Source organism: Fimbriimonas sp. LA-C6 (genome assembly GCF_055398105.1).
Genome location: NZ_AP038796.1, coordinates 2407385 through 2464114, shown reverse-complemented (window position 1 = coordinate 2464114; position 56730 = coordinate 2407385). Strand labels below are relative to the sequence as shown.

The 56730-nt window shown below is 53.4% G+C and carries 57 protein-coding genes (2 of these 57 only partly in view); 23 read left to right on the top strand and 34 right to left on the bottom strand.

Going from position 1 to position 56730, the window contains the following annotated elements; all coding sequences use genetic code 11:
• The 10 genes from ACZ51B_RS11475 to ACZ51B_RS11430 form a co-directional block, all read right to left on the bottom strand.
• A protein-coding gene (locus ACZ51B_RS11475; protein WP_464293466.1) for an iron-containing alcohol dehydrogenase crosses the window boundary here: on the bottom strand, positions 1-758 show its 5' portion. It extends 400 nt beyond the left edge of the window; only the first 758 of its 1158 coding nucleotides appear in the window; its start codon is at positions 756-758; the stop codon falls past the left edge of the window.
• 9 nt (positions 759-767) lie between these two features.
• Positions 768-1889, bottom strand: coding sequence for an aminotransferase class I/II-fold pyridoxal phosphate-dependent enzyme (locus tag ACZ51B_RS11470; RefSeq protein ID WP_464293465.1), 1122 nt, complete (start codon positions 1887-1889; stop codon positions 768-770).
• 65 nt (positions 1890-1954) lie between these two features.
• Complete coding sequence (locus tag ACZ51B_RS11465) at positions 1955-2479, bottom strand: phage tail protein (RefSeq protein ID WP_464293464.1); 525 nt, start codon at positions 2477-2479, stop codon at positions 1955-1957.
• A 15-nt stretch (positions 2480-2494) separates the two neighbouring features.
• A complete protein-coding gene (locus ACZ51B_RS11460; RefSeq protein WP_464293463.1) occupies positions 2495-3007 on the bottom strand; it encodes a phage tail protein in 513 nt (170 codons plus the stop codon).
• Between the two features lie 18 nt (positions 3008-3025).
• Positions 3026-3547 (bottom strand): phage tail protein, encoded by a 522-nt coding sequence (locus ACZ51B_RS11455; protein WP_464293462.1) that lies wholly within the window; start codon positions 3545-3547, stop codon positions 3026-3028.
• A gap of 75 nt (positions 3548-3622) precedes the next feature.
• Entirely contained in the window at positions 3623-4498 is an 876-nt protein-coding gene (locus tag ACZ51B_RS11450; RefSeq protein ID WP_464293461.1) for a PEP-CTERM sorting domain-containing protein, read from the bottom strand.
• Between the two features lie 184 nt (positions 4499-4682).
• Complete coding sequence (locus tag ACZ51B_RS11445; protein ID WP_464293460.1) at positions 4683-5174, bottom strand: response regulator; 492 nt, start codon at positions 5172-5174, stop codon at positions 4683-4685.
• Between the two features lie 50 nt (positions 5175-5224).
• Positions 5225-6817 (bottom strand): sensor histidine kinase, encoded by a 1593-nt coding sequence (locus ACZ51B_RS11440; RefSeq protein ID WP_464293459.1) that lies wholly within the window; start codon positions 6815-6817, stop codon positions 5225-5227.
• 348 nt (positions 6818-7165) lie between these two features.
• Positions 7166-8074 carry a prepilin-type N-terminal cleavage/methylation domain-containing protein gene (locus ACZ51B_RS11435; protein ID WP_464293458.1) on the bottom strand — a complete coding sequence of 303 codons (909 nt, stop codon included), beginning with the start codon at positions 8072-8074 and terminating at the stop codon, positions 7166-7168.
• Between the two features lie 110 nt (positions 8075-8184).
• Positions 8185-9990, bottom strand: a complete 1806-nt coding sequence (locus ACZ51B_RS11430; RefSeq protein WP_464293457.1) for a bifunctional homocysteine S-methyltransferase/methylenetetrahydrofolate reductase — start codon at positions 9988-9990, stop codon at positions 8185-8187.
• Between the two features lie 153 nt (positions 9991-10143).
• Between ACZ51B_RS11430 and folE2 the strand changes: the two genes are divergently transcribed.
• A complete protein-coding gene (folE2, locus tag ACZ51B_RS11425) occupies positions 10144-11007 on the top strand; it encodes a GTP cyclohydrolase FolE2 (protein ID WP_464293456.1) in 864 nt (287 codons plus the stop codon).
• A 280-nt stretch (positions 11008-11287) separates the two neighbouring features.
• The gene (sdhA, locus tag ACZ51B_RS11420; protein WP_464293455.1) at positions 11288-13237 is read left to right on the top strand and encodes a succinate dehydrogenase flavoprotein subunit; all 1950 of its coding nucleotides are present in this window, start codon (positions 11288-11290) and stop codon (positions 13235-13237) included.
• Between the two features lie 50 nt (positions 13238-13287).
• On the opposite strand, the gene ACZ51B_RS11415 is transcribed toward sdhA, so the two are convergent.
• Complete coding sequence (locus ACZ51B_RS11415; protein WP_464293454.1) at positions 13288-14067, bottom strand: hypothetical protein; 780 nt, start codon at positions 14065-14067, stop codon at positions 13288-13290.
• Positions 14068-14295: 228 nt separating this feature from the next.
• On the opposite strand from ACZ51B_RS11415, the gene ACZ51B_RS11410 reads away from it, so the two are divergent.
• Positions 14296-14979, top strand: coding sequence for a tetratricopeptide repeat protein (locus tag ACZ51B_RS11410; RefSeq protein ID WP_464293453.1), 684 nt, complete (start codon positions 14296-14298; stop codon positions 14977-14979).
• On the opposite strand, the gene ACZ51B_RS11405 is transcribed toward ACZ51B_RS11410, so the two are convergent.
• The 4 genes from ACZ51B_RS11405 to gatB all read right to left on the bottom strand — a co-directional run bounded on the left by ACZ51B_RS11405 (position 14972) and on the right by gatB (position 17761).
• Complete coding sequence (locus ACZ51B_RS11405) at positions 14972-15238, bottom strand: DUF167 domain-containing protein (protein ID WP_464293452.1); 267 nt, start codon at positions 15236-15238, stop codon at positions 14972-14974. The genes ACZ51B_RS11410 and ACZ51B_RS11405 overlap by 8 nt on opposite strands.
• Positions 15231-15695 (bottom strand): DivIVA domain-containing protein, encoded by a 465-nt coding sequence (locus tag ACZ51B_RS11400; RefSeq protein ID WP_464293451.1) that lies wholly within the window; start codon positions 15693-15695, stop codon positions 15231-15233. Before ACZ51B_RS11400 ends, ACZ51B_RS11405 begins: the two co-directional genes overlap by 8 nt.
• 65 nt (positions 15696-15760) lie before the next feature.
• Entirely contained in the window at positions 15761-16327 is a 567-nt protein-coding gene (locus ACZ51B_RS11395) for a hypothetical protein (protein ID WP_464293450.1), read from the bottom strand.
• Complete coding sequence (gene gatB / locus ACZ51B_RS11390) at positions 16328-17761, bottom strand: Asp-tRNA(Asn)/Glu-tRNA(Gln) amidotransferase subunit GatB (protein ID WP_464293449.1); 1434 nt, start codon at positions 17759-17761, stop codon at positions 16328-16330.
• A gap of 489 nt (positions 17762-18250) precedes the next feature.
• On the opposite strand from gatB, the gene ACZ51B_RS11385 reads away from it, so the two are divergent.
• Positions 18251-18703 (top strand): lipocalin-like domain-containing protein, encoded by a 453-nt coding sequence (locus ACZ51B_RS11385; RefSeq protein WP_464293448.1) that lies wholly within the window; start codon positions 18251-18253, stop codon positions 18701-18703.
• Positions 18704-18718: 15 nt separating this feature from the next.
• Complete coding sequence (locus tag ACZ51B_RS11380; RefSeq protein WP_464293447.1) at positions 18719-19480, top strand: sugar phosphate isomerase/epimerase family protein; 762 nt, start codon at positions 18719-18721, stop codon at positions 19478-19480.
• Here the strand turns inward: ACZ51B_RS11380 and ACZ51B_RS11375 are convergent.
• Entirely contained in the window at positions 19477-20112 is a 636-nt protein-coding gene (locus tag ACZ51B_RS11375) for an HAD family hydrolase (protein WP_464293446.1), read from the bottom strand. The two genes, ACZ51B_RS11380 and ACZ51B_RS11375, sit on opposite strands and share 4 nt — an antisense overlap.
• 117 nt (positions 20113-20229) lie before the next feature.
• Here ACZ51B_RS11375 and ACZ51B_RS11370 point away from each other — a divergent pair, with 117 nt between their 5' ends.
• Positions 20230-22044: a metallophosphoesterase gene (locus tag ACZ51B_RS11370; protein WP_464293445.1), complete on the top strand. Its 1815-nt coding sequence runs from the start codon at positions 20230-20232 to the stop codon at positions 22042-22044.
• A 20-nt stretch (positions 22045-22064) separates the two neighbouring features.
• Here the strand turns inward: ACZ51B_RS11370 and ACZ51B_RS11365 are convergent, their stop codons facing one another.
• Complete coding sequence (locus ACZ51B_RS11365; RefSeq protein WP_464293444.1) at positions 22065-23276, bottom strand: DUF3472 domain-containing protein; 1212 nt, start codon at positions 23274-23276, stop codon at positions 22065-22067.
• 47 nt (positions 23277-23323) lie between these two features.
• On the opposite strand from ACZ51B_RS11365, the gene ACZ51B_RS11360 reads away from it, so the two are divergent.
• A complete protein-coding gene (locus ACZ51B_RS11360; protein ID WP_464293443.1) occupies positions 23324-23701 on the top strand; it encodes a hypothetical protein in 378 nt (125 codons plus the stop codon).
• Here ACZ51B_RS11360 and ACZ51B_RS11355 read toward each other — a convergent pair.
• The 9 genes from ACZ51B_RS11355 to ACZ51B_RS11315 form a co-directional block, all read right to left on the bottom strand.
• Positions 23678-24466: an MlaE family ABC transporter permease gene (locus tag ACZ51B_RS11355; RefSeq protein WP_464293442.1), complete on the bottom strand. Its 789-nt coding sequence runs from the start codon at positions 24464-24466 to the stop codon at positions 23678-23680. The genes ACZ51B_RS11360 and ACZ51B_RS11355 overlap by 24 nt on opposite strands.
• A 767-nt stretch (positions 24467-25233) precedes the next feature.
• Entirely contained in the window at positions 25234-26097 is an 864-nt protein-coding gene (locus ACZ51B_RS11350; RefSeq protein WP_464293441.1) for a M48 family metallopeptidase, read from the bottom strand.
• A 125-nt stretch (positions 26098-26222) separates the two neighbouring features.
• A complete protein-coding gene (locus ACZ51B_RS11345) occupies positions 26223-26702 on the bottom strand; it encodes a chemotaxis protein CheX (protein ID WP_464293440.1) in 480 nt (159 codons plus the stop codon).
• Positions 26703-26704: 2 nt separating this feature from the next.
• Positions 26705-27067, bottom strand: coding sequence for a response regulator (locus ACZ51B_RS11340; protein ID WP_464293439.1), 363 nt, complete (start codon positions 27065-27067; stop codon positions 26705-26707).
• Entirely contained in the window at positions 27049-27855 is an 807-nt protein-coding gene (locus ACZ51B_RS11335; protein WP_464293438.1) for a CheR family methyltransferase, read from the bottom strand. The genes ACZ51B_RS11340 and ACZ51B_RS11335 overlap by 19 nt, the downstream gene beginning before the upstream one ends.
• Positions 27845-28879: a protein-glutamate methylesterase/protein-glutamine glutaminase gene (locus ACZ51B_RS11330; protein ID WP_464293437.1), complete on the bottom strand. Its 1035-nt coding sequence runs from the start codon at positions 28877-28879 to the stop codon at positions 27845-27847. Before ACZ51B_RS11330 ends, ACZ51B_RS11335 begins: the two co-directional genes overlap by 11 nt.
• Positions 28876-29760 (bottom strand): HDOD domain-containing protein, encoded by an 885-nt coding sequence (locus tag ACZ51B_RS11325; RefSeq protein ID WP_464293436.1) that lies wholly within the window; start codon positions 29758-29760, stop codon positions 28876-28878. Before ACZ51B_RS11325 ends, ACZ51B_RS11330 begins: the two co-directional genes overlap by 4 nt.
• Complete coding sequence (locus tag ACZ51B_RS11320; RefSeq protein WP_464293435.1) at positions 29742-30104, bottom strand: chemotaxis protein CheD; 363 nt, start codon at positions 30102-30104, stop codon at positions 29742-29744. The genes ACZ51B_RS11325 and ACZ51B_RS11320 overlap by 19 nt, the downstream gene beginning before the upstream one ends.
• A 148-nt stretch (positions 30105-30252) precedes the next feature.
• On the bottom strand, positions 30253-30879 hold the full coding sequence (locus tag ACZ51B_RS11315) for a chemotaxis protein CheC (RefSeq protein WP_464293434.1): 627 nt from the start codon (positions 30877-30879) through the stop codon (positions 30253-30255).
• Between the two features lie 329 nt (positions 30880-31208).
• Between ACZ51B_RS11315 and ACZ51B_RS11310 the strand changes: the two genes are divergently transcribed.
• The 6 genes from ACZ51B_RS11310 to ACZ51B_RS11285 are packed head-to-tail and all read left to right on the top strand — an operon-like array spanning position 31209 to position 35697.
• Complete coding sequence (locus ACZ51B_RS11310) at positions 31209-31616, top strand: acetyl-CoA carboxylase biotin carboxyl carrier protein (RefSeq protein WP_464293433.1); 408 nt, start codon at positions 31209-31211, stop codon at positions 31614-31616.
• Positions 31613-32020 (top strand): hypothetical protein, encoded by a 408-nt coding sequence (locus ACZ51B_RS11305; RefSeq protein WP_464293432.1) that lies wholly within the window; start codon positions 31613-31615, stop codon positions 32018-32020. Before ACZ51B_RS11310 ends, ACZ51B_RS11305 begins: the two co-directional genes overlap by 4 nt.
• The gene (gene accC, locus ACZ51B_RS11300) at positions 32020-33375 is read left to right on the top strand and encodes an acetyl-CoA carboxylase biotin carboxylase subunit (protein WP_464293431.1); all 1356 of its coding nucleotides are present in this window, start codon (positions 32020-32022) and stop codon (positions 33373-33375) included. Before ACZ51B_RS11305 ends, accC begins: the two co-directional genes overlap by 1 nt.
• Positions 33375-33974, top strand: a complete 600-nt coding sequence (gene nusB / locus ACZ51B_RS11295; protein ID WP_464293430.1) for a transcription antitermination factor NusB — start codon at positions 33375-33377, stop codon at positions 33972-33974. Before accC ends, nusB begins: the two co-directional genes overlap by 1 nt.
• Before the next feature lie 12 nt (positions 33975-33986).
• Positions 33987-34841, top strand: coding sequence for a bifunctional 5,10-methylenetetrahydrofolate dehydrogenase/5,10-methenyltetrahydrofolate cyclohydrolase (locus ACZ51B_RS11290; protein WP_464293429.1), 855 nt, complete (start codon positions 33987-33989; stop codon positions 34839-34841).
• Positions 34807-35697 (top strand): alpha/beta hydrolase, encoded by an 891-nt coding sequence (locus ACZ51B_RS11285; RefSeq protein ID WP_464293428.1) that lies wholly within the window; start codon positions 34807-34809, stop codon positions 35695-35697. Before ACZ51B_RS11290 ends, ACZ51B_RS11285 begins: the two co-directional genes overlap by 35 nt.
• Here ACZ51B_RS11285 and ACZ51B_RS11280 read toward each other — a convergent pair.
• The 3 genes from ACZ51B_RS11280 to argC are packed head-to-tail and all read right to left on the bottom strand — an operon-like array spanning position 35678 to position 38441.
• Complete coding sequence (locus tag ACZ51B_RS11280; protein ID WP_464293427.1) at positions 35678-36196, bottom strand: hypothetical protein; 519 nt, start codon at positions 36194-36196, stop codon at positions 35678-35680. The genes ACZ51B_RS11285 and ACZ51B_RS11280 overlap by 20 nt on opposite strands.
• A gap of 5 nt (positions 36197-36201) precedes the next feature.
• Positions 36202-37395, bottom strand: a complete 1194-nt coding sequence (argJ, locus tag ACZ51B_RS11275) for a bifunctional glutamate N-acetyltransferase/amino-acid acetyltransferase ArgJ (protein WP_464293426.1) — start codon at positions 37393-37395, stop codon at positions 36202-36204.
• A gap of 50 nt (positions 37396-37445) precedes the next feature.
• Entirely contained in the window at positions 37446-38441 is a 996-nt protein-coding gene (argC, locus tag ACZ51B_RS11270) for an N-acetyl-gamma-glutamyl-phosphate reductase (protein WP_464293425.1), read from the bottom strand.
• A 205-nt stretch (positions 38442-38646) separates the two neighbouring features.
• On the opposite strand from argC, the gene ACZ51B_RS11265 reads away from it, so the two are divergent.
• Both ACZ51B_RS11265 and pbfA read left to right on the top strand, forming a co-directional pair.
• On the top strand, positions 38647-41172 hold the full coding sequence (locus tag ACZ51B_RS11265) for an alkaline phosphatase family protein (RefSeq protein WP_464293424.1): 2526 nt from the start codon (positions 38647-38649) through the stop codon (positions 41170-41172).
• A 2-nt stretch (positions 41173-41174) separates the two neighbouring features.
• Positions 41175-42500, top strand: a complete 1326-nt coding sequence (gene pbfA, locus ACZ51B_RS11260) for a (R)-1-hydroxy-2-aminoethylphosphonate ammonia-lyase (protein ID WP_464297182.1) — start codon at positions 41175-41177, stop codon at positions 42498-42500.
• Between the two features lie 31 nt (positions 42501-42531).
• Here the strand turns inward: pbfA and ACZ51B_RS11255 are convergent, their stop codons facing one another.
• Together ACZ51B_RS11255 and ACZ51B_RS11250 are read right to left on the bottom strand one after the other, a co-directional pair.
• On the bottom strand, positions 42532-43794 hold the full coding sequence (locus ACZ51B_RS11255) for a hypothetical protein (RefSeq protein ID WP_464293423.1): 1263 nt from the start codon (positions 43792-43794) through the stop codon (positions 42532-42534).
• 77 nt (positions 43795-43871) lie between these two features.
• On the bottom strand, positions 43872-45350 hold the full coding sequence (locus ACZ51B_RS11250; RefSeq protein WP_464293422.1) for a catalase: 1479 nt from the start codon (positions 45348-45350) through the stop codon (positions 43872-43874).
• Positions 45351-45655: 305 nt separating this feature from the next.
• On the opposite strand from ACZ51B_RS11250, the gene ACZ51B_RS11245 reads away from it, so the two are divergent.
• The 7 genes from ACZ51B_RS11245 to ACZ51B_RS11215 all read left to right on the top strand — a co-directional run bounded on the left by ACZ51B_RS11245 (position 45656) and on the right by ACZ51B_RS11215 (position 52610).
• Complete coding sequence (locus ACZ51B_RS11245; RefSeq protein ID WP_464293421.1) at positions 45656-46594, top strand: LysR substrate-binding domain-containing protein; 939 nt, start codon at positions 45656-45658, stop codon at positions 46592-46594.
• 22 nt (positions 46595-46616) lie between these two features.
• The gene (locus tag ACZ51B_RS11240; RefSeq protein WP_464293420.1) at positions 46617-47615 is read left to right on the top strand and encodes a LacI family DNA-binding transcriptional regulator; all 999 of its coding nucleotides are present in this window, start codon (positions 46617-46619) and stop codon (positions 47613-47615) included.
• 43 nt (positions 47616-47658) lie between these two features.
• On the top strand, positions 47659-48402 hold the full coding sequence (locus ACZ51B_RS11235) for a YebC/PmpR family DNA-binding transcriptional regulator (RefSeq protein ID WP_464293419.1): 744 nt from the start codon (positions 47659-47661) through the stop codon (positions 48400-48402).
• A gap of 56 nt (positions 48403-48458) precedes the next feature.
• A complete protein-coding gene (locus tag ACZ51B_RS11230; RefSeq protein WP_464293418.1) occupies positions 48459-49490 on the top strand; it encodes a rhomboid family intramembrane serine protease in 1032 nt (343 codons plus the stop codon).
• Positions 49478-50128: a lysophospholipid acyltransferase family protein gene (locus tag ACZ51B_RS11225; RefSeq protein ID WP_464293417.1), complete on the top strand. Its 651-nt coding sequence runs from the start codon at positions 49478-49480 to the stop codon at positions 50126-50128. Before ACZ51B_RS11230 ends, ACZ51B_RS11225 begins: the two co-directional genes overlap by 13 nt.
• Positions 50129-50305: 177 nt before the next feature.
• Positions 50306-51358 carry a PEP-CTERM sorting domain-containing protein gene (locus ACZ51B_RS11220; RefSeq protein WP_464293416.1) on the top strand — a complete coding sequence of 351 codons (1053 nt, stop codon included), beginning with the start codon at positions 50306-50308 and terminating at the stop codon, positions 51356-51358.
• 88 nt (positions 51359-51446) lie between these two features.
• Positions 51447-52610, top strand: coding sequence for a saccharopine dehydrogenase family protein (locus tag ACZ51B_RS11215; RefSeq protein ID WP_464293415.1), 1164 nt, complete (start codon positions 51447-51449; stop codon positions 52608-52610).
• Between the two features lie 15 nt (positions 52611-52625).
• Here ACZ51B_RS11215 and ACZ51B_RS11210 read toward each other — a convergent pair whose 3' ends face one another.
• Both ACZ51B_RS11210 and ACZ51B_RS11205 read right to left on the bottom strand, forming a co-directional pair.
• A complete protein-coding gene (locus ACZ51B_RS11210) occupies positions 52626-53324 on the bottom strand; it encodes a DNA alkylation repair protein (protein ID WP_464293414.1) in 699 nt (232 codons plus the stop codon).
• A gap of 79 nt (positions 53325-53403) precedes the next feature.
• Positions 53404-54318, bottom strand: a complete 915-nt coding sequence (locus tag ACZ51B_RS11205; protein ID WP_464293413.1) for a hypothetical protein — start codon at positions 54316-54318, stop codon at positions 53404-53406.
• Positions 54319-54648: 330 nt separating this feature from the next.
• On the opposite strand from ACZ51B_RS11205, the gene ACZ51B_RS11200 reads away from it, so the two are divergent.
• Positions 54649-55377 carry an alpha/beta hydrolase gene (locus ACZ51B_RS11200; protein ID WP_464293412.1) on the top strand — a complete coding sequence of 243 codons (729 nt, stop codon included), beginning with the start codon at positions 54649-54651 and terminating at the stop codon, positions 55375-55377.
• On the opposite strand, the gene ACZ51B_RS11195 is transcribed toward ACZ51B_RS11200, so the two are convergent.
• On the bottom strand, positions 55374-56730 hold the 3' portion of the coding sequence (locus ACZ51B_RS11195; RefSeq protein ID WP_464293411.1) for a M28 family peptidase. 149 nt of this gene lie beyond the right edge of the window; only the last 1357 of its 1506 coding nucleotides appear in the window; its start codon lies beyond the right edge, outside the window; it ends in the stop codon at positions 55374-55376. The genes ACZ51B_RS11200 and ACZ51B_RS11195 overlap by 4 nt on opposite strands.

Genomic DNA, 56730 nt, shown 5'->3' with positions numbered 1-56730 from the left:
AGACCATTGAGGGCCAATGTGGAGCACCACATGAGGTTGGATCGTACGGCGTAGTTCTCTGGCTCGGTGAGGGCTTTGGGGCCGATTTCGATGAGCGTTTGGAGAAGGCTTTCGGCAAAACGATCTTGAATGTAGCCGTCTGCCGGGTAGGTCATGTACTGCTCCATCACGTGGACGAAGGTGTCGATGACTCCGTTCGCAACTTGGCGTGGCGGTAGGGTGTATGTCTTTTCTGGGTCGAGAATGGAGAACTCGGGGTAGACGAGTGGGCTGCCGAAGGCAAGCTTCGATTGGGTTTCTTTGCGCGAGATGACCGAGAACATGTTCATCTCGGAACCCGTTGCAGGGAGTGTGAGGACGACGCCGAACGGCATTGCGCTTTGGATCTTGGTGCCGAAGGTCTCTAGGATCTCCCAGGGCTCGCCTTCGTAGTCCACAGCTGCTGCGATGAACTTGGTGCCGTCGGCGACTGAGCCTCCACCTACGGCGAGAAGATAGTCGATGCCCTCTTGCTTGATGAGCGCGACGGCCTTCATGAGCGTTTCGTAGGTGGGGTTTGGTTCGATTCCATCGAACTCGAAGAGGGTGTGGCCTGCAAGTGCCTGTTTGACCTCGTCGTAGGTTCCGTTCGTTTTGATACTGCCGCCGCCGTACAGGATGAGGACGCGAGCTTCTTCGGGGACTAGTTTCTTGAGATCGGCGATTCGGCCTTTACCAAACACGATGTGCGTTGGGTTCTGGAAGTCAAAGTTTTGCATTGGTTCTTACTACGCTCCTTGTCTAACTGTGTTGGCAGCTTCGCAGGCCCGCCATGCCTGTGGTAACAACTCCGCAAGGAGGGCCATGTCTTCCTCACGCCCGATGCTGATGCGGATGCATTGATCGAGCGGCGGTCTGCGGGGCTTGCGTATGAATACACCGATCGTCAGAAGGTGTTGCATCAGCTTGTTGGCTCTTTCAACACTTCCCATATCGATCGTGACGAAATTCGTGTGTGTGGGCATGGGCTTCCAGCCGAGGTTCTCGATGATGCCGAGAAGGGTTTGTCGCCCAATTTCATTTTGTTGAATCACATACTCGATGTGGTCCGTGTCGGCGAGGGAGGCAAGTGCACCTGCTTGGGCGACCGCGTTTACTTCGAAGTGGGGGCGGATCTTGTCGAGCGCTTGAACCAGTGTGCGGGAGCCGAGTGCGTAACCGATGCGCAAACCGGCCATTCCGTGTGCTTTGGAGAAGGTCCGTGCGCGTACGACGTTGTCGAGATTGTTCGAATCGGTCAGCTCATCCTGGGGAACGAAATCTGCGTAGGCCTCATCAAGAATCAGCAGTGTCGTGGGTGGAAGCGATGCCTTGAAACGGTCGATGGCCTCTTTGCCGTGGAAGCTCCCGCTTGGGTTGTCTGGATTTGCGACGTACAGGATCTGCGCTTTGCAGGTCCAGGCTGCTTTTGAAAGTGCTTCTAAATCGAGGGTGCCGTTTTGGTAGGGCACACGGATGATCTTTGCTCCCACGGCGGTGGCGGCGTATTCGAATGTTGGGTAGGTTCCAAGCGAGGTGACCGCTACGGAGTTGGTGTCGAGATAGGCTCTGGCAAAGAGCATCAAGAGGCCATCGATGCCTGCACCCAGGACGACATTTTCGGGTTCTAGGCCATGCTTTTTGGCGAGTGCTACCCTGAGTTCTTTACCTTGAGGATCGCAATAGAACTGGGCCTTTTCAACCTGCTCATGCATCGCTCTGATCGCTTTAGGCGAGGCACCAAAGAGGCTTTCGTTTGCTCCGAGTCTTAGGCGGAATGGACGCCCTATGGACCTTTCGAGTTCTTCTGGAGCCACGAACGGAACGGTTGCGGGAAGCGTTGAGATAATGGCGAGAGGCGACGGCTCCATCCTTTTGAATATACAACTTGGAGCCACTACCTAGCTCCGGTGCGGAGCTAGGTAGACCGATATCGCTAAGGTCGTGAGGGGAAAACGCCTCGTAGCGCAATAATGTAATTCATTGCGAGTACTGGACCGCGGTTCTCGTGGGGGAGATTCTTGCCTGCTGGTCCGACCATGGCCAAGTGTGCGTTTGCGTTGGCTGGTACATCGAAGAGTTGCGCCTGCCTCGGATTGACATTGGGGGAGGCGAAAGAACCTGCGGTTGGATCGCTCGTGGTCGCTACATCTTCGGAAGCGAGGTAGGGGTGGTTGTGCTTCCCTAGCTCTGACAACTGGAGGGTGTAGCTCTCGGTTCCCCCGACTGTTCCGTTATCGTACGGGTGCAAGCCTGGCCCCTGACCTGAGCCAGTGGCGACACGTCCGCGGAAGTCTGGGAGGGCAAAGGTGGTCTTACCGTCTCCGCCGTATTGAATGCCGATGAGAGAAAACAGGGCTGTGTTGGCTGTAATCGGCAAGATGCTCCCGTCACAGAGCGCCCAACCGACTGGAGCGTAAGGGAATGATACGATTCGAACTTCTCCGAGAAATGGGTCCATAGTTATTTGATCCTGTTAATCCCTTGGTGGGAAAATGCCCTCGTAAGCGATGATGTAGGTGATCCCGAGATAGGGCTGTAGATTCTCGTGGGCAAGTCCGTCTCCTGTAGTAAGCACGGTTCCGCTATTCATGTGGTTTGTTTTTATGTCGCCATAAACTTGCGAGGAGGCGACCGCAGGTACTGAATTTGTTGGATCGGTTGCGCTGGCGGGTTGATTCGAGACATTGACGGGATGCGTGTGAGTTGCAGTCGTTAGATCTGTAAGACTGACCGTCTCGGCCCCTCCTGTCTGCCCAATGAGATATGTTGGTCGTCCCTGGGGTGTGCCTTTACCCACTGGGATTCTGCTTCTCAGATCTGGAAGAGCAAATGTGGTCAGGCCGTCACCGCCGTAGATGGTGCCAATGAGTGCGTAGAGCGGTGAGAATTCCGCTATTGAGATGAGTGAGCCATCGCACAATAACCATCCGTCTGGTGCAAACGTATATGGCACGGGGCGTATTTCTCCAATGTAACACTGAGACATATGTTTAACTCCTGAGACTTAGGGCTTCGCGGGGTAGATTCCTTGAAGTGCGATCGCGTATGTGAGAGCGAGATAAGGAGACTGGTTTTCGTGTGGTTGACCACCTCCAATGTTGTCCCCAATTGCTGAGGTCGCCATTTGGGCATTGGGTTGCGATCCATAGACATTTCCAATCGTCGCGTTGCTACCCGCTGGGAAGCAGTCGGTTGGAATGGAATTCGTGGCAAGGGCCGAATCTACTGCGATCAAATGGTTGTGAGAAGGAAGCTGATCGCTGGTAAGGACTACACCCGCAGTTCCAGCTTTATCTCCGATATTGTAAGGAGACAGCTGTGGCCCGGCGCCCGCGGCAATGGCTGCGGTGCCTCGTAGGTCGGGGAGCTGAAAGTTGGTTACTCCATCTCCCCCATATGTGACGCCTATGAGTGAGAAAAGAACTTGGTTTTTGCTGATGGGAAGAAGGCTTCCATCACACGCAGCCCAGCCTCGTGGTATGAAGTCGAAAGAAACGAGTTTGATTTCGCCGACGAATGGTTCCATTTGGTATGAAGTGAATGGGGATCTGGAGAGTTGCAGGGTTGTCCCCTTTGAGCCCTGCAACGACCATGACGAGGTTTACTTGCGTGCTGTCTTGCGACGGCGCAGGAGTCCTGCAGTGAGCGCAGCCAAGGCGATGCAGCTTGTGGGTTCAGGAACTGCTTTTGCATGGACCACGAAGTTGTCCACTAGAAGTCCCGAGTTCTTACCATTTTCTTGACCAACCGACGCGTGCACCACACCGACGCCAAACACATATTGGCCAGCTGTTGGGATGGTGACGGAGTAGTGGAGGAACCCAGACTCGCCGATGAACGGGTTTTGAATCGGGGTAATGGTGAAGCCTGTTTTGAAACCTACGGGGTCCGATGGATCGAGATGAAAGCCGTAGAAAGTGTCGATCATCTTCTCTAGATGTGCGCCTGCTGGGTTTGCAACGGGCGAGAACGATACAAATGCGAAGTCTTTATTGTTTGCGCTCGGCTGTAATGACCCACGCTTTGTACCGTCGTTGTATGCCTGGTTCGTTAGGAAGTTGTAGTCAAAGGAGACGACATCGTTCGCTTTGAAGGTGTAGGTTTGGGTAACTGCAGAACCCATAAATGGTGTGCCGTTGCCTACACTTGCCAGTGTGCCATTCGGGAGGTTTAAGAATGTTTCGAGCACCGAGCCAGTCACTCCGTTTGCCGCTGGAAGAATCGGTTGCCCGCCAACTTTGCCGCCAGAACCATCGGTCTTCGTGCCCATGAATGCATCGTGGGTACCTTCAGTGGCCCCGCTACCTATTGCAGAATCGAGCACCTTTGTCGAGCCTTTTGTGGACCAGCCGGCAAAGCTACCTCCGCCCTGCTCGAAGCCGCTGTTGGTTAGCTGCGCTGCAGCGTGTTGGATTGACAAAAGGCTCGCACCCGAAACGAGGAGTGTCAGAGCAAGATTTTTACGATTCAAATACATGAATATCCTCTAAAAGCAAAAAATACAGCCTCCCCTTCAAGGGACTTCCTAAATCCCCAAAGAGCCAGCCGCATTGAAAGACTAACAACTATCAGAATATTTTGATAGACGTTTTCGTACTTTCGAGAATAACTTTATATCATTTTCTTTGACAAGTCGAGTACCTGAGCAGATTCAAGTAAATTTACATTTCCTGATGCGACTCAGCACTCTTTGCATGTTGGGATGCGTCGCTAGGCAGGACGACGACGGTGAACCAGTAGTCGGAAAGAAGCTGGATTACTTTCACAAACTTATTGAAATCGACCGGCTTCACAATGTAGGAGCTACATCGGAGTTGATACATCTTGAGAACCTCTTGCTCATCTGCCGATGTGGTAAGGATGACAACGGGAATGGAACCGAGTACTTCATCTTCGACAAGTTCAGATAGTACCTCGTACCCGGTCATGCGGGGCATATTCAGGTCTAGCAGGAGGACGTCTGGGGTAGGTGCGTTTTCGTAGGGTTCCTCTTTTCTTAGGAAAGCCATGCACTGCTCGCCGTTGTTGACGGTATGTAGTTCGACGGCGAGTTTGGCTCGTTTGAATCCTTCAGTGGTCAACTCGATATCGTTGACATTGTCTTCTGCAAGAAGGACGATCGCTGGTCGGAAGTTATTTATAACAGTATCCATAGAGCACAGGTATCAGAGTTTTTTGACTTTAGCTTTGATGAAGGATGCATCTAGACATCGCTGTTTATCTTGAGATCCGAATTCCGGTCTTCAGTTCCACTCAATTTTGGGAGAGTGATGTAGAACGAGCTTCCTTGTCCGACAGTGGATTCGATTCGCAGGTCGCCACCGTGTCTCTCGACGACTTTCCGGCAGATGGCTAGGCCGATGCCGGTCCCAGGGTATTCGGACTGGGAGTGGAGACGACGAAAGATCTCAAAAATCTGACGATGATATTTTTCGGCTATTCCAATTCCGTTGTCTTTGATTTCCAACTCCCAGAAATCACCCAGATCCTTTGACGAGATCGTGACGATTGGCTCTGGGTTCGCATTGTATTTGATGCCGTTCCCGATGAGGTTTTGCAGGAGCTGTACGAGCTGTGACTTGTCTCCTACGACGCAAGGCAGATCGGAAAGGATAATTTTTGCCTTCGAATCTTGAATAGATGAGTCAAGTAACGCTTGAGCTTCAACTACTACCCGTTGTAGTTCCACGGGCTCGAAAGGTCGGGACCGCTGATCGACCCTGGAATACGATAAAAGGTCTTGTATCAGGGTCTGCATTTGGCCAATTGAGTCGACTGTCCGGCCGATCCACCGCTTGCCTTGTTCGTCCAATCGGTCGTTGTACTGCTCTGCTAAGAGTTGGACGAATCCGTTGATGTTTCTCAGCGGTGATTGAAGGTCGTGGGAGGCTACATACGCAAACTGCTGGAGTTCTAGGTTGCTTCTTTCCAGAGCTGAATTGGATCTTTCTAGTGCGATTGCGTGTGCGGATAACTCTCGCATGCGCTGCATGCTCCTTTCCGTTATATCGACAATTGCACTCATCACGAATTGGCCCTCTTCGGTTTCAAAGGGGTTGAGGCCGATCTCAATTGGAAACTCGGAGCCATCACTTCTCAGACCAAAGAGTTCGCGGTCGTCTCCCATCTTCCTGGCGCTAGGGGACTGAGAAAACCCTTTGCGAAGGTCAGGGTGGTTGGTTCTAAATCGGTCGGGTATTAGATCTTCCACTTGCTTGCCGATCAGTTGATTGCGAGGGTAGCCGAACATTCGCTCCGTCTCGCTGTTTACGAGGATGATCTTGCCGGACGCGTCTACCACAGCCATACCAGTAGGGGAGGACTCGATGACGGCACGTAGGCGTGTTTCTAATCTGCGGCGCTCTGATATGTCGACAATGGCGCTCAATACAAACGTTTGTTCGTCCGTTTCGATTGGGTTAAGGCCGATCTCGATAGGAAATTCAGAGCCGTCTTTCTTTCTTCCGAAAAGCTCTCTTCCTTCCCCCATTCTCCTCGCTTCAGGAGAGGCAAAAAATCCAGCTCTCTGAAGGGGATGGTGGTGGCGAAATCTCTCCGGGAGAAGCATTTCGACGGATTGGCACAACAGCTCGTCGCGATGGAAACCGAATAGCCTCTCTGTTTCTTTGTTCACCAACTGGATGGTTCCATCAGCATCGATCATCACGAGGGCGGTCGGCGCGGATTCGATGATGGTAGTTAGTACTCTATTGGTCTGAGGTTCCTTCGTCTTCCATTGATGGATCCCATCTGTGCCTGTTTGAGGCAGTACCGTTTGGCTGTTGTGCTCCTGCATTGGTCATCACACGATCCGTATAATGGCTGGGTAACCCTATCAAAATAATCCTAACACCGTTTTCTCAGGATGCACATATTTTCAAGGTTTGCCGCAAAAAATACATCATATAGTTACAGATACATCGTTGTAGCTAACTGGAGCGGCAACAAAACGAGGGCCATCTCAATTTGAGATGGCCCTCGTGGTTCTATGATTTAGAACGTTGGTAGTGTCCGTCGCGGACTTCTTTATCTTCTTGATGTTTGACTGCGTCTTGTTTAGAAACGCTCGCCGAGTTGTCACCACATCCAACTGCCGAAAGCGTTAGCGCCAGTGCCAACATGCTTGCAATAATTGACCTTGGTTTCAAGGCTTGACCCATGGTTTGCGGTTCTTGATCGCGTCGTTCACAACGCTTTCACAAGACATGGCCCCTTCGAGTCCGGCGATATCGCTATCTAGGGCAGGATCAAAACCACCTTCGATTGTCGCGGCTGGATCGTAGCACTCTTGAAGCATCAGCTGACCGTTTGAAGGCTCTAGCAACCAGCTGTGGGAGTCGCTACCCGATGGGTCGTCTGAGAAGGACTGCATCTTCCAGTGGGAAGCGTGTCCGTCTACGAATCCGACCATGTATTGACCGCCGTGGCGGATCTTGGCTTCGCAGTCTGAGTCTGTGTTGGATCCTTGCTCGCACATGTTGTATGGCGAGTTTGTGTACTGTGGATCATCACCTGTATCGATGAGAGCGACTAGCTGTCCTGGGCTTACGAACTGAGAGAAGTTACGACCTGGGAAAAAGTGGCGATCGTTGTAAAGGGGGCTGCTCTTGTCATACTTGGTCGACAGGTGGAATACCCCGTAACCAGCACGGTTGTGGTAGGGGCCATAGTTCATGCCGTACCCAAACAGTCGGCCTGTTGGATCGTTGCTGCTACCGGCTTCCTTTGTGGTTCTCTCGGGGCAGTAGAAGATGTCCCAGTTTTTCACGTAGGGTTGCGCCAGCTTGAAAAAGTCGTTGGCATTGCCTCCGTTGGCTTGAGATGCATCGTCGGCCGTGTATCGCTTGCCTGTTGTGACCCACGTGTCATCAGCGTCTGCTGCGTACATGATCCAGACGTTGTTCAGCTGTCTTGTATTGGACAGACAAACGGTCTTCTTAGCTGCGGCCTTGGCTTGTGCGAAGACTGGGAAGAGGATCGCAGCGAGGATTGCAATGATCGCGATGACAACGAGTAACTCGATTAAAGTGAATGCATAATTCTTGGATCTCATATGGTCCCTCAGGACACAGTCTCACCACCAAATGTTATGAATTAGCAAAGGTTATGTAAAGGAATCAATAAGGAGTATGAATCTTCATACTCCTTATTTCTCGGCGGTGCTTATTGGCAAACTTGCATGACGCGCTCTGCGATGGTGTGATTTCCAAACGGAGGCATTAGGTAGAGACCCTGTGCGGAGCGGCGGATGACGCGAGTGAGGCTTTGAGCTTCTTCGATGCCGATTTCGAGTGCGGAAGCGTCATCTGGGGCATCGGCCATTCGTTTGCGGAGTTCGTCTGGGATTCGGATACCTGGGACTTCATTGTGCATGAACTCTGTGTGTCGTTGGGATCGGAGGGGTAGGACGCCTACAAGCACGGGGAGTCCAAGTTTCTCGCACGTTTCTACGCATTGTTCCGCGATGGCAACATCGAAGACTGGCTGGGTGTAGACAACGTCTGCTCCTGCATCTGCTTTTCGCTTAAGTCGATCGAGTTCTAAGGCAGGATCTAAGGCTAGAGGGTTATAGGCACAGGCGATAGTAAAGCCACATTTCACGCCGACCGAATAACCGGCTAAGTCGATACCCTCATTAAAGCGTGAGAGGATTCGGCAGAGGCCGATGGCGTCAATGTCGAAGACGCTCGTGGCGCTCGGGTAGTCGCCGATGTTGGCTGGGTCTCCGGTTACTGCGAGGATGTTTCGAATACCTAGGGCGTGCGCTCCGAGCAGATCGCTCTGGATGGCGAGAAGGTTTCTGTCTCGGCAGGAGAAGTGCATGGTGACTTCGATGCCTACTCGCGTTTGGATCAAAGTGCAGACTGCGGTGGGGTTCATGCGAAGGCGTGCACGGGCGCCATCGGAGATGTTGATGACATCGGCGCCTGCGATCTTGAGGGCCTTGGCTCCGGCGAGGAGTTTTTCGATGTTGAGTCCGCGTGGCACATCGGTTTCGATGGCGATGACGAACTTCTTGCCGAGCTTTTGGGCGAGTTCGCTTGGCTCTGTGGTCTTGAGAGGAGCTTTTTCCTTTGTTTCTGCCGTTCCAGAGGTTCGCGGTTTGACTTTGACTTTGCCTTGGTCGAGGAGGAGCTTGAGTTGGCGAATGTGCTCGGGAGTTGTGCCGCAGCATCCTCCGATGATGGTTGCGCCTTCTTCCACGAGCCTGAGTGCGGCTTTTGCGAAATAGTCTGGGGCGGTGTCGTAGGTGACTTGTCCCTTGACCAGTTGGGGCATGCCTGGTGTTGGAAACGCGATGACGGGCATGTCGGTTGCTTCGCGAATTTGCCGAACGAGATCGAGCATTCTCTGGGGGCCGACGATGCAGTTTGCTCCGACGGCTGCTACATCCATGTCGGCCATCTCTTTGGTGCAACGGCCGGGGAGTCCTTCTGCGAGCATCTCGCCGTCTTCGATGTAGGCTTTACTGACGATGATGGGAAGGTCTGTGAGTTCGCGGATGGCGTTGACGGCGACTCGTAGCTCGCCGAGGTCGATATAGGTTTCTAGGACGAAGCCGTCAACCCCACCTTCGAGCAGCGCTTGGGCTTGTTCTTTAACGGCATCTGCAACTTCGGCGGCGGTGATGTGTCCGATGGGTTCCATCGGTTTTCCGACTGGGCCTACTGCTCCGAGGACGTAGCGGTCTCCAGCGGCCTCTCGTGCAAGTCTGGCTCCGGCTAGATTGACGGCGGTGACGTCTACGTTGTGAGCGGCCATTCGGAACCGATTTGCCTGAAACGTGTTGGTTTCGACAAAGTCGCTTCCGGCATCGAAGTAGGTTTTGTGGACTTCGCGCACCAGGTCGGGCGCGAGGAGGTTTGCCAACTCGTAGGGTTGGTTGTTATAGCCTCGCTCTGACAAACAGGTTCCGTTTGCACCGTCGCCTACTAGAATGCCATTTCGAATCGCGTCAATCAGACTCACTGCATCAGTATATCTGTGGGGTGTTCTCTCACCTGGAGAGGAACCGTTCCACCTCTGAATCCCCTCAGTCTGTTAGGCTGTTCAAGCGATCCTACTAATGATGCGTGGGTACCCCTCAAGCGAACGAACTTTCAGAGTGTTCAGAATTGTAGGTTGAAACAAAACGGCTTAGGAGCCGTAGAATCGGTGACGTTGCCGTCAACGAATGAGAAGATTTTGATGTCTGAATCCCAAACTCCTCTAGTAGATATTCAGAGCACCCCCGATGAGCGAAATATCGCCATCGACAAAGTTGGTGTGCGCAAGGTGAAGTATCCGATCCACGTTCGCGAAAGGGACAATGGGCCTCAGCGGACGGTCGGCGAGTTCACTCTCACCGTTGATCTGCCCAAGGAGTTCAAGGGGACTCATATGAGCCGGTTTCTGGAGGTCTTAGGGGACCACAACCATGATGTGAGTCCTGAGACCATCCCTTTGATTATTCAGCGGCTGCAGGAAAAGCTCAAAGCTGAAACCGCGCATCTTGAGGTGAAGTTCACTTTCTTCCGTGAGAAGGCTGCGCCTGTCACTGGGAAGACCGGAATGATGGGCTACGAGTGTGGTTTTGTGGCGGCTGGTGGGGCGCAGAACAGCTTTGAGCTCCTGCTCACGGTGCCGGTCACCACTCTATGTCCATGTAGCAAAGAGATTTCTGATTTTGGTGCGCACAACCAGCGCGGTTACGTAACGGTGCGAGTCACTCCGAAAGGTCTTCTCTGGTTAGAAGATGTGATCGACATGATTGAGGGTGCCGGTTCGGCCCAGCTCTATCCTGTTTTGAAGCGCCCCGATGAGAAGTTTGTGACGGAGCAGGCTTATAACAATCCTCGGTTTGTGGAGGATATGGTGCGCGAGGTTGCTGTTGCGTTTGACAAGCACCCAAACGTTGCTGGTTATGAGATTGAGGTGGAGAATCACGAGTCGATTCATGACCACAATGCCTATGCCTATCTGAAGCGTCAGAAGCCTTTGGCTTAACATTTTCATGTCTCTATCAGGTTCGTATTCGCTTGAAATGATTAAGAAATTCGAAAAAAGTGAATTGTTTTGAGCGGCGTCCGAACTAAACAATGCTGAAATCCGTTTTATATGTAGGTACGCGATAGACGTACCAGCGGTAACAACAAGCAGCTCGATCCCAGCATGCGCAGCACGCGCTCTGGGATCTTTTTTTGTTTAATGTTCTTGTTTATGCCCCGTTTTCACCTTCTCCTGAAAACTTAAAACTTGTCCAACCGCGTAGAATAGAGATAGCACTATGGCTGCACAAAGAACGGTTGTTGTCGTGGGTGGAGGCCTTGCAGGTCTTATGACCACAATGAAGCTTGCCGAAGCCGGGCATAAGGTAAAGCTTTTTAGTCTCGTCCCTGTCAAGAGATCGCACAGCGTATGTGCCCAAGGGGGCATTAACGGTGCGGTGAACTTGAGAGGAGAAGGTGACTCTCCCTACCTTCACTTTGAAGACACCATCACAGGTGGAGACTTCCTGAACCACCAGCCACCGGTTATGCGAATGGCCGAGCGGGCTCCAGCGATCATTTACCTGCTGGACCGCATGGGTGTTCCTTTTAACCGAACACATGAGGGCTTGCTCTCGTTCCGCCGGTTTGGTGGAACCCTGAAGCACCGAACTGCTTACGCGGGTGCTACTACGGGTCAGCAGTTGCTGTACGCATTGGATGAGCAGGTTCGACGTTGGGAAGCATCGAACAACGTTGAGAAATACGAAGGCTGGGAGTTTCTCGGAATCATTAAGGATGAGAACGGGAACTGCCGAGGCATTACCGCGCAGAACCTTCGCACCATGGAGATTCAGGCTTTCGCAAGCGATGCGACTGTTATCTGCACTGGTGGAAACGGCCTGATCTTCGGTAAGTCCACCAACTCCATTATCAATACAGGTTCTCCTGTTTCGATCTGCTACCAGCAGGGTGTTACTTACGGAAACCCTGAGATGGTGCAGATCCACCCGACTGCGATTCCCGGTGAGGACAAGTGTCGCCTCATCTCCGAGTCGGTTCGTGGTGAGGGTGGTCGTGTGTGGGTTCCACGGGATCCGATGGATGCGCGCGATCCTGTTTCGATTCCAGAAGCTGAGCGATCTTACATCTGCGAGGAACTGGACTCTAAGTACGGCAACCTTCTGAGCCGCGACATTGTCAGCTTTATCATCTACTGCACCTGTCGAATGGGTCGCGGTGTGAAGAACCGACAACAGGTTTATCTGGACATCACCCAGCTTCACCAGGATCTTGGGGGGCCTTACACTCGTGAGCAGATCAACGACAAGCTGGAAGGCGTTCTTGAGATTTACGAGAAGTTCATGCGCGAGGATCCGATCAAGACTCCGATGCGCATCTACCCTGCGGTCCACTACACCATGGGTGGTCTCTGGGTTGACTATGAACTGAATGGTGATGGCGCATGGGATGTGGACAGCCCACGCAACCAGATGACCAACATTCCTGGTCTGTATGCTGCAGGCGAGTGCGACTACCAGTATCACGGTGCCAACCGACTGGGTGCCAATGCGCTTCTCAGTTGCTTGGTGGCTGGTGAGATGGCGGCTCAGGGCGTTCAGGCTTACATGCAGAAGAGCGACGTAACTGCTTCGTCCTTGCCTTCCTCGGCCATTGAGAATGCTCAGAAAGAGAGACAGTCGGAGTACGACACTCTTCGCAAGAGCAATGGCAGCGAGAACCCTTACCGATTGCACTCCGAACTGGGTGACATCATGTGGAACAACTGCGGTATCTGGCGCGTTCAGAAGGACCTTCTCACTGCTCGTGAGAAGCTGGATGAGTTGGCAGTTCGAGCACGGCAGTGTGACCTTGTGGATGACAGCGGTTGGAGCAATCAGGCCGTTCCGTTCTCGCGTGCAGTTATCAACATGATTGAGCAGGCGAAGGCGATTGTCGGCGGTGCGATTGTTCGCGACGAATCGCGCGGTGCTCACTTCAAGATGGACACCCCGAACCGATCGGACGAGACATGGTTGAAGACCACCATGGCCAAGTGGGATCCGAAGGGTCCTGAGTTCAGCTTTGAGCCGATTGATACTCGATATATCGCTCCGCGGGCTCGAAAGTATGCGGTCAACCAGATCAGCATCGTGAAGAAGCTGATGGGCGAGAACTTCCTTGAAGGGTTCTCGGGTGCAACCGCTGCACCAGCCGCAGCTCCGGCTGCAACGACTGAGTCGCACTAGACTCTTGGTGTCTCCTTCTCCGATGTAGGTCGGAGAAGGAGCTCTTCACTTTACGGAGTTAGAACAGGAAGTCCGCCGATAAGCGAGCAGCCTTTGAAGCACTTCAGGACTCCGCTGTCGTAGGCCCAGCACATAGGTGCTCCTCCGTTTGAACCCCAAGCCGCTACTGAGTTCATCGTGATTGTTTGGTTGTTGAGGACTGACACAACACCCGTTACGACGCCATTGTTGGAGGAAACGAGCGCACCGCCGATGGCTACTGGCCGCACGTTGTATAACTCATTAGCGATAGTCACAAGCACTTGACCAAGCACTGGAGTTGATGGGAATTGTGCGCTGAGGTTTGCGCTCGGCAACGGACCAGGCGAAGGAAAATTGCCTTGTGCATTCCACGTAAAAGCCCACTGAGTGGAAGTTGCCAAAAAGCCGTTATTCAGAAACTGGCCAGCTGTCGCTCTTTCCAACGAATATCCAAGCGCCGTTAAAGACGCTCCTGCTGGGGGTGGCACGTCACTCGGACTGTCAGACACCCATTGATACGTGAACGTGTAGTAACTGTCTGTGTAGGCGGTGTAGTTGTTCTGACCTACCGGTCCTGGCGAGGTTGGACCCCAAGCAAAACTCGCCGTTTCACCGTAAAACGGAAATTTACCATCCCCGTATATGTCGAAGATACTGTTTGGAATCTGGACGGTGATCAGTGAGCGAGGTCCACGCGAAATACCTGAACCTACGACCGAGGACACGGGTGCGGTTGCGTCTGTTGCACTTACGAGTACCCAGTGTGCGGCATGAGCAGTGAAAGCTCCTCCAAGAGCGGCCGACAACATTGTAATAGCTTTAAAGGATTTGTTCATTTTGTACCACTTGGAGCTGCAACCTTGCAGCTCGCATCCCCAATATAATCACCAGTACTTGTAGTGAAAATGTCTCAATTTCCACTTCTTGCCTTAAGAACTGACGGCTCAAGAAATAGATACATTTTTCGATCTTTGGCGAGAGGTAGCGTTGTGGTTTCTTGTTAGTTCGGTACATTCACAGGGGTTGGAGAAGCAGTCGTGAGTGAAGTTGGCATCATCAAATGGGCATCAATAGCTGCTGTTCTCATCGTAACGGTCGGTACGGCTGAAGTTTGTTTTCGGATGCGTTCCAAGGATGAGCTTGCTCAAGGTTTAAGAGACTTATCCAAACGCGACTATGCAGCCGCGTTGCCTCACATTCGCAGAGCGGCAGAAGATGGGTCTCCTAGAGGGATGTACTTGTTTGGGTGGATGCTGGAGAAGGGTGTGGCCACCTCAGCACCCAGACATGCTGAGGCACTGAGTTGGTTCCAGAAGGCGGCCGATTTGGGAAATGGGAATGCGATGGCCAGCCTTGGATGGCTGTATCACACTGGGAAAGGGGCCGTTGTCAAAGACGATGTGAAAGCGGTGTTTTATTACCAAAAGGCGGTTAAGGCTGGGAACCGAGAGGGGATGGCTCTTCTTGGCTGGATGTATGCCAATGCGCTAGGTGGGCTACCGAAGGATGATCAGCGGGCGGTGTCCCTCTACCAAACATCTGCGCATGCGGGCTCTCAACTTGGCATGTGCTATCTTGGGAACATGTATGAGCAGGGGCGGGGAGGTCTGCGGAAGGACCCTACCATGGCGGTGTACTGGTATAGAAGGGCATCGGTCAAGGGCAGTAAAGGTGCCTCAAAAGCTCTTAGTCACTTGGAAGATGTTCCAGAGCTCAGATAGCTTGTAGCTTGGCGAGGGTTTCTTCTGAGGTCAGGCCGTCGATTCCGAGAGTTTTTTCTCGGCTGGTTTCACCGCGGACAACTGTCACCCGTGACGGTGCTAAACCGATTTTTTTGGCGACCAGGGCGCAGACGGCGTCGTTGGCCTGTCCGTCGGTTGGGGATGCCATTACCCAAACGCGGACCTGGCCTTCGACGACTTCTATCTTGTTTCGGCTGCTGCGAGGTGTGACTCGGACCTTGATTTCGCAGTTAGGCACTTGCGATCTGCACCAAGGCCGCGTCTGGGGCGTACTCGATCTCCCGTTTGGTGCGATCCAGGAGGGCTGTGTACTCGTCTACAAACCGTCTTCGTTCCTGTTTCAGGCGTTCTAGTTCCCAGCGCAGTTCACTGACACCTTGTTGGGCCGCGACGCGCTCTGCTAGGGCGGCCTGACGGGCCTCTTCTAGGATAAGGTCAGCATGTTTCTGCGCCGTTGTACGGACGTCGTCCGCTGTGCGCTGTGCGGCTATGAGAGCCTGCTTGATGAGAGTCTCTTCTTGCTGGAGCATGTTGATCTCCACGCGTTGTCTTTCGTTTTGCTCTCTGAGTGCAGCGTTATCTGCGATCAGTTTCTCAATCGTGCGGGCAGCTACCAGAAGAATCTCGTCGACATCTTCTTTTAGGTAACCCCTAAAGCTCGTCCTGAGCTTGGCGTTTTCCAAGTCAATTGGCATGATGCGATCCATCGCGTTCACCTCGTAGAGATTGTACGACAGATCGCCCCGTACAGTTACGGTGGTTAGCTGCCCTTTGCGCCTATTTTCTTGGTAACACGTGCAAGGTTCGATTTTGCCTGGCCGTCTTGCGGGTACCGGGTGAGGTAGAGGTTCAGGACTCTAGAGGCGTCGGTGAGCATGGATTCGCGCTCGTAGGCCCTGGCTAGCAACCGGTAGTTGTTGGGGTGGCAGCCTGCTCTCTTGATGATGGGCTCAAGGAGCGCGATCACTTTGGTGTAAAGCTTCTTGTTGCTGTAGTAGGTCGCTTCTGGGAGCGATGCGTCTGGATCGTTTGGATTGCTTCGTCGATAGCGGATGTAGGTGGCGAGTGCCTCGTCCCAACGCTCGACGTTTTCCTGCATCCATCCGAGGTTGGTCCAGACTTCGTAGTCTGAGGGATAGACCTCTGCTTGGAAACGGAGAAGTTGGATGCAAGCGGGGAAATCGCCATCATCGAACCAGGCATCCTGTTGGGTGCCGATGCGGTTCATGACGGCGGACCAGATTGCATCCACTCGTTTTTGGGCAGGCGCAGCGTTCACTACCGAAACACAGCCGAACAACGCTAAACCTAAAGCCCATTTTTTCATTTACTTCGCCAATTCCTCGTCTACCAATTCCTGCACAGTCTTTGGATTTGCTCGGCCTGCTGATGCTTTCATCACCTGACCCACCAAGAACCCTTTTACTGTAACCTGACCTGCTTTGAACTTCGCGACGATTTCTTCGTGTTTTCCAAGTGTGTCTTGAACAACCTTCTGAAGTTCGCCTCGATCCGTGATTTGAGTGGCTCCACTCTCTTTCACGATGTCCGATGGCATCCGGCCAGTTTTGAAGGAAGTTTCGAACACTTCTTTCGCAGTCTTTCCGTTAATCGTGGCATCTGCGATCAGTTTAGTTAGATCTACCAGGTGTTGTGGCGTGATTTTGCTCTCACGAGCCGATAGTCCCGTCTCATTGAGGAAGCGTGCAAAGTCGGAGTTCATCCAGTTGCAGATCATCTTGGGATCGCCACCCAAGTTGACGGCTTCTTCAAAGTACTCCGCCCAGTTCACATCCGAGATGAGAAGATTGGCGTCGTACTCGCTGAGGTTGAGGGACGTTTGGTATCGCTTCGACTTGACCAGCGGCATTTCCGGTAGCGTCGCTCGGAGGCTCTCGATGTAGTCTTCGGTGAAGACCATGGGGAGCAGGTCAGGGTCTGGGAAGTACCGATAGTCGTTTTCGGCTTCCTTGAGACGCATGGCGTAGCTTGCTTCTTTCTGCTCGTTCCATCCACGTGTCTCTTGGAGCAGCGTTCCGCCGCCTTCGAGAGTCGCAACTTGTCTTCGAACTTCGAACGCCACACCGAGTTGAACGCTTCGGAATGAGTTGAGGTTCTTGAGCTCTGACTTGGTGCCGTATGTTTCGGATCCTTCTAGTCGAACCGAAATGTTGGGTTCGCAGCGCAGGGAACCCTCTTCCATTTTTCCATCGCAAACGCCCAGGTACAGGAGGATTTGGCGTAGCTCTGCGAGGTACTCCTTAGACTCTTCTGGGGTGGAGATGTCGGGTGGGAAGTCGGTGACGATCTCCATGAGGGGAGTGCCTGCACGGTTGTAGTCCACTCCGCTTCCGCCTGAGGGAAGGTGCATGAGCTTTCCGGTGTCCTCTTCCAGGTGCACGCGTCGAATGCGTACGCGCTTTCCGCTGGGGAGGTCTAGATAGCCATGGTAGCCCAGGGGATTGGTCTCGCCGTACTGGCTTACCTGGTAGGCCTTGGGAAGATCGGGATAGAAATAGTTCTTTCGGTGGAAGATGGATCGCATTGCGATCTTGCAATTCAGCGCCAATGCTGTTCGCAGAACCATTTCGATAGCTAACTTGTTAGGTACTGGGAGTGTTCCTGGTAACCCTATGCACACCGGACACGTGCGGGTATTGGGCTCGCCACCGAATGCAACGGGGCAGCGACAGAACATCTTAGATCGGGTTGCCAGCTCGGCATGGACTTCCATGCCTACGCTCGGAACGTAATTAGCCATTGTGCTAGGCTGAATATACCGGGCATTGGGGCCTATTTCGTAAGGTTCGGGCCTCACAATAGAGAAAGATGCAAGCACCACCTGTCATTCCCCCTCCGAGACAGCCGCAATTGCCGAGGCCGAAGCCTCGGAACCGCAAGGTTGAGCATGCCATTTTTGGGTCTATTTTCTTGGTTTTGGGAATCGGCATTGAGTGTACGGGCAAGGCACCTGTGCCTTTTTATCAGGTATTTCAGCTAGTGCCTATCGCTATAGGGTTGGGGATTGCAACGGCTATTTTGCGTAACAAGCACGAGATAGCAGGAGTTGTGTCTCTTGTTCTTCTCGAAATTGGTGTTCTGATTTACACCGTTGTGGTGTTCTGTTCGCTGCTACCGTTGTTTTTGCTGGGGTCAGCTCATTTGTTCACGCTTTCTCTTCTCCTCTGGCAACGCGAGCAGAGCTGAAAAGAGAATGCAACCTTAAGAGGGTCGAGGGCGTTCTTATTTCATGCGTACTTTATGTGTTGTTTCCGCTTTAGTCGTTGCTCTGTCCGTGGTGGGTTGTTCTAACCCAGAGAAGGCTCTTGTTGGCAAATGGAAGGTGAATCTAAAACAGTCCACGTCTGGAAAGAAGAGCGACTTAGACGGATTCAGCAAGGGGTTCATTGATGCTATGCAACTTGAGCTCAAGGACGACAAGACTTTCAAACTGAATGTGTTCGTCACGATTGACGGGAAATGGTCTCTGTCCGGCGACACGCTTACGCTCAAGCCTGAGAAAGTTATGGGCATCGACCTTAGCGACAAGAAGGCCATGCAGAGCAACGGGATCACGGTGAAAGCTGGCTCAAACGGAAACCCGAGCGACCCTATTACTTTCAAAGTCGGTTCTGGCGGGAAGACTCTCAAGCCACTGGATGCTAAACCGGGCACACCTGACATGGAATTCGTCAAGGAATAGCCGCATACTGCAAGTATGCAAGTTGAGTTTTATAAAGCGCTTTGGGGAATGGAGAGTTTGTCTCACGCCCAGGCGCTTGAGAAGATCGAATTATCCAATTACGATGGGATTGAAGCTCCCCTAGGACTTCTCGGGGAGGTTCGTGAGCTTCATCAGCTTAAGACCATCGGGATGTCCTTTGTGGAGTCGATAGACCAGTTCAAGCGTGATCTGGACATCGCGGTATCGATGGGCGTGCAGCGGCTGACCGTTCATGCTGGAAAAGAGTATTGGAGCTTTGAACAGGGAGCGGCATTTTTTGGTGATGCGCTGGCACTGACACCGGACTTGCCGTTTCCGGTGGGCTTTGAAACCCATCGAAGCCGATTGCTGTTCGAGCCTCAATCGACTGCCCGCTATTTGAAGGAGTTCTCGGCGCTACAGATCACGGCGGACTTCAGCCACTGGACTTGTGTTTGCGAGTCACTCCTTGCAGGGCATGAAGAAGCGTTGGAGCTGGCTATGCTTCGGACCTCGCACATTCATTCGAGGGTTGGCTTTGAGGAGGGTCCTCAGGTGCCAGATCCACGTGTGGAACCTTGGCTCGGATATATTCCTACGTTTGAGGCTTGGTGGGACCGCATTCGCGATCTCCACAACCAACCGGTCCTGACATGCACTCCCGAGTTCGGACCTCCTCACTATCTGTGGACCAACCCTGCTACAGGGGAGCCTCTGGCAGATCTGTTCGATGTGTGCACGTTTATGCGAGATCGGCTAAAGGCTCGCTGGGCTTAGTTCGCCTGTATCCACGCCCTGAAGTCTCCTAGGGTGTGGCAGAGCACGTCGGGTTCCATGGCTGCGATGAGATCGGGTTCAGCTGTGGACGCCCAGGCGGCACCGACTGCTAGGCAACCGGCAGCTCGAGCTGCACGTACGTCTGATGGGTGGTCGCCGATGTAGGCAACGGTCGAAGGTTCGATCTGCCAGATATCGAGGATCTCTCGGATTTTTTCGGGCTTGCACGGTCCGTGCTCGCAGCCTGCTCGCATCTCGCTGAACCAATCGCTTAGTTGGTGGTGATTCAGAGAGATCTTGAGGGTGTTCGGTCCTTTACCTGTGACCAGCCCGAGGAAGTAGCTTTGATCTTTTAGGTCGGACAGAAGCTCTTCGACCCCTTCAAAGGGCGTTGGAGCTAGGTGGTGCAGCGATTGGTAGTGGTGGAAGTAGCCTTCCAGACACTCGGCTGGTGCGTGGGGTACCAGGAGCTTCACGGCTCCTTCTTCTGCGGGGCCAAATGTGCTGATGATCTCTTGATCGGACACGGGACGGCCTAGGAGAGGTTCGCTTGCCGCGCGGAAGGCGGCGATGCAGAGCGGCAGGGTATCGGCCAGTGTGCCATCGAAATCGAAGATCAGCCCTTTTAGCATGTGCGCTGAGGTTACCGACCTCAAGGGGTTTCAATCTATGCGCTGCGCTCCTGAAGTTGAAGGCACACGACTGCTCTTAACTGTGTCTTGACATCTTGGCGGGTCTAATTCTGCCTGATGCTCCTGCCTGTCTTGCTCCTGCTCGTGTCTTCAAAGCAACGGTCCGTAGAACCGATTGCGTATTGGTCTCTGAAAGAGAGCCGTTATCAAGACGGTCAGATCGTCGCACTTAAAGGACCCAACCTGATGGTGTCGGGCTTCCCTCGGGAAGACAAGGTTGATGGGGCGATTGGGCTTCGATTGAAGGAGCGGGGGGATGAGATTGTTTATCCTTGGGACGAGCGAAATCACTGGTCGCAGATGCCGAAACGGGACTTCACTGTTTCGGTCAGCTTTGCCACGCAGACCAAGAAAGGAACGGAAGGTTTGATTGCTTGCATCTTTGAACCTGGCGAGGGTTTGACGGGTTGGAGAATCTTATTGAAGGATGGCAAGGTCGAGTTCACGCTGGCGTCTCACGATGCACAGAGCAAGGGTGGGCAGGTCTCGATTCTTGACGACCAGGAGTTGTCAGTCGGGAGGCTGCACAAGGTCGATGCATCGTACGACGGAGAGCAGATTCGGCTGTACGTGGATGGGAATCTCAAAAAGTCTGCTTCTGCGAAGTTAGGGGACATTGTTTATAACGGTCGTGCAGGCGTGTGTTTTGGCGGTTGGTGGGAAGGTCCCCGAAGTTTTGGGTTCCAAGGGTTTTATTCCCAAGCGGCCTTGTTTGATAGGGCACTGAATCCTTCAGAAGTTAATGCGAGCCTTGAGACCACACCCATTAAGCCCATGCCAGAAGCTGAGGGTGGCGAGCAGAAGCTGACCATTGCTCCTTACTTCCAGTATCCAACAACTCACTCGGCGACGGTCATGTGGGAGACAAGCCGAACAGCACCGAGCAAGGTTCGGTTTGGGGAGTCTGTTGCCCAGGCAAAGGAGATTCAGGGGAAAGCCGGCCGAATCCATCAGGTGGAGCTTACGGGGTTGAAACCTGCAACGACTTACTTTGTTCAGGTTGATTCTTCGGATGTTCGCGGCAAAGTGGTCACGGAGTGGACGAACTTCCGCACGGCAGCGCTGCCCGGAACACCGGTCAAGTTCGCCGTTGTGGGTGACACCCAAGATCACCCCGAAGTGAACCACCAGGTTGCGGCGGGCATTTTTGCAGAGCGGCCCGACTTTGCGATGGTGGTGGGGGACCTTGTTGGGTGTGGCTGGTTTAAGAACCAATGGGTAGATGACTTCTTTGGCAGTATGCGACCGCTCTTCTCGCATGTACCGCTGTTGCCCGTGATGGGAAATCATGATCGCAATGCACGGCTCTATTACGATCTGATGGCTGTGCCTGCGCCTGAGTATTACTACAGCTACCAAACCGGTGATGTTGAGATTTGGGTGATCGACACCGAGCATGACATCAGCCCCAAGTCTGAGCAGTATCGGTGGTTGGAGAACGGACTCAAGCGCTCTCGTGCCAAGTGGAAAGTGGTTGCGCACCACTATCCGCCTTACTCTTCGGACCTAGATGATTTCGGGGATTCAAACAAAGAGCAGATAGAAGGTGGCGATTTGGGCACCCGCGTGTTGTGCCCGCTTTACGATAAATATCATGTCGACGTGTGCTTTTCGGGGCATATCCACTCGTATGAGCGGACATATCCTTTGCGAGCTGGCAAAACGGTGCCAGAGGGCAAAGGGACGGTGTACATGGTGGTTGGCGGCGGAGGGGGCGGCCTAGAAGAAGCGGCCCATACGCACGCGGCGTTCTCTCACACCGTTCGATATGGTCATCACTACGGGATTGTATGGGCCGATGAGAATCGGTTTGAGTTCAAGGCGTACGATATTGACGGCCGTCTGTTCGACTCCTTTGAACTCAAAAAGTAATCGTCGTGCTTTGTTTTTGATCAGTAGGGAAAGTCCGTTGGCTTCTTGCCGAGGGGCTTTCTCTCGAAGCTATCTCCCAGCTTGATTCCGTTGTCCACGTAGCCGCCGTTGGATAGATAGAATCCTTGGGCAAGGGCACCTGCGGCGTAGTCTTTACGATCTTGGTAGCCGGTGGCGTCGTGTGTGAATCGTGCTCTTGTGAGTTCGCTCCATTTGCCATCTTCGGTTTGGATCCACTGGTTGCGAAACTCTGCTCGGCGTAGCAGGTTTCCGTTTGATCCTCCGAAGTTCTCATTGAACGAGTAGAGCCCTCCGAGGTAGGTCCCGTCTTTAGGTGCTCGGAAGGTTGCGATGAGTCCCCATGACTTCTTCTCGGGGAAGTAGAAGTAGCCGGAGTAGGTGGTCTTGTCTCCCTCGGGCTTAACCGTGACCATGAAGCGGTAGGTTTCCCCTTTCTTCCAGTTGTATACAAGGTGGCTGTGTCCGCCCGTGCCCTCGTTGCCGAAGTCGCCCGCGACCACGTTCGTTCCTTTAGCGAGGAGGCGGACACGGTTGTCTTGAGATACCTTGTTGCGGTCGACTGCTTCGTTGCCTGCATCCCAGATGCTGAAGATCACGCGTCTTTCCTTGGGGCCATTGACCTGCATGCCGAAATAGCCTCGGTGGAAGCCACAGGCCATGTAGTAGGTGTAGATTGGCTCTTCGCGAGCTACGATTTCGTTGTAGAACTTGACGATCTTGGCACCGCGCTCCGTGGGGTATCCGAGATGTACGGAGGCTGCATTTCGGCGGGCCTTTAGGTTGAAGTGGGCGCCTGAGGCTGCGGGGCCATCCAAAACGAGCTCTACGGGCACACCTTGGGACTGGCCTTTGTCGCCTAGGGACACCAGTTTGAATCGCTTATATCCTTCTTTGGAGACCTGGTAGTGGCCGAAATTCACATCGCCTGATTCATCTGCTTTAGCTGTATGAGACTTGCCATCGAACTCGAGCTTATAAGAGCTGCCAGCGGCCGATTTGTTGAAACGCACATGGGCGTTTAACTGACCGGTCTGGTTGATTTTTCCGTACCAGAGCACGTGAGTATCTGGGTTATTCCAGCGTGCGTAGGCATCGCCTCCCTCTACTTCGAACGCATCTGGATTGGGCTCAAGGTAGGCAGTGAATGCTGGGACATGCACTTGAACTTGAGTGAGCATTGCGAGGAGCAGGAGCGGAGTCATCTGCTTCATCAAACCTCATTCTTCTAAAGCGAGAATAAATTGGCCACACTTTAGGGGTGTTTCAGCTTATTCAAGAGGATCAGCTTCTCGGAATCGAGCGGCTTCCGAGCGGGCGGTACAAGATTGTAGGGAAGACGTCTTGGTTGTATGCCTCTTACGAAACGGATCTGGACTATGACCAGCTGAACACCTGGGCGCTTGGTGTGCAAGAACTTCTAGATTTTGGGGCTGGGGCATATCTCTTTGACGCACAGTCCAACTGCCTGCGGGTGGAGTTTGCTATGGGAAAGCGGGGCGACTTTCATGTGTCGGTGAACCTACAGAATGCTCCCGACTATTTGAACGAGGTCCGCTTGGTGTTTCGGCTTCTGCAAGATCAACTTCCCGCTTTGATCGCTGGGATTGAGAGCCTAGTGGTACATGACGCGGGCTAGCAAGAAGTTTGCGATATAGATCAACACCATTCCGATGACGACCGTGTTGGTGGTAGCGCGGCCGACTCCAACTGCACCGTCTTTTGTCCGCATTCCCTGCTGGCAGGCGACGATGGCGACGATCAGCCCGAAAGTGGGGGTTTTGAGGCAGCCTTTGATGAGGTCTTCTGGCTTGACGTATTGCTGGACGGACTGAAGGAATGCGCTGGCAGGAAGGTTCTCGGTCATCGCGACTAGGATCCCGCCCGTGATTCCCGCGTAGACACACACCAGGGTGAGCAGAGGCAGCATTGTGAGGCCTGCAATCACCCTCGGGATCACGAGGTAGTTGGTGGGGTTGACGCTCAGCATTTTGAGGGCATCGATCTGCTCTGTGACCGCCATGGAGCCGATTTGGGCCGACATGGCGCTGCCACACCTTGCCGCGACCATGATGCCTGCAAGCACGGGTCCCATTTCGCGTGTGACGGTGAGACCTACGGTTGCACCAACAAATCCGGACGCTCCGTACTGGCCTAGGAACTGGGTGAGATAGAGTGCCAAAACAGCTCCGCTGAAGAAGCCGGTGAGCGCCACGATGGGAATGCTGGAAACACCGATGAACGCCATCTGGTTGACGGTCTCTTGCCACTCGAAGGGTCTGCTGAACAAACGGCGGACAGCATCTGCAAGGATGATGGCGCACTCTCCCACGAACGTAAGGAAAGTCACCACGGGATTTCCGACCGATTCGAGGAAGCTCGTCCGTTGTGAGCTAAGCGCCATACCTGGTAGTTTAGCGGACCCGGGCTCTCAGAGGTATTCTTTCCCTACCGTGGGCAAAGCAAATCGAAGAGGATTCTCTAGCAAACCAGAGCCTTTTCCTTGGCTACTGCTGTTTTGCCTGGTTGCCTCGATCTATTTCTTCTGGATATTGCCACGTCAGCTTCCTAAGAAACCGATTCAGGTGGAGTACGCGGCGTCTCAACACTAGATGTTCCCAATGCTATCGGGCCTCTGCAAGTTTTCCGTAGTTTTCCCACCTCGCCTCGAAATCCTGAATTGAGAGCCAGAGGAGGAAAAGGAAATCCAGGCAGCCAGCGTGATTCCCGTGAGCAGAATCGTTACCCATGGCAGGACTAGGCGAAGCGTGATTAGGGGCTCAATAGCGTTTAGTAGATCTCCGGGGCCCGACCATGCCATCACATAGAAGGTCATTCTGGTGAACGCGCCCATTAGCAAGAGTGGGACGATTGAGGACCTTTTGTACACAGCTAGCGTGCCAAGCGCGACACAGATGCACAACGTTGGGACGGAAACAGGTGGTAGAAATGCGAACTCGGTTCTTGGCTGACGCCATTCGTACAATGTTTTGGAATAGACCTCAAAGAATCGCACGGTAGCCGTGTGCCACAACGCCGTTACACACAGCGTGACCAGGATTGCCTTCAACAATCGTTCAAGACTGAATGCAAGTTCCGAGCTTTCCAATTTCACACCGGTTCGTGCATTCATTGTCCTGGAAGGTTCACATAGATTGAGATCTCAATCTGTTAGACGCCTGCGGCTTCTTTCTTGCGTTCATAGTCGCCAGCCATGATGCGCTCGAAAGCACCACTGTTGTGCCAGCGTTCTAGTTCCTGAGCTCTGTGTACAGGCATTGGGTGGGTGAAGTACTGGCCGAACATCCAGAACAGGATGACCTTGCCGATCTGGTCGATTGGGTCGGCGTTCTGGTAGGCACGGGCCTGGTCCATGAAGGCTTCGAGGCTTTGTTCGTCGGATAGTCGGTTGGGACCAGCGGTGAGTGAGATCAGCGATCCGATGCTGTCATCGAGAGATTGTGAGACGATGAGGCCTGCGCGATCGGCACTGAATTCGGCTTGTCGGGACCACTCGCAGAATGCTGCGATGAGGGCGTAGCTTGCGACATCGCTGGCGCCGAGGGTTCGGCGTCCGAGAAGTTCCAAGATCTGGGCCAGCACAGCAGCGACGGAGAAATACAGAACGTGGTCTGCTTTGATGTGGCCGAGCTCATGGCCGATGAGATAGTAGAGCTGTTCGTCTGTGAGATTGTTGACGATTCCCGAGCGCAACGTGATGTAAGGGCGCTCGACTCCGCCTGCGAAGGCGTTTGGAACTGGGTGTGAGCTGATGTACAGCTCGGGTTCGGGCATGTCGAGCACTTTGCACGACTCTTGCATGATCCGATAGAGAGTCGGGTACTGCTTGGGGCCACATCGCACGGACATCGACATGTTCATGCAATAGAACCATCGATCGAATCCCACTTCGTAGAACTTCCTCATTACCATGGGAAGGAGTGGTACGTGCTTCAGTTTATCTAGGGCCCATTTATCGGCATCGGACACGAATGCGTCTGGGGTGATGCCTGTGAGTATCTTTCGCTCGGCCATTACACTTCTAGCTTACGACAGGAACCGTCGTGGGTTGCATCGAAGGTCCCAGAAGTTTGCCGAACAGCAGTGTTCGGCAAACGAGTCCGGTGATGGCGAAAGCCCTCGGCAAGGCGCAGGCTGCTTTAGGCAGCTTGCGCTTGTCGTTCTTTCAAACTCACGTTCACTTCGAAGGTACCGATTCCCGGAATCTCCAAAGGAATGCAAAGTGCGGGGATATCAAGGGTGGAAACTTTAACGTTTGTGCCTCGAATGATCGTTGGTGGTGTGATGTCACACAGGAAGCCCTGCCCTGCAAGTTTCGATGCAGAGTGACCGCTGATCATGTTGCCGAGCTCAGCAATCGCACTCGCAGCGAGCTGATCGAAGGTCACCACGGGCGCTCCGATCATCTTGCTGGCGATTGCGTCTGCAGTTGCCGTGTTCATTCCATAGATAACCAGGCCCTCAATCTGCCCGGTGATCCCGCAAAGAATATTGATTTGCTGTCCCGTGAACAACTCTGGCTTTGCCGAGAGTTGTCCTCGCTCTGGTTTGAGCCCAGTGAGCATTTCGAAGACCGCCACGGCCCCCTCAGCAAATGGGCTTACATACTGTACTTTCATAGTTAAGCCGCCAGCTTGGTCATGGCCTCCAGAACTCGTTCAGGTGAGAAAGGCTTCACGATGAAGTCCTTAGCTCCGGCCTGAATGGCTTCTACAACCATGTTCTTTTGCCCCATTGCAGTGCACATTACGACCATTGCGCCTGGGTCGATCGATCGGATCTCCTTGAGCGCTGAGATGCCATCCATCTCTGGCATTGTAATGTCCATGGTTACTACGTCGGGTTTGAGCTCCTTGAAGAGCGCCACCGATTCGAGACCGTTGGAGGCCTCGCCTACGACCTCGTAGCCGTTCTGCGTCAATATGTTCTTCAAGGTCACCCGCATGAAGAGTGCGTCGTCAGTAATTAAGATGCGTTTCGCCATTGTCTTTCCCCCTCAAGAGGTTTTCGGTAAAAAAACGGAATACTTGATTCAAATCCGATATCTTTTGAGCTAAAAATTCGCTCTGTGCTTCCAACGAAGAGAACGCCACCTGGTTTAAGGGCATCGTAGAACCTTCGGTAGAGTTCTTCCTTGGCCGGATCTGTGAAATAAATCACAACATTGCGGCACATGATTAAGTCGTATCCTGTATCCATTCGGTCCGCAAGCAAGTTGGACCTTTTGAACGAAAGATAGCCTTTAAGAATTGGCTTAGCACGGTACTGCGTGCCGTCTTTGTCGAAGTATTTTTCTCGATACTCCTTAGGGACTCCACGCATGTCATTCTCGATAAATTCGCCTCTTCCTGCTTGGTTGAGAGCTGCAATGTCGATGTCTGAGCCAAGTACCGTATGGCTATTCTTAAACTTGTTATCCAGGATCATGGCTAGGGTGTGGGCCTCTGCTCCGAAGGAACAGCCTGCACTCCAGCACTTGAGCTTGGGGGATCTTTTGAGAAGGTCTGGGATGACCTGTTTCTCAAGTTCCACCCATTTCTCGGGGTTTCGGAAAAGCTCGCTTACGTTAATGGCTAGCTTGTCCAGGAAGTTCTCGAGCTCCTTAGGATCCTCTTGAATCAACTTGCCGAGTTCTTCGAGCTTTTTGAAGCCACGCTGTTCGAGCATGGTGAGGATTCGGCGTTGGAGTTGTTCCTGCTTGTACAGGTTTAGGTCCAGGCCATTTTTCCGCTTCAAAGCCGCGTAAAACTCACTCCAGTTTTCAACTCGCACGCTCTAACCTCCCTTTGAGGGCTCCAGTTACAGCGGAAGCCATGTTGTTAATTGGATACTGTGCATCGACGATTCCGAGAGCCACGGTGGCCTTCGGCATGCCGAAGATCGTGCACGTCTCTTCGCTTTCGGTAAAAATAGTTCCTCCAGCGCTCTTGATAGCTTTGCTACCATCTGCGCCATCTTTGCCCATGCCAGTGAGGACAACGCCTATACAGCGATTGCCATAGACCTTTGCGGCACTGTCAAAGAGGTGATCAGCTGCTGGTCGGACTCCGTTGAGTGTTGGTTCTGTATCAAATTCGAACTCGCCACTCTTGCGAATTCGCATGTGATATCCAGCTGGCGCGATAAACGCTCGACCAGGAGTCACCTTATCGCCCTTCTTAGCCTCGGAGCAGGGAACCGTTCCATATCCGCTGAGTCGGTTTGCCAAGCTGGCAACGAAACCTGGAGGCATGTGCTGAACGATCACGATAGGTGCTGGAAAGCCTTTTGGAAGCGACTCGAAGAAGACACCGAGTGCGCGGGGGCCGCCTGTGGAGCTGGCTACCACCACAACCTTGTCAGTGGTTGCAATTGGCTGCACTGGCTTGGGTGCTGGTGCGATGGACCTGCCCACTCGTGCATATCGTGCGGATCGGATCTTTTCTACAAGGTCCATCCGAACGTGCTTGAGAGCGGTCAGGGCTCCGTTCTGCGGTTTGCAGACGAAGTCGAAGGCGCCAGCAGCGAGAGCTTCCATGGTGGTGGACGTACCTGCTGCGGTGAGCGTGCTCACCATAATCACTGGCGTCGGGACTTCCTGCATGATGTTTCGCAGGGCCTCAAGGCCGTTTACCTTCGGCATCTCCACATCGAGTGTCACCACATCCGGACGCAGTTCGTTGGTCATCTGAAGTGCTTCAGCGCCGTTTCGAGCCTGTCCAATCACTTCCATGTCAGGCTCTGCCTTTAACATGTCCGTGAGGATCTGACGAATCAAGGGAGAGTCGTCTACAACGAGAATTCGTGTCTTTTTCACGCCTTTAACACCTCAAAGAGCTTCTCGTGCTTCTCGTAGCTCTCTAGAAATTCACTAGCAAGCAACGGTAGCTCGTCTGGATCGATACCTAGTCGCTCCATGGAAGCTTCCGAAACCTCGTAACATAAACCGTCTCCACCAACTCCTAACCCCATTGTCATGGTCAGGTAGTCCGCCAAGTGGACACAGTCAACCAGTGTGCTTGGTGGGTCGCACTCGTTGGGTCGGTGATGGAAAGCCATACACTCCACCAACTGCTCGGGAAGATTCCATTGTCGAGCGAGATGCGCGCCTACGTCTTGGTGATCAAAACCGAGGACTTTGCGCTCCACGCTATCGAATGACAGTCCGCCTTTGTCGGCGATGCTTGCCATCGTAGCGATCTTGTTTTCCATCCACACGCTCAGGACAACCTTTCCGAGGTCGTGCAACAAACCAGCTGTAAACGCCACATCTGGCGAAGCTTTCTTTGTGTGAGTTGCCAACATCTGTGCGCCGACAGCCACACCAAAGGAGTGAGCCCACATTTGGCTTGGACCGAGGTCGTAGCCTTTCAGAGGTTTCATCATCCATGGGTAGGTGCTGGCCACCATTGCCAAGTTCTTCACACATCGCATTCCGAGGACCACGACGGCCTCTGGAACATCGGTCACTTTTCGTGACAAACCGTAATAGCTAGAGTTTGCGAGCCGTAAGACGCGAATGGTGAGAGACTGGTCTTGTCCCAAATACTTCGCGACTGTTGCTGCAGAACCCTGTGGGCTGTCGGCTTCTCGCATGACTGCAATTGCAGCAGCGGGAATCGAGGGCAAGTCCGTCGTTCGACTCACGAGGTCGTCGAGAGTCAAGGTTGCGGTTTGATTTACGCTGCGAGGTTGCATAAATCTTTCTCCCCCTTAGACACGGATCGAACGCGAACGATTCCCGTCTCGATCGTCATAACGCAGGTGCGACCTTCATGTCCACCTGTTTCTTGAGCTATTGCCTTCAGTCCCATGGCCTTGAGGTGCTCGATGACCGCAGCGGCGTTTCGCGCACCAATGTCCATTCGGCCAGGCGTACCCTCGCCAAACTTAAACACCTGTGCGCCCCCTACCAATGCGATTTTCATTCGACTGCGGTTGGCACCCATACTTTCTAAATCGGCAATTAACTTGCGAACTCCAGTGTCTGCAAATTTTCCGGGCTTTTCCACGGGCTTATCCGGGAAAGATTCCGGCAACATGATGTGTGCCACGCCTCCGATTTTCGACACTGGGTCCAAAATGCAGAGACCTATACAACTTCCAAGGCCAAGACATGTAAATTGTCCTGTGTTTTTTCCTATGTGGATTTCGGCCATGCCCACGAGAACGCTTGCTGAAACGGCCATATTAAGCAGCCTCCGGAATTCCCAGGGCTTTGAAGAGCGTGTGTAATCCGCCTACCGTGGGAATGAAAACGAAGAACCCTTCGACCACATTCTTTTCGTCTGAGATCGTAGTTCGAATGGCGAGAGCCGCGGCATCTGTCATAGACGCGTGGCAAACAATTGTGCTGAGCACCGCGGCGCTCATATCGATACACATGTTCGGTGGTGTCGATTCCAACTGAAGGTTTGTCATGTCAGAAATCGCACACAGGAAGCTGGAATTGATAATGTTCCCGACTTCTAAGAGTGCTGAAGCGTGCAGGCTTGTGAGGTCTGCAACTTCATTCGGATGCTCACCCAACAACATGTCCCATAGGGCCTGAGCGGACTCCCAAGGACTCAAAAATGCGATGTGACCGCCGGTGTCGCCATCAATCGGCATGAAGATGCCTACAGAGAGTGCTTCTCCCCCACCGAGCTTTACTGGTATCTCTTCGAGTGGGACCGATTCGGCGTCCGGAATGCTCATGTGAAAGAGCTTGCCGGTCATTGTTGCCAACGCGGTTGTCGCGTGACCTAAGCCTATATTTGCCATCTCTCGAACCGCACTTTGTTCGAGCAATCCAAGTTTAATCTGTTCGCCTGCCATTGTCCCCCTCACCGATTGCCGTTATACGGCTCGCCATAGAGGTCATTCCATAAACGATTGTGAAAAAATGCCAGTAAAAACGCGGGCCGAATGCAGCGCTCGGACGTCTTGTATATATGTAAGTGACTGTAAAGAGTTAACAATATCGAGAGTCGCATGTTAAGCGACCTTCACGAGACAGCAACAATTCTCCTCTCCGGGACGGAACCGTTTTCGCCCCGGATTTTTTTGGCTGATCGACATGATTTGAGGGATGAGGAGAAAGCTAGCTAGTTCACGAGCGGCAAAACCCTCACCCTAAATGCCCGCGCAGGTACACTGGTGGGTCCATGGCTGGTCTCGATCTCGAACTCGTACGCCAAGCATTAAGCACCGCAAGGCGCAATGGTTATGCTGAGGTCGAAGTCTCCAAAGGCGACGACTCATTCTCAGCAAAGCTATCTCCCAAGAAAAGCTTGCCCAAAGCGAAGGCTCCTGCTGCACCTGCTGATTCGGGTAGTCCGGTCGAACCGGCTCTCCTGAACGTCACGTCCTCCGCCGTTGGCTATTTCCGCGAAGCAACACCTGCTCTCAAAATTGGCGACAGGGTTGCCAAGGGCCAGGTGGTTGGTGTGGTGGTTGCACTCGGTATCGCAAACGATATTGAATCGAAGGTTGACGGAGAGGTGGTGGAGCTTCTCGTTCAAGCGGATCAACCTGTAGACTACAACTACGTTATCGCCAAGGTAAGGCCATGAAACATAGCCCTTTGACACCCCATCATCAAGAACGAGGGAATAGCCTCGTTGGAACCATGGTCACTGTGGTGATCATCCTGATCTTGGTGGTGGTGCTGTTTAAGGGCTCATCGGTGTTTGGCAAGTCCGACTCGGCTCCTGCACGAAAAGACGGGAAAGGCACCACCGTTCTGGGTGCTGCTCGATATTCGGCCAAGGACGAAGTTTGCCGTAGCAATATCGGGCAGCTTCGCCAATCCATTACCGTTTATCAATCCTCCAACGAAGACCAGTTTCCAGCAACTCTGCCGGATACAAAACTGGGACAAGATTTTTACCGCTGCCCACTTGGAAAAGAACCGTATCAGTACGATCCAGCTACAGGAACAGTGCATTGCGTTCACCCAGGGCATGAGAAATACTGATGCTTAAAAAGGTCCTCATTGCAAATCGAGGCGAGATCGCGTGTCGAGTTATACGCGGTTGCCGTGAACTTGGAATTAAGAGTGTTGCTGTATACAGCGAGGCTGATCGAGAGAGTCTGCATGTAAAGATCGCTGATGAGGCGATCTGTGTGGGTGCTGGTTCTAACACAGACTCCTATTTGAACCTCGCCAACATCCTCATGGCTTGCCAAATCTCTGGTGCAGAGGCGGTCCACCCAGGTTATGGCTATTTCAGTGAACGCGCTAACTTTGCGGTTGCTCTGAACTCCCTCGGGATTAAGTTTGTTGGTCCCCCGACTGAAGCAATCGAAGCGATGGGTGACAAGGCAAGCGCGAAGCATGCCGCCATTCGTTCAGGATGCCCTGTTGTGCCTGGGAGCGATGGTGCAGTCGCCAATGAGAACGACGCTCTCGCAGTCGCTGAGGAGATCGGCTACCCTGTTTTGCTCAAGGCTGTTGCGGGTGGCGGCGGACGCGGCATTCGACGCGTTGATGCTCCTGAAGAGTTGGCAGGACTATGGAAAACGGCTCAGGCTGAGGCCCAGGCATCTTTTGGATCGGGCGAGATTCTCATTGAGAAGTTCGTGGTGAACCCTCGTCATGTTGAGATCCAGGTGATCGGCGACTCTTACGGCAACATGGTTTACCTCGGTGAGCGCGAGTGTTCCATTCAGAATCTCCGACACCAGAAGATTGTGGAAGAGGCGCCGTATGTGGATCTTCCCGAAGATGTCCGTCGTGCGATGGGTGAGGCGTCCGTCAAAGTTGCTCAGAGCGTGGGGTACCAGAATGCTGGCACTGTTGAGTTCCTTGTTGATTCCGAAAACAAGTTCTACTTCTTGGAAATGAACACTCGTCTTCAGGTGGAGCATCCGATCACCGAAGAGATCACGGGCATTGACTTGGTACACCTGATGCTTCGAATTGCCAGCGGAGAGAAGCTGCCCATCACTCAGAGCGATGTGAAGCTGAGTGGTCACGCCATTGAGGCCCGAATCACCGCTCAGGACCCAGATAAAGACTTTGCTCCCTCAACTGGACTGATCACGGGTTGGAGAGCTCCTGGTGGACGAGGTATTCGCATGGAAACGCACTGCTACGCGGGGTACAGCGTGTCTCCGTTCTACGACCCGATGTTGGCCAAACTTATTGTGAAAGCAAATACCCGACCTGAAGCCGTGCAAAAGCTCGCAACCGCATTGGAAGAGTTCGAGGTGTCGGGGGTTGCAACGAATATTCCGTTCCTTCGACGCTTGATCGCTTCTGAGGGCTATACCACTGGTAACTTCAACACCGGCTTCGTGCCGCGTTTCCTGGCGGGTGAAGCTAACTAATGGCAGTTCGCTCTCGCCGAAAAGCACGGGAAGCCGCGATGCGCGCACTCTATGAAATTGAAGTAGGGCACGCTCCGCTCACCTTTGCTATCAGCGAAGTTGCAGAACACTCCGACCTCCCCACTGACCTGGCAACCTATATGGAGACGATTGTGCGAGGTGTTCGCACAAACCTTGGTGTCATCGATCGAGGCCTGTCACCCCTGATCAAAGATTACGATTACGAACGAATTGCTGTCGTCGACCGCAATATCCTGCGGATCGCTGCCTACGAATTGCTGTACGAACCAGCCATCCCGCCGGCAGTTACGATCAATGAAGCGATTGAGATTGCTAAGAAATACTCCACCGTGGAGAGTGGTCGGTTTGTGAACGGCGTTCTTGGCAGCTATATCGAGTTGACCCCTAAAGTAGATTGGGACGCTACGACAGCCCCGCCTGAGTTCGCTGAAGAACCAAACGAGCCGGAACCCGAAGCGGAAGTGGAAGAAATCACTCTTGAGGAAGGATCTGAAGAGGCCAAGAAAGTTCAACGTCTTGGCGGCTGGACCCTCCGAAGTGGCGATACCACGATCCCGGCTCTGACCGACAAAGACTAGACAGGAATCCTTATGAGCGCTCAGATACTAGACGGCTTAGCATTAAGTAAACAAGTTCGCGCCGAACTTAAGGAGCGCGTTGACGCTCTGAAGTTGCGCGGCATCACCCCGCGCTTGGATGTATTGGTAGCGGCGCAAGATCCATCGAGCCTGGCCTACGTCCGTATGAAGCGAAAGTGGGCCGAGACGGCTGGCATGGAGGGAGAGTCGTTTGAGATTAACGAGCAGACGACCCAAGAAGAGTTGCTCGCCAAGATCCGAGAGCTCAATGCCAATCCAAAAGTGCATGGTGTGCTGATTCAGCACCCGCTTCCGAAGCATCTTGACGAGAATGAGGCGCTGATGACCTTGGGTGCGGACAAGGATGCGGACGGCATCACGCCTCAGTCGTTGGGTCGCCTTGTTGCTGATCTTCCAGGTTATCGCTGTGCGACACCCTTGGGAATCATCAAGATTCTTGAGCATTACGGCCTACCGCTAGAAGGAAAGAACGCCGTTGTCATTGGAAGAAGCGTTATCTTAGGCAAACCGATGGCACTGATGCTTCTCCAAAAGAACTGCACTGTAACCGTGGCTCATAGCCGTACGCAGAACCTCCCCGATATTTGCCGTAACGCGGATATTGTGGTTGCTGCTGTTGGGCGAGCTGAGATGGTTAAGGGTGACTGGATTAAGCCAGGTGCCGTTGTCATTGATGCTGGCTACAACAAGGTGGAGGGTCGAAAGGGCGATGTTGGCGATGTCGACTTTGAATCTGCCAAAGAGGTAGCAAGCTGGATTACCCCTGTTCCAGGCGGCGTCGGACCGATGACCGTCGCGAGCCTCTTAACCAATGCAGTCGAAGCAGCCGAAAAGCAGAACCCGTAGACGTGTGCTTGCCTATCTCTTGGTGATCGTGGGTGTATACCTTTTGTTCTGCTATAACGCAGCACGAGGCTACATTTCGCCGATCCGTCATGTCTCACCTCCTCCACCCAAAGGACTGGTTGAGCTAGACGTTCCGACAACCCAGGGACAGACTCCGAGTTGGGCCACACCGGATCTGGCTGACGGTAAACCCTCCGAACTGGTTTTCGTTTTGGCTCATGGCTACGGCGGCAGTCGCGATAGGTGGGCGAAGCCGATGGAGGACCTCAAAAAGGCGGGATTCGACTCAGTTGCGCTGTCGATGCCGGGTCAGGATGCAAGTCCAGTGAAGCGGGTTGGCTTTGGTCTCACGGAGGCTCAGACCATCGTGGATGCTTGTGCTTGGGCTCGTAGTCGAGGAACCAAAAAGGTCGTGGTGCTCGGGATCTCCATGGGCGGATCAGCCGCTTGGATCGCCTCTGCAAAGGATCCGACCATTGATGGGATCATTTCTGAGGGTGCGTTCGCTAGTTTCAGCGAGGCCATGGATCGCTTCTTCAATCGCAAGATTCCGGGTGGCGGCATCGTACTCGCTCCGGTGGTCACCTATGCAAAGTACATGACCGGCCTCAAGCCAGAAACGGTCCGTCCTGTAGAACAGGCTGCACTTTGGGTAGGAAAACCGGCGTTAGTTATTCAAGGTGGCGAGGACACGCTGATGGTACGCAGTCAAGCTGAGAGGCTTTCTCAGGCGGCGGGCTGCCCGATGTGGGTGGTCCCTGGGGCACAGCATGCCGCATGCTACGAAACCGACCCCAAGGGATACGTTCTTCACGTCACCGAGTTTGCGAAGAAGCTTATTGCTTCTTCAAAGTAAACAGTTCGGTGCTCGTCATGTACTGGGTGGTGTTTGCGATTTTGGTTGCCCAGGTGATGGTGAAGGTGTAAGTCCCCTGGTCAGTTGAAATCCACAAGCCACCCGTAGCTTTGAGGTTGCCATCAGTCGTTCCAGTGAACACGCCCTTTGTGTTGAGTGTTCCAGTAAACGTTCGTTTCATCGTGACTGGGAACGATGCTGGGCCAGCGACATAGTTAAGTGTGAGGCTGCCCGTCGATGAGAGCGTACCGGTTGCCGTGCCCACATACTTCGCACCCGATGTATTGCTGCCAGCAAACGATCCCTTAAGAGTGCCTGCAACGGCGACCAGATCCAGGGTGCCGGACACGGTACCGCCACTGGTGCCGCTGGAGCTTCCTGAACTTGTTCCAGAAGAGGTTCCGAATGGATCCGAGATGGACGAACCCGTTTCTCCTCCACACCCAATCATGGCAGCGATTGCAACACTGCTCGCCGCAAACCAAACCTTAGGACTCAAATGTTTCATGTATGGTACTCAGCGTTGATCCGAACATATCCGTACCCAAAGTCGCAAGTGAAGATCGTTGCCGAACCTCCTTCGCCCAACTCTAGGTCTATGACCACATGATCGGATTTGAGAGCAGCTGAGACGCGTTTTGCATCAAACGGGGCTGGCCCAGAATTTTCGAACAATACGTACTCATCGTCCTTCACTCGAAGCGCCAGACGTACATCCGAAACAGGAAATGGGACTCCCGCTCGACCTGCTGCCATCAAAATGCGTCCCCAATTGGGGTCGCATCCGAACATCGCTGTTTTGACGAGTGGAGACTCGGCAATGGTTCGAGCTACTTTTGTTGGATCGCTTGTACCCTTAACCTGAACTTCGACGAGCTTGGTAGCGCCTTCTCCGTCTCGCGCGACCTGTTTGGCAAGAGAGACGCAGATGTTGGTGAGTGCTTCCTCAAATGTTCGAGGATCGGGTTTGACCCCGCTGGCACCGTTTGCCATGACGATCAGCATGTCGTTGGTGCTGGTATCGCCGTCTACGGTCATGCAGTTGAAGCTTTTATCTGCAACTCGTTTGACGAGTGCTTGGAGATCTACCCCTTCGAGATCGAGATCGGTCGTGATAAAGGAGAGCATCGTCGCCATGTTGGGCGCGATCATGCCGCTGCCTTTCGCGACGCCATAGATTCTTCCATCGCTGTCTTCTGCTGGCCCCTGTGCGTTGGCAGGGGAGTAGACAGTTAGATTGTCAATGGAACATGCGGCCCACTTCTCCACTAGGTCGGTGGTGAGAATCGCTTCCATGAACGGCTTGATATCGGTGCCCATTTTGCGGGAGGCTTCGATCACGCCCTGTTCGACCTTGTGCATGTCTAGCAAGTGTCCGATGACTCCTGTGCTGGCCACCGCAACTTGGTTGGGATCTACGTGGAGGGCGTTTGCCGTCAGTTCAATCATCCGTTGTGCGTCTTGTGCGCCTTGCACACCCGTGCAGCAGTTCGCGTTGCCACTGTTCACGACGATCGCCTGCAAAACGCCATCGGCGAGAGCTTGACGGGTTGCATCGACACATGCGGCACGAACTTGGTTGGTGGTGAGCACACCTGCGGCACGCGCGGGGCGATCCGAGAGGATCAGGCCGAGGTCATTGCGCTTGTTTTTCAAGCCGCATCGAACACCAGAGTAAGTAAAGCCGAGAGGGATCATGGGTCTATGCAAAATATGTCTTCTTGTTGGGGAGTGAGGGACGAACGGGTTTAGGGCCAGACAGCGTTACGGGGTAACCCGCTCTCTTCTGGGAGACCAGCCATGATGTTCATGTTCTGGATCGCCTGGCCAGCAGCACCTTTGATTAGATTGTCGATCACGGAGCAGATCACTGCATATCCCGTACGTGAATCGTAAACCGGGTAGATGAGGCAGCGATTGGAGCCGTGAACCTGTTTGGTGACTGGAGGTGCCGAGACGACATCCACAAAGATGCTGTCTTTATAAAACTCGTTGTAGAGGCCTACGATGTCATCCACATGGCTGATAGGTACGTGTGCCGTGGTGTGGATTCCGCGCGGGGTTGGAATGAGGTGCGGGGTGAACCGAATGGGTCTGCCCAGCATCTGCTCAATCTCGGGTGTATGCCGGTGACCATCCACCGCGTACGCTCTGAATCCGCCATCTAGCTCGGAGAACATGTACTCGGTTTCTTTGCGCGAACGGCCGGCGCCTGACACGCCTGATTTGGCATCGATTACTGGCACGCCGGTAACGAGTCCTGCTTTTACGAGCGGCATCACCGCAAGCAGAGTGGCGGTAGGATAGCAGCCTGGGTTCGCGACGAGATCCGCCATTGCGATGCCAGATTTATCCACCAGCTCTGGCAAACCGTACGCAGCTTTGATATCAGGTGCTTTGTGCTCGTTCTTGTAGTAGGTCTTGTATGATTCGAGATCTTTCAACCGAAAGTCTGCGGACAGATCGATCACACGGGTGCGTTTCAGGAGCGTTTCCGCGTGCTCCATCGCGAAGCCCGACTCCAAGCACAAGAACGTAAAGTCTGCCTCGATCTTCTCTGGTTCAAAGCTCTCTAAGATGAGATCGGTGGCAAGCCATGGGCATTCTTCCCGCAGCGGTTTACCTGCGCTGCGGCCGGATGTTACAGAGACAATCTTGGTACGAGGGTGTGCTGAAAGCAGGCGGACGATCTCCGCGCCTCCATAGCCACTCGCTCCGACAATTGCTACCGTGATCTCCGACATAAGAAGAAGAGGGTACCTTCCCGAGCCTAAATCGTGCCATTTCAGGTTCAAACTTGGGCCGTTTGGAGGCCGTCTAACTTCCGATTGAAGAGAAGTAGAAGTGGAACCCAACACGTTCAAACCTACCGAGTTTATTGCATTTCCATGCAACGGTCAGATGCCTTAACAGATGTGGACGCATACTGGTGCCTGGGAGTAGTTCTATATGCCTGTCTTGCCGAATAACGCGATTTCCTGGAGATATGCCGCACTTGCCCTCGTCTCGTTGGGGGTGGTTGGATTTGCCGTGGTGGGTGCCAAGACGGTCACATTGGGCAAACAGCCGGATGGCAGCTATGTGGTCAGTACTGGACAGCACATTGTAGGTGGCGCGATTAGTTTTAGAGGCCGCCCGAGTGACCTCGCCCTGCATCCCAATGGCAAAGTCTGTGCTGTTCTTAGCCAAGGCAAAGTGTTTCTGGCGACAGCTGAGGGTGTCGTGGAAAACAGTGCCGCTCCTCTTTCTAACTCTCCAGGGTTTAGGGGCATTGCGTGGAGTCCTGACGGGTCGCGTTTGTTCGTCACCACGGGTGAGAAAGGTGGCAACGCGATTGCTGACGGCTCGATTCAGTCCTACGTCTTGGAGGGTAACAAGCTGAAGGTTGATGTAGAGATTCCTCTGAACGCAAGCGGTGAACCTGATAATCCTGCACCAGGCGGAATGGCTATCACCAAGGACGGTAGGCGATTGTATGTTGCCGCTGCCAATCTCAATAGCGTTGTAGAAGTGGATCTCCAGACCAATAAGCGGGTGCGACGAATCCCAGTGGGAATGGTGCCGTTTGCCGCGAAGTTGAGTGAAGATGAGCAGACCCTCATCGTGAGCAACTGGGGTGGACGTGAACCTAAGAAAGACGATCTGCACTCCCAAACTGGCAACTCTCAAATCGTGGTGGACGAGCGTGGTGCTCCCGCCTCTGGAACGGTCTCGTTGATCGACCTGAAATCGAACGAGCGAAAGGATATTGAGGTTGGCATTCACCCCTCCGACATGGTGGTCAGCGGCGATAAGCTGTATGTTGCCAATACGATGAGCGACAGCATTTCGGAGTTGGACCTTCGCTCCAAGTCTGTATTGCGGACAATCCCGATTCGGTGGGGCAAGATGCGGGTGATTGGGAGCATGCCTTGTGCGCTCGCGATCAAAGGTCAGACACTTTATGCGTGTTCCGGTGGTGACAATGCGCTGTGCGAGATCGACCTGAAGTCTGGAAAGGTTCTTGGCTTCCGACCTGCGGGTTACTTCCCAATCGCGCTGGCGGTCTCCGATAACAAAGCGTTTGTTTTGAACTCGAAAGGAAACGGCTCTGTTTCGAACACCGCTTATGGCCGCATTGGAAATGCTCACAACTTTGAAGGCACGATCTCGGTTATTGATCTGTCCAAGAATCTAGGAGATCAGTCTAAGATTGTTGCGGACAACAATGGATGGGATCGGAAACTGCCTCGGCCGAACCTTCCTGTTTACAACGGCGAGATTAAGCACGTTCTGTACATCATCAAGGAGAACCGCACCTACGATGAGATTTACGGGGATATGCCGGAAGGGAACGGCGATCCTAAGCTTTGCAGCATTGGCGAGAAGATCATGCCGAACCATCGTGCGCTGGCGCGAGAATTCACCTTGTTTGACAATGGGTATGTGAGCGGTACGAACAGTGCGGACGGTCATGCCTGGAGCACGCAGGCGCTTGCGAACGACTACCTTGAGCACTTCTATGTGGGCTACTCGCGAACTTATCCAGATGACGGAGACTGCGCCATGTCGATCTCGACGGGAGGTTGCATCTGGGATGCTGCTGCCAAGAAGAAGAAATCGATCCGGGTCTACGGAGAGTTCTGCGATGATGCGATGGCTGAATATTTGCCGTATCGACCCAAGGATTGGTTTGAAGCATGGGAAGATCGCAAGAAGGGAACGAACAAGTTCACCTATGTGCCTCACACTCATGTGAATGGTCTGAAGCCCTACGTGAACCCACGAGTTCACTACTGGCCTCTTATTCAGAGCGATCAGTCGCGAGCAGATGAGTTTATCAAGGAGTACACCAGCTATAGCCAGCAGAACAAGGTGCCGAACTTGATGGTGTTGAGCCTTTGCTGCGACCATAGTGAAGGCACTGATCCGAACTACCCAAGCCCACGGGCGATGATGGCGGACAATGACTTGGCACTGGGTCGCGTTGTAGAGGCGATCTCCAAGAGCAAAGAGTGGAAGAACACGTGCATCTTTGTGATTGAGGACGATGCCCAATCGGGCCCCGACCATGTGGACGGACACCGGACTTCTTATCTGGTCATCAGCCCGTACAACCGGCGACACACGGTCGATCACAACCTGTATACAACGACCAATATGTTGCGGTCGATTGAGATGATGCTTGGACTTGACCCGATGAACCGGTTCGACGCACTGAGTAAGCCGATCGATTCCTGTTTTGCTGACAAGCCTGATCTGACGGCTTTCAAGGCGAAGCCGAACAACATTCCGCTTGATGAGCCTAATCCTGGACGCAAGACAGCCATGTCTTCTCAGGACAAGTATTGGGCTGAGAAGACACGCTCACTCAACTGGAGCCACATCGACGGCCCAGACTCCTATTGGCTGAATCGCATTATCTGGGCAAGCTTGCACAAGGATGGGACGCCGTATCCGGCTCGACCGAACGAGCGACCTGGCGGGGACGACTAGAGATCGTGCTTGAACCCGTAGGAACAGCTGAAGGGGACATCAACCTATCGTCCCGTCGTGCGCAATGGCAGGTGTCGAACCTCAGCGCGGAGACTTTCGAAACCCTGCAAGAGGATAGCGATGCGTTCTTGCATCAGTCACTTTCGACGCCCTGCCTCAACGCCCTGCGCTCGGCGAAGGGAGCCTATATCGAGGATGTGCAAGGTCGGCAGTATTTGGACTTTCACGGGAATAGCGTTCACCAGGTGGGATATGGCCACCCGAAGGTTATTCAAGCCATCAAGGATCAGCTTGATACGCTGCCGTTCTGCCCTCGACGGTATACCAACGATGCAGCCATCGAGTTGGCGCAGAGGCTAGGAACGCTTGCCCCGGGGAACCTCAATAAGGTGCTCTTTGCTCCGGGTGGGACTGCGGCGATTGGGATTGCTCTGAAACTCGCACGGGTTGCGACTGGTCGGTTCAAGACCGTTTCGATGTGGGACTCATTCCATGGGGCTTCGCTGGATGCTGTGTCGGTGGGTGGGGAGGACCTGTTCCGAAAAGATATCGGTCCGTTGATGCCGGGTACCGAGCATGTGCCGCCAGCAGATCCTCGCCGATGTCCTCTCCAATGTCGCGGGACTTGTAACCTGACGTGCGCGTCGTACTTGGAATACGTCCTAGAGAAAGAGGGCGATGTGTGTGCCGTCATTGCGGAGCCTGTTCGGTGCACGACTGTGGCGCCTCCACCTGCTGGTTATTGGAAGCGGATTCGAGAAGCTTGCGATCGCCGCGGCACGCTGCTCATCTTTGATGAAATCCCAACATGCTTGGGCCGCACGGGCGCGATGTTTGCGACTGAGTGGACTGGCGTTGTTCCTGATATGATCGTGATCGGCAAAGGGTTGGGTGGTGCTGTCTTCCCAATGGCTGCCGTCATCGCCCGTGAAGATCTTGACGTTGCCAAACACATTGCACTTGGGCATTACACCCATGAGAAAAGCTCGGTAGGGTGTGCTGCGGCCGTTGCTACGCTGGATGTGATCCAGGAAGAGAACCTTGTGGAACGAGCCCATCGGTTGGGCATTCAATACGTGAAAGCTCTGGAGGCGATGGCTACGAAGCGCGCTTCGGTGGTCGCTGTGCGCGGGTTGGGTTTCCAGGTTGCGGTTGAGCTAAGCGATCCTTCTGAGGCAGAGCGTGTGATGTACTACTGCCTTGAGCACGGCATGAGCTTCAAGGTCTCCTCGGGCACGATTCTTACGCTTGCCCCGGCACTTGTGATTTCTGAAGAAGATCTTATGCGAACTGTGGAGATCTTGGACGCTGCCCTTTCAGCAAGTTAGGAGGGCACTTCTTGAGTGCCCTCCTTTTGATCTAGCGCTTCACTACGTGAACTGAAACGACCGTGGAAACACCGGAGCCGTGATCGGTAATGGTTAGTTGCCCATCTCCCACAAACCCGAGAGGGGTGATCACGAGCTGTCTCAGCGGATACATCTCAAAGATCGATCCTTCCACGATGTTCTCGTTGGACGAAGTGACAGAGATGTTGCGACCGATGAGGGAGACCTTATTGCCGTGCTGGTCTGTAAAGCCGAAATCGTAGTCACCCGCCACGATGTCTGAGGTGAACGTATAGGAGGACTGCGTGGTGTGCATGGTGTACACGGGCGTGCCAGAAACCGTCACAGCGACGCTTGCCGTCTTTCCGGAAGCTGGATCTGTGATGGTCACGGTGGACGTTCCTTCTGAATTTCCAATCAGCCTGGCGTACACGCAGTACTCGGGATTGTCCACTGTCACGTTGCCAGTTGACGAAGTCCAGCTGATCCAAGGCATGCTGACTTCCTTGCCGCTTGCATCAAATGCGTGCGCGGACAGTTGGATCTGCTCACCCACTCCCATTGTGATCGTGGGAGCTCCGAGCGAGAGATGGTCGATAGGAGACGCGCCAAGGAGTGGGCTTACTGTTGCCGTCACAGGAGCCGCATAGTTCCCAAGAGTGTCATGAACCGCGATGGTGGACGTTCCTTCGGCAATGCCCTGAATAACGGCAGAGGCATCGGTGAGTTTTGCCTTTACCGATGCTTTGTCAGGGTTGCTTGAGGTCCAAGTCAAACCGTAGGGACTCAAAGCGACCACGGCGCCGGTGCTGGAATAGCCTGTCACGACGAGCGTGCGAGAGCCACCGCTTGTGAGAGTCATCGCCGTCTGATCCACGGCAATTCGTGTCACAGCCGTTGCATGAGAAGCAATCTGAACAGGTTCAACTGAGCTTACGGTTTTAGTACACCGTGCAACCGCATTGGGCTGACCGGATGCATCGACCGATCCAAATTCGGAGAGCACGATCTGGACTTCGCTCCCAGTCGCCCCAGGAAGTATTAATTGGGTGGTGGTGCCTGTTGTCGGCATGTTGGCTTTTCGGCTGCTGAGAAGAACGCCAGCAGCTGAATACATATCGGCACGAATGGTGCTGGTTGGGGCGCTTCGCGCAAGAAGACCAGTCCAATCGAAGTTCACTACGACGTTGTTGGAGGCAGATGGCGAGGCACCACGCGCTCCAAATAACCCACCGCATCCGCAAGTGAGGACCGCACATAGAAGAGCAACAAACCCAGTATGTTTACGAAACATACAAAAGCTGTCGGTATCGCCAGATTCAAACTGAAGCTCCCGACGTGCAGAAACCGTCCGTCGGGAGCATAGGAAAACTATAGGTGAACGAGTTCACCCATGATTTCGCGAATGTCTAGGCCAAGACCCTCCGCGATGCGTGTGCCGTACTCGGGGTCGGCTCTGCAGAAGTGAGGGATCTGTCGTTTTTGTAGCTCAACTCTGGCGTTGGACATATGTCCGACGAGGTTGCTAACGAGACGTGCGCGCTCTGCCTCGGTCATGAGGCGGTACAGGTTTCCTGGCTGCGTGTAGTCATCGATGACTGCAACAGCTTTTGCACGAGTGATCGGTCCTGAAACCTCGATCGGCGGAACGGTGTGTTCTGGGGCTTGCTTTGGAGTATCCGTGAAGCTGTTGGGTTCATAGACGGGGCAGCCTTTGGAGTTGCCGTTAAACTTCATGGCACCGTCTCGGAAGTAGTTGTTGGCCTGCGTTGCGTGGGGGCAGTTCACAGGCAGATCTGCATAGTTAACGCCAAGTCTGTAGCGATGAGCATCTGCATATGAGACGAGACGGGCTTGAAGCATTTTGTCGAACGACGGTGCGATGCCAGGTACGAGATTTCCGGGTGAGAACGCAGCCTGTTCTACTTCCGCAAAGTAGTTCTCCGGATTCCGGTTCAGCACCATTCGTCCAAGTTTGTGCCTTGGGAACTGACCATAGGGCCAGACTTTGGTGAGATCGAAGATGTCGATGCCAGCCTCGTGAGCCTCAGCAACAGGAATCACTTGGACTTCCACGGACCATGCGGCCTCGCCGCCGTCTTGGATGGTGGCGTACAGATCTCTTGTGGCGTGATCGGGATCAATTCCCGCCACTCTGGCAGCCTCTTCGGCTGTAAAGTTTTCTATTCCAGTCTCGGTTCTGAAGTGATACCGAACCCAGAATTGCTCTCCATGCTGGTTAAACCACATAAACGTGTGGCCACTAAAGCCGTGCATATGACGGTAGCTTCGGGGCGTTCCTCGGTCTGAGAATAGGATCGTTGCCATGTGCGTCGTCTCTGGGCTGAGCGAGAAGAAATCCCAGTGAGCGTTAGCATCCTTGTATCCTGTGGCAGGATGTCTCTTTTGTGTATGGATGAAGTCAGGGAACTTTAATGGATCTCGAATGAAGAACACGGGCACGTTGTTCATCACCAAGTCGTAATTGCCTTCTTCTGTGTAGAACTTGATGGCAAAGCCGCGTGGGTCTCGGTCTGCATCTGCGGAGCCTTTCTCCCCGGCGACTGTGGAGAAGCGCACAAACACTTCGGTTCGCTTGCCGACTTCTGAGAGGAACTTTGCCTTCGTCAAGTGTGACAAATCGTTGGTGACTTCGAAGTAACCGTAAGCTCCCGCGCCTTTGGCGTGGACCACTCGCTCTGGAATGCGCTCTCGATTGAAGTGGGCAAGCTTCTCAAACAGGTACACGTCCTGCATGAGAATCGGACCGTTCGATCCGATCGTTTGGGAGTTCTGATTATCGGGCACTGGAATGCCGTGGCTTGTGGTGAGGACTACTTTCTCAGACATGGCTCGTCTCGCGGTGAGCAGCTCGGCTTTGGGGCTTGTCGCTTTGGCACGACTCGCACACCAATTTGGAGTCGTTTGGTGAAACGTGGGCGTGTTTAGAACACAGACCTCGTCCGCAGTTTGTACAGATTCCGACTGCTGCTTCCGAAGAGAGATGTAAGCCACCGATGGGTGCAGAGTGGGCGCATTCGTAACAAATCATAGGATCTCCTTGAGCTCAAAAGAGCTGCTCAATGCAAATATGATGATTGTCGTTTATTAATTAGTCAACATGATAATGACGATCTGATATATAATCAAATCAGATGAATTTATTAGAGAGTCTCACGGTGAGAGACCTGCGTGCTTTGGTTGCCCTGGCTGACCTTCAGCACTTTGGCCGGGCTTCTGAAATGCTAGGGTTGTCGCAACCCTCTCTGAGTGCTGTGGTGAAAAAGGCGGAGAACTCCTTAGGTTTTTCAGTGTTTGCACGAACCACTCGAAGCTGCCTTGTCACTCCCGAAGGGGAGATTGTTATTCGGCAGATTCGTTCTAGCTTGGAGAGCCTTGCGGCTATCTCCACCCAGCTAGGTTATAACAGCAACCCGCTCACGGGGCAGTTTCGGTTGGGGCTTCTGCCAACTCTTGGCCCGTACTATCTGCCACACACACTGCACCTGATTCGTGATGAGTTTCCGGAGGCGAAGATGATTCTGTGTGAGGGGCCAACGGAATCACTTGTCGAGAAGCTGAACAATCGTGAACTGGATGCCGCACTCGTTTGTATTGCTGGACCTAAGCCTGGCTTTGAGGTCATCCCTCTCTTCTATGAACCCTTTGTTTTGGCAATCCCTCATGATCACCCTTTGGCACAGAAGGAGAAAGTAAGTGTTCAGGATCTCAATCCGAAAGAACTGATTGTGATGGAGCGTGGAAACTGTCTGCGAGACCAGACGCTTGAGGTCTGTGGGATTCGAGCTACGAGTGTCAATCCGATCCACGCGACAAGCATCGAATCGCTGCAACAGATGGTGGCGTTTGGACTCGGCAATGCGCTGATCCCAATCATGACTGCGGAACGTAGTTCGCCTCATCACGGACATTTGAAGTTTGTCCCGTTTGAGGAGCCGGTACCTGGTCGCGTCGTGGGACTCGCTGCTCCTTCGGGAACCCCGACAACTCATGACGCACTGGCACTGGGCAAGCTCCTACGCAACCGGTTACCAAACATTCAGTTTCTGGGGAACACTTTGAAGCCTGTCTGAGGCCGTATAGTGTTATCAACAAGTGGCAAGACTCAAGGACGTGGCGTCCCTCGCGGGCGTCGATATCTCGACCGTATCGAAGGTTCTCCAAGGCGGCAATATCCGCGTGGCTGCCGAAACTCGTCAACGGATTGAGGCTGCTGCCAAAGAGCTGAACTACCGACCTAACTCGTTGGCACGTAGTCTACGAAAGGGGCGAAGTGGGGCCGTTGCACTTGCTTTACGTAGCACGAGCAACTATGTCTATCCTGCCATCATCGACGGTGCCCAGGAGGCAGCTGACGAGCAAAACTACTGTCTTTTCCTTGTGAAATACTCCCAAGGGGACGGGAGTGATCCGCTTATTTCGCTTGCGGAGCAAGGGCGTATTGATGGAATTCTCATTGCAGATGAGCTTCCCAGCCCTACATTTCTAGAGGACCTGGAAGAGCACGAGGTCCCGTATGTTTCCCTCAATCCCTTCGGTGATACGCCTCGACCTTATGTCGCGCTTGATGACGCGGCTGGCTTTAAGCTACAAGGGACGTATCTGGCCGGATTGGGACACACCCGCATTGGATTTGTTGCCGTGGCGCCGAGTAGTTATCTTTCCGAATTTTGTCAGAACGCATTTCAGCAGGGCCTGGCAAGCGCCGGGCTGCAGATGGATCCACACCTTATTTTCAAGTGCGATTTTGAAGGAAACGAAGTGGATCGAGTCGCCAATGAGATTGCGCTGATGGACGAGCGACCAACGGCGTTGGCAACGGCGAGCGTTGTGGTTGCTGCACGACTAGCTGACGCTTTACGGCGACGTTCCATTGCAGTTCCAGAAGCCGTTAGTATTGTGGGTTACCATGACACTCCCACAGCTGCATGGTCGGAAATCACGACGGTGAAAATGCCCTCGCGCCAGCAAGGCTATCTTGGAATCAAGAGGCTGTTAGAGGTTGTTGGTGGTAAGAAACTGACGGGCGAGATAGTAGCTGCACCGCCTGAAGTGGTCGAGCGTGGAAGCTGCGTGCGACTCCTCCGAAATTAACCAGTAAATACCCCTTGCTTGGGCGTGCCACAATATGATCACCATGGCAGGCCACTCGAAGTGGAAAAACATCCGAATTCGCAAGGGCAAGCAGGACGCCATTCGAGGCAAACTGTTTACCAAGATCAGCCGCGAAATTACCGTCGCAGCTAAAGAAGGTGGGGGCGATCCCTCCATGAACCCGAGACTACGCGTTGCGGTTGATAAGGCAAGAGGCGTTTCGATGCCCGTCGACAACATCAAGCGAGCAATCGACAAGGGAACTGGTGCGATCCCGGGCATTGCATACGAAGAGATCGTGTATGAAGGTTACGGCCCGAACGGCTCCGCGATCATTCTTGAGTGTTACTCCGAGAATCGGAACCGCACTGTGTCCGAAGTGCGCCACGCTTTCAGCAAGCACGGCGGAAACATGGCTGAGAACGGCAGCGTGTCTTGGCAGTTTAAGCACGTAGGCCAGATCATTGTCGATATGGCAGGCCGGGACGAGGATGAGTTCACACTCATCGCGCTTGAGGCAGGTGCCGAGGACGTAGAGGCAGATGAAGACACATTCACTGTGATTACTGCCATGGCCGACCTCCACAAGGTGAACGGAGCTCTCGCAGCAGCCGGGATCACTGCTAAGGAAGTTAATCTCACCTACTTACCGACCAACAAGGCAAACCTATCCAACGAGGAGCAGATGACGCTTCTCAACCTTTTGGATGCTCTCGATGACTTGGACGATGTGCAAGAAACTTACGTAAACGTGGACATTTCGGAGGACGCGTTCCAAGAGGCGTGAGCCACGGAAAGAGATTCCCCGCGGTCACACTTGTGCTGATCGCGGCGAACCTGGTCATGGCCTTTGCTCTTTATCTGGCACCTGACCTGGCGCTTGACTACGGCTTTCGGTCGGATAAGCCCACTGCTTATACGCTCCTAACTAGCCTGTTTCTTCACGCTAATGTGCTGCATCTGTTGGGCAATATGGTCTTTCTGGCAGCTGTCGGTGTTGCCGTGGAACTTGCGGCTGGTTCGATTCGATTCGCTACCGTTTATTTTGTGAGTGGCATTGCAGGTGTGATTACCCACTACGCGCTTACCCATAGCTCCTTTTCCAACGTGCCCTATATTGGTGCGAGTGGCTGTATCGCCGGATGCGTCGGGTACTACAGCGTACGGTACATGGGCCTCAAGGTGGCCATGGCTCCAAAGACTGCTGTGAATGTGTTGGTGGTCACAGCGGTATGGGTAGTCCTGCAGGTGGTTGGCGCATTTGTGAAGCTGGGTGACATTGGCGGTACAGCGTTTTGGGCGCACATTGGCGGATTTGTGGCAGGAGTTGTGCTCAGTCTTGTCTATAAAACGCCAGACATAGCCCACTTAAAGATGGGACATGAGGTCCTTGCTAGGATGAACGAGCGCGGTCCGGCAGCCGTTGTTCATGCAGCCAAGCAGCATTTGGAAACCCATCCAAAAGACCCGAAGGCGTGGCAAGACCTAGCGCGCGCATATGCCCTCACGGACGACACGGATGGTGAGGCCAATGCAATCCTTCAGCTACTAGATTTGATGCCGGAAGCCGAGCATCCTACGCTTTTGGCTCGCTTAATTGAGATTGGGCAATCCAGTAGACTTACCCCTCACAAACGGACGGCTCTGGCAGAAAAATACAAGTCATCTAACCCTGATATATCACGTATTCTGCTTAAGAGCGTGATCGAGGGATCGGCAAATGACGCACACCGCCCAGAGGCGATGCTTGCACTCGCGGGATTAGAACGCGATCAACACCCGGCTCGTGCACAGGTACTCTTGGATGAACTTATGCAAGCCTATCCGCTACATCCATGCGTGGAACTGGCAAGGAAACGCGGTTGGTTGACCTAAAGCAGCGCTGGCGCAATGTCCGGCCCGAGGTCCTCAGCGGCATGCTGTACCACATGGTTCGGATTGTGGGCAAAACACTTCGGGTGGAGAAAGTCAACTTCCCGGAGAATCTAGAGGCACACATCTTTACCGGGTGGCATGGGCGTTCGTTCGTATACGCACACCTCTTCAGTCATAAGGGCTACTGGGTCATCATCAGTCAATCGCGAGATGGCGATATCCAGAACTCCATTTTTTCTCGCCTCGGTTATCAAACGATCCGTGGTAGCACTGGACGCGGAGGCGTGCGCGCAGCCATCGAAGGCATCCGAGCGCTGAAAGCCGGTGGCACGATGGCCATGACACCCGACGGCCCAAGAGGTCCTAGCGGAGTGGTACAGGGTGGCGTAATGATGATGGCGCAGAAGTCGGGGGCTGCCCTGTTGCCCGTTGGAATTTCCGCCCGCCCGAGGATCATTGCTAAGACGTGGGATCGCTACCTCTTCCCAATGCCATTCGCCCGTGCGATTATCATTGCGGGCGAACCGATTTATGTCCCGAAAGACTCAACGGAAGAGCAGGTCGAGGCTATTCGACTGCATCTTGAGCAAGAGATGCATCGCCTTGAGGCGGAAGCAGAAGCTGCCCTTATCAAGTAGATTTGCGGAGCATTTTCGTCCAGAACTCTGGGATCAGCGTTGATACGCTTCAGTCTTTAAGAGATTCACCTTTCCTTGAACATTCATCCATTGAGGTCGTTCTAAGACTTGTTCGTCTGTTTTTCATCGCTTTGCGATCTCTCCCAAGGTCCTGACTCGGCCTTGTCGTGACTTAAAATGAAAGGAACTGCTTCAACACTATTTATCTTGATGGCAAGTGGCGCGCTTGCTCACCCACACCAGTACAAGGTGATTGACCTCGGGAGCCTGGGATTTTCTTCGGCCCTCCCTCGCGCCATAAATGACAAGGGACAAATAACAGGCGCGGTCAGCTATTCCCGTGACATCAACGGGAGCGATTCATTTGAGTCGTTCATATGGGACCCATCCACGGGACTCCGAGGCATTCAAGGCTATGGCTCTGAAAGCCAAAGCGAAGGGTACAGCATCAACGATCGAGGGGAGATTGTTGGGCAGACGACCACTGACAATGGCACTCACATGTGCAAATGGGACTCTGCGGGCAAACTGCTCCTACTGGATGACCGTGGTGCTTTTTACAGTCAAGCTACCGGCATAAACAATGGGGGAACCATTGTTGGCGGAACGGAATCCATACAGTCTCCAGACGGAGCATTTATCATGCCCTCGGGCCAGGCCCCGAAGTTCTTGGCTGCAAGTAGTTCCTTCTCGATTGCAATCAATAACCATGACCAGTGCGTTGGATGGTCACTGGTGAATAATCTTGCTAGCGCATCTTTCTGGGACCCAAACAGCGGCCAAGTAGACCTTGGAACGGCAAGCTATTTATACAGCCAAGCCTCAGCCCTAAACGACTCAGGAGCGGTAATTGGGACAGCCTGGGATGCTCACGGCAGGAGCCACGCCATTCTATGGATGAACGGCACCTCCACAGAACTAGGAACCACCGACAGTGTCGCTTCAGACATCAATAACCACGGGCAGATTGTTGGAACCGATATTGATGCCACTCTGTGGGACAACGGAAAGACCTACGATCTGAATAACTGCATCGTGCCTGGCAGTGGCTTTAAGGGTGTGCTTCTTAACGCTTACGCCATCAACAATGGCGGGTGGATTACAGGCCGCTCGCTGGTGGATGGTGAACAGCACGGATTCGTCCTCGTCCCTCAAGCGGTACCTGAACCGACTTCGATGGCAATGATCGGTCTTGGACTCGTCGCTATGCTTCGCCGTAAGCGTAAGTAGATCAAAATCGCGCAATGCACTGTCGGCAATCGTACTTACAGGATAGAATCTTGCCACACCTTCCCAGACAAGGGCGTCCAGGAGCCATATGAGCAAAACTTACTCTATTCTCGGTGCGGGCATGCAGGGCACTGCAGCTGCGTACGATCTCGCAAAATTCGCTGATGCTGCTGTTATTAAACTAGGCGATATGAGCCTGGAACAGGCTACCAAGAGCGCCCAGCGCGTGAACAAAATGGTTGGCAAGGAGCTTTGCCAACCATTTCAGGTTGATGCCCTCGACCCCAATTCATTGCGCCCCTTTCTCGAATCTTCTGATGCGCTTCTGAGTTGCGTTCCTTACTGGATGCACCCCCGCATTGCCGAGGTCGCCATCGAAACAAAAACCAATATGTGCGATCTCGGTGGCAACACCGACATCACCATGCAGACTTTGGGGATGGATGAGAAGGCCAAGGCCGCAGGTGTTACGCTCATTCCCGACTGCGGGCTTGCTCCGGGTCTCGTCAACAGCATTGGGCTATGGCTGATCGAGCATCTTGATGTCACAGAGAGCGTGAAGCTTTACTGCGGTGTTCTTCCTCAACATCCGGTTCCGCCTCTCAACTACAAAGTCACCTTCAATGTAGAAGGGCTGGTTGCTGAGTACGACTACCAGGCGGTGGTGTTGAGGAATGGCGAGATCACGCTGGTCGACACGCTTTCGGAACTCGAAGAGATCCACGTTGAGCAGCTAGGAGCTATGGAGGCTTTCACTACCTCTGGTGGCACCAGCACCGCGCCTTACACGCTCCAAGGCAAGCTGAAGAATTACGAATACAAGACGATCCGGTTCCCCGGGCACTGTGCGTTCATGAAAGTATTCAAAGACTTCGGATTTTGGAATGAAGAAAAGATCGATGTGAAAGGGACTCAGATTGTCCCTAAAGACGTCTTTGTGAAGGTTTTCGGGCAAAGCCTGAGCAAATTGGAAGATCTGGACCTCTGTGTCATCCGAGGTTTGGCGGTCGGAACGAAAGGCGGTCAGCCGAAGACACTTCAGGTCGATATCTTTGACAAGCAATGCACTGAAACTGGTTTCACTGCGATGGAGCGGCTCACGGGCTTCTCGCTTTCTATCTACGCTCAGAACATCGTGAACGGTGGAACAACTCCAGGATGCACCCGGTACGAGGACGGCATGACCGGTACCGCGTTTCTCGAAGAGCTGCAAAAGCGCGGGATCGGCATGAAGTTTTCAGAAGTGGGATAGTTTGGAGCGGGGGGGCTATTCCTTTGCGAGGAAAGCCTTCCTCTCTTCGTGTGGATAGTGTTCGATGGCGTAGCGGAGCATCGTTCTCGGCATCTGGAGTCGATGCTCTTGCAAGAACTGTGTGAGAACCGATCTGTCCTTTCCCCCAACTTCCCGTAACATCCAGCCGGTCGCTTTGTGCATCAAGTCGTGTTTATGGGTGAGGAAGTATTTGGCTAACCGCAACGTGTCGTCGAACTCTCGTCGCTTGATGAACGCAGAGGTGGCGATGATGGAAACCCGTTCCCGCCAAAGATGCCCACTTTGTGAGAGTTCGTAAAGCACTGATCGATCCTTGTCTAGCAGATACTCACCCAAGATCGGGCCGGCGAAAGAGTCTACGAGGTCCCAGTTGTTGACTCGATCTAACTCATTCAAATAGAAGTGAACGATTTCCATCTTCCGAGTGGGATCGGCCTTGGGGAATTGGAGCACGAGGATGGAGAGTGCAACGGTTCGTGCTTCGTGCCACTCACTTGCAAGCAGGTCGTGGAGGTCGTCGAATTCAAGGTGCTTGAACTGCTTGGCAATGGACCTTACCTGTGGCACCATTACGCCGATGAACTTGTCACCTTCTCCGTACTCGCCTGGTCCACATTTGAAGTAGCGTGGAAAATACTCCGCTTTACCTGGAGTCGTGTTATTTCGAAGAGCTTCCAGGACTTGGTCTGTCATGGTGAATCCGAATCGAGTTTGACACAGGAGTCACCCCAGTCCAACACTTAGGTGTATCTGACTGGGGTTTCGGGTCAGGTTACTTCGCTAGGAAGCAGATCGTCCGGCTTGTACTGTCGTTGTATGGGGCTCTCTTACTTGCACGAATCGATACGTTCGAGGGCTTACCGAATCGATCGTAGGCAGTGAAGGAGCCGAGATGTTCCTGTCTATGATCTTTGGCAACGTACAGGATGCCATTGAGAACGGATGCGGCCTGGAGCGAATCGAGATGCCACTTGGGTACGCCATTTCGATCAACTGCTGTGACCGACTTATTGCCTGGAGAAGACTTCCAAAGCAAGCAAGTGTTTGCATCTACCCATCCGAGGGGGCTCCCTTGCCCGAGATGGACTGCTCTGCCGCTTCGCTTGTCGAGCAACCAGGTGGTCGAAACTCGCGATTCATCCCCTGACTCGTTTGCGTACTGATTAATTGGAACCTCGATTGCGATTGATTGGTCATCAAACGCTGGCGAAATCCGGTTTCCAGAGGATCCTGGTGCCAGCTTCATCACTTTATTCACTGGACCCAACAGATCTGTAAATGCTGAGATGTACCACTTGGGGTCGGCACCATTTTTCTGATAGATACGATGGTTCGCAGGTGACCAGATGTAGGCTATCGAGGCATTTCTGTTGGTTGACATCGAGAATTGGCACACTTGGTGTTCCACCACTTCTTTCGGAATTGGAAATGCTTTAAATCCTTTTGTGCAGGAGTAGGAGTAGGCTGCTGGAGGATTCTGAACCCAGAACAACCCAATCCCTGCGGTGTTGTCTCCAAACATTCCATCCACATAGTGATTACCGAACGTGAAGTCTTTCCCCGACGGTTCCATGCGTACAACGTATTTGTCTCCACGGTCGAACGCATAGGCAAACGGCTGCCCGGTGATGCCATCCGGCGTCGTGAGCGCAACTCCTGAAACTAGCAAACTGAGTAAGTTGATCATCCTCTTAACCCTCACACGCCCTTCAGTCGGGCATTCTCGATTGTTTTCGGTGCGAACTGAGGGTGGGTCACATGTTAGATCTGCCAGTAAAAATTAAAACGAGAAGAGTAGCCATGAGTATGATTCTCATTAAGATTTGTGCAAGTTGGTGCAAAGAGTCAAATTTATGGTACTATATTCCTAAGTACGGGTTCGTGGCGATCCATCGCAAAGAATCGCCGATCCACTCGATCCGCTACTGATAGAAAAGCGAAGATCGCAATTTGATGGGCTCTTGGAAGCCCATCTTTTTTTGCCAAAGCTTTGCAGAAACCGTTCATATTAGAGGGGATGAGCCTCACTTGTCTCGCTGCTGCGCTACTCCTTTCGCCAACGAAGCCGAAGACGACCGTGATCATGATTCACGGGGCCGGCGGTGGCGGTTGGGAATATTACAAGTGGGTTCCCATTTTCAAGAAGGCTGGGTTTGTTGTGGTTAACCGCGACCTAGTCCCTACCAAGAGCGGCTTGGCCAAAACTCGGTTTGATGACTATGTCCGGCAAGTCGTAAGTTGGAGCCGTCCCACCCATGGTCCAGTGGTGCTCGTTGGAGCAAGCATGGGCGGCATTCTGGCCCTCAAAGCGGCTGAGACGATTCACCCGACGGCAGTGGTTTTGGTAAACAGCGTGTCTCCAGCGGCAATCAAACAACCTGAGAACCGGCCTCCCGTACCGGAAGTGATGCGTTGGGCTAATGGCCCACTTAAGGACACGACCGATGCGATGCCAGATAGCGATCAGGCAACCATTCTTTACGCTTGGAAGCGCTGGCGGGATGAATCTGGCGGCGTCATGAACGCCATCCGAACGGGAATACCCGTTCAAGTGCCACACTGCCCGGCCCTTACCGTAATCGGGAGTAAAGATACAGACGTCGCTCCCGCGCAGAGCTTGAAATTGGCAGATTGGGCACATGCCGACGTTCACATGTACCGTGGAATGTCTCATGTGGGGCCGCTGATGAGCACGCGAGCCACTGAAGTTGCCAAGGCAATCATTCAGTGGCTCAAGCGAGGTTAGTTTGCCTTTAAGGGCTTATCGACTTTAGGACGAGTCGGCTCGTTCGCCACGGCTACACCGGTGACGAATACCGTGCGAGCGATCATTTCCATTTTGTGGAAGTCGATCTTGGACACTTCGTCGGAAACTTGGTGGTAATCCTCGTGCTCGCCATCGAACCAGAAACAGATGGGAATTCCGTTCTTGGCGTAGTTGTAGTGGTCGCTGCGGTAGAAGAACTGATTCGGATCTTTGAGATCGTCGTACTTCTTGTTGTAGTCGATGCCAAGATATCCCTTGTTGACGCTATGGATGATGTCGCCCAGACGGGTGGACATCATGGTGGTACCGATCACGTACACCGCTTTAGGGCCGGTAAGCGAGTTGTTGCGAGGGTTCTTATCGCCCGCTTTGCGACTTCGACCGACCATGTCCATGTTCAGCTGAGCAACGATGCTTGCCTTTGGAACTGTCGGGTGCGAGGTGAAGTACTCGGATCCCCACAGGCCCTTCTCTTCGCCACAGTGCCATACAAAGATGAGGGATCGCTTCGGACGGAGGGGTGAGCGTAAGGCTGCCTCTGCAATACTAAGAACCGAGACCGTGCCCGAACCGTCGTCGTCTGCACCGTTAAAGATGCGATCCGTTGGGCCACCTGCAACTCCTCCGACATGGTCGTAATGAGCTCCGATCGCGACATATTCTTTCTTCAGCTTTGGATCGCTGCCTTCTACGATGGCAACGACGTTCTGCGTGTAGGTCACTTCGTTGGTGGCTTTTGCGACGAGTTCGACCGACTTATCGATGGCGATCGTGTTCTCAGAATTGTCAGTGGGTATGCCTAGCGCCTTTGCAACATTCGAGTTGATTAGGGCGTGGACAGCACCGCCTCCTGAAAACTGCTGGTCCTCTGATTCAGGTCGGTAATCGTTTGAGAATTGCAACCAGCCCGATTTGAATCCTTCCCATGCTCCACCAGGCCCCGCCGAATAACCGTCGTACCGAAGGGTTCCGATGGCACCGTTCTTCACGGCGGTCAAGATCTCTTGCGGTGCGCATTTTGGTCCCAGCACGACGATCTTGCCTTTTACATCGAACGTGTCGATCTTCTTGGGGACATACACGATTGATCCGCGGATGCTCCCGTTGCCAGAACTCACGAGAAAGTCGTCGCTAAATTTCAGGGTTGTGCCGTTGACGACGATTTTTGAAGCATCTTTGTCGTATGCATGGCGGACAAGTCGGACCGGCTGAAAGTAGGAACCGTTCACGCCCCCTGGCTTGGCTCCCCAGCGCTTCAGATTGAAGGCTAGGAAATTAGCTGCTGCATCGAGGCCCGGGGAAGGTGTATCCCGTCCCAATAGAGCATCTGCG

Bases quoted from the DNA above. Each gene is read 5' to 3' on its own strand.
- ACZ51B_RS11470 (WP_464293465.1), bottom strand. From the start codon at position 1,889: ATGGAGCCGTCGCCTCTCGCCATTATCTCAACGCTTCCCGCAACCGTT.
- ACZ51B_RS11465 (WP_464293464.1), bottom strand. From the start codon at position 2,479: ATGGACCCATTTCTCGGAGAAGTTCGAATCGTATCATTCCCTTACGCT.
- ACZ51B_RS11460 (WP_464293463.1), bottom strand. From the start codon at position 3,007: ATGTCTCAGTGTTACATTGGAGAAATACGCCCCGTGCCATATACGTTT.
- ACZ51B_RS11455 (WP_464293462.1), bottom strand. From the start codon at position 3,547: ATGGAACCATTCGTCGGCGAAATCAAACTCGTTTCTTTCGACTTCATA.
- ACZ51B_RS11450 (WP_464293461.1), bottom strand. From the start codon at position 4,498: ATGTATTTGAATCGTAAAAATCTTGCTCTGACACTCCTCGTTTCGGGT.
- ACZ51B_RS11445 (WP_464293460.1), bottom strand. From the start codon at position 5,174: ATGGATACTGTTATAAATAACTTCCGACCAGCGATCGTCCTTCTTGCA.
- ACZ51B_RS11440 (WP_464293459.1), bottom strand. From the start codon at position 6,817: ATGCAGGAGCACAACAGCCAAACGGTACTGCCTCAAACAGGCACAGAT.
- ACZ51B_RS11435 (WP_464293458.1), bottom strand. From the start codon at position 8,074: ATGAGATCCAAGAATTATGCATTCACTTTAATCGAGTTACTCGTTGTC.
- sdhA (WP_464293455.1), top strand. From the start codon at position 11,288: ATGGCTGCACAAAGAACGGTTGTTGTCGTGGGTGGAGGCCTTGCAGGT.
- ACZ51B_RS11415 (WP_464293454.1), bottom strand. From the start codon at position 14,067: ATGTTGTCGGCCGCTCTTGGAGGAGCTTTCACTGCTCATGCCGCACAC.
- ACZ51B_RS11400 (WP_464293451.1), bottom strand. From the start codon at position 15,695: ATGCCAATTGACTTGGAAAACGCCAAGCTCAGGACGAGCTTTAGGGGT.
- ACZ51B_RS11395 (WP_464293450.1), bottom strand. From the start codon at position 16,327: ATGAAAAAATGGGCTTTAGGTTTAGCGTTGTTCGGCTGTGTTTCGGTA.
- gatB (WP_464293449.1), bottom strand. From the start codon at position 17,761: ATGGCTAATTACGTTCCGAGCGTAGGCATGGAAGTCCATGCCGAGCTG.
- ACZ51B_RS11385 (WP_464293448.1), top strand. From the start codon at position 18,251: ATGCGTACTTTATGTGTTGTTTCCGCTTTAGTCGTTGCTCTGTCCGTG.
- ACZ51B_RS11380 (WP_464293447.1), top strand. From the start codon at position 18,719: ATGCAAGTTGAGTTTTATAAAGCGCTTTGGGGAATGGAGAGTTTGTCT.
- ACZ51B_RS11375 (WP_464293446.1), bottom strand. From the start codon at position 20,112: ATGCTAAAAGGGCTGATCTTCGATTTCGATGGCACACTGGCCGATACC.
- ACZ51B_RS11370 (WP_464293445.1), top strand. From the start codon at position 20,230: ATGCTCCTGCCTGTCTTGCTCCTGCTCGTGTCTTCAAAGCAACGGTCC.
- ACZ51B_RS11365 (WP_464293444.1), bottom strand. From the start codon at position 23,276: ATGAAGCAGATGACTCCGCTCCTGCTCCTCGCAATGCTCACTCAAGTT.
- ACZ51B_RS11355 (WP_464293442.1), bottom strand. From the start codon at position 24,466: ATGGCGCTTAGCTCACAACGGACGAGCTTCCTCGAATCGGTCGGAAAT.
- ACZ51B_RS11350 (WP_464293441.1), bottom strand. From the start codon at position 26,097: ATGGCCGAGCGAAAGATACTCACAGGCATCACCCCAGACGCATTCGTG.
- ACZ51B_RS11345 (WP_464293440.1), bottom strand. From the start codon at position 26,702: ATGAAAGTACAGTATGTAAGCCCATTTGCTGAGGGGGCCGTGGCGGTC.
- ACZ51B_RS11340 (WP_464293439.1), bottom strand. From the start codon at position 27,067: ATGGCGAAACGCATCTTAATTACTGACGACGCACTCTTCATGCGGGTG.
- ACZ51B_RS11325 (WP_464293436.1), bottom strand. From the start codon at position 29,760: ATGCAACCTCGCAGCGTAAATCAAACCGCAACCTTGACTCTCGACGAC.
- ACZ51B_RS11320 (WP_464293435.1), bottom strand. From the start codon at position 30,104: ATGTTGCCGGAATCTTTCCCGGATAAGCCCGTGGAAAAGCCCGGAAAA.
- ACZ51B_RS11315 (WP_464293434.1), bottom strand. From the start codon at position 30,879: ATGGCAGGCGAACAGATTAAACTTGGATTGCTCGAACAAAGTGCGGTT.
- ACZ51B_RS11310 (WP_464293433.1), top strand. From the start codon at position 31,209: ATGGCTGGTCTCGATCTCGAACTCGTACGCCAAGCATTAAGCACCGCA.
- ACZ51B_RS11305 (WP_464293432.1), top strand. From the start codon at position 31,613: ATGAAACATAGCCCTTTGACACCCCATCATCAAGAACGAGGGAATAGC.
- accC (WP_464293431.1), top strand. From the start codon at position 32,020: ATGCTTAAAAAGGTCCTCATTGCAAATCGAGGCGAGATCGCGTGTCGA.
- nusB (WP_464293430.1), top strand. From the start codon at position 33,375: ATGGCAGTTCGCTCTCGCCGAAAAGCACGGGAAGCCGCGATGCGCGCA.
- ACZ51B_RS11290 (WP_464293429.1), top strand. From the start codon at position 33,987: ATGAGCGCTCAGATACTAGACGGCTTAGCATTAAGTAAACAAGTTCGC.
- ACZ51B_RS11285 (WP_464293428.1), top strand. From the start codon at position 34,807: ATGCAGTCGAAGCAGCCGAAAAGCAGAACCCGTAGACGTGTGCTTGCC.
- argJ (WP_464293426.1), bottom strand. From the start codon at position 37,395: ATGATCCCTCTCGGCTTTACTTACTCTGGTGTTCGATGCGGCTTGAAA.
- argC (WP_464293425.1), bottom strand. From the start codon at position 38,441: ATGTCGGAGATCACGGTAGCAATTGTCGGAGCGAGTGGCTATGGAGGC.
- ACZ51B_RS11265 (WP_464293424.1), top strand. From the start codon at position 38,647: ATGCCTGTCTTGCCGAATAACGCGATTTCCTGGAGATATGCCGCACTT.
- ACZ51B_RS11255 (WP_464293423.1), bottom strand. From the start codon at position 43,794: ATGTTTCGTAAACATACTGGGTTTGTTGCTCTTCTATGTGCGGTCCTC.
- ACZ51B_RS11250 (WP_464293422.1), bottom strand. From the start codon at position 45,350: ATGTCTGAGAAAGTAGTCCTCACCACAAGCCACGGCATTCCAGTGCCC.
- ACZ51B_RS11245 (WP_464293421.1), top strand. From the start codon at position 45,656: ATGAATTTATTAGAGAGTCTCACGGTGAGAGACCTGCGTGCTTTGGTT.
- ACZ51B_RS11235 (WP_464293419.1), top strand. From the start codon at position 47,659: ATGGCAGGCCACTCGAAGTGGAAAAACATCCGAATTCGCAAGGGCAAG.
- ACZ51B_RS11230 (WP_464293418.1), top strand. From the start codon at position 48,459: ATGGCCTTTGCTCTTTATCTGGCACCTGACCTGGCGCTTGACTACGGC.
- ACZ51B_RS11220 (WP_464293416.1), top strand. From the start codon at position 50,306: ATGAAAGGAACTGCTTCAACACTATTTATCTTGATGGCAAGTGGCGCG.
- ACZ51B_RS11215 (WP_464293415.1), top strand. From the start codon at position 51,447: ATGAGCAAAACTTACTCTATTCTCGGTGCGGGCATGCAGGGCACTGCA.
- ACZ51B_RS11210 (WP_464293414.1), bottom strand. From the start codon at position 53,324: ATGACAGACCAAGTCCTGGAAGCTCTTCGAAATAACACGACTCCAGGT.
- ACZ51B_RS11205 (WP_464293413.1), bottom strand. From the start codon at position 54,318: ATGATCAACTTACTCAGTTTGCTAGTTTCAGGAGTTGCGCTCACGACG.
- ACZ51B_RS11200 (WP_464293412.1), top strand. From the start codon at position 54,649: ATGAGCCTCACTTGTCTCGCTGCTGCGCTACTCCTTTCGCCAACGAAG.